The 45,865-nt window shown below is 70.5% G+C and carries 47 protein-coding genes, 1 tRNA gene and 1 pseudogene; 36 read left to right on the top strand and 13 right to left on the bottom strand.

What is annotated here, in order from left to right:
• From CCN29_RS04860 to CCN29_RS04850, 3 genes are all read right to left on the bottom strand, one after another.
• A partial coding sequence (locus CCN29_RS04860) for an IS110 family transposase (protein ID WP_143661279.1) occupies positions 1 to 560 on the bottom strand: 560 nt, incomplete at its 3' end.
• 529 nt (positions 561 to 1,089) lie between these two features.
• Entirely contained in the window at positions 1,090 to 1,332 is a 243-nt protein-coding gene (locus CCN29_RS04855; RefSeq protein WP_086680204.1) for a hypothetical protein, read from the bottom strand.
• The gene (locus CCN29_RS04850) at positions 1,329 to 2,417 is read right to left on the bottom strand and encodes a DUF1152 domain-containing protein (RefSeq protein ID WP_086680201.1); all 1,089 of its coding nucleotides are present in this window, start codon (positions 2,415 to 2,417) and stop codon (positions 1,329 to 1,331) included. Before CCN29_RS04850 ends, CCN29_RS04855 begins: the two co-directional genes overlap by 4 nt.
• Positions 2,418 to 2,502: 85 nt before the next feature.
• Between CCN29_RS04850 and CCN29_RS04845 the strand changes: the two genes are divergently transcribed.
• The 13 genes from CCN29_RS04845 (at position 2,503) to CCN29_RS04785 (ending at position 11,043) form a co-directional block, all read left to right on the top strand.
• Positions 2,503 to 3,243 carry a GntR family transcriptional regulator gene (locus tag CCN29_RS04845; protein ID WP_086680199.1) on the top strand — a complete coding sequence of 247 codons (741 nt, stop codon included), beginning with the start codon at positions 2,503 to 2,505 and terminating at the stop codon, positions 3,241 to 3,243.
• Between the two features lie 281 nt (positions 3,244 to 3,524).
• Positions 3,525 to 3,965: an ATP-binding protein gene (locus CCN29_RS04840; RefSeq protein ID WP_086680197.1), complete on the top strand. Its 441-nt coding sequence runs from the start codon at positions 3,525 to 3,527 to the stop codon at positions 3,963 to 3,965.
• Between the two features lie 89 nt (positions 3,966 to 4,054).
• Positions 4,055 to 4,783 carry a GntR family transcriptional regulator gene (locus tag CCN29_RS04835; protein WP_086680195.1) on the top strand — a complete coding sequence of 243 codons (729 nt, stop codon included), beginning with the start codon at positions 4,055 to 4,057 and terminating at the stop codon, positions 4,781 to 4,783.
• A gap of 126 nt (positions 4,784 to 4,909) precedes the next feature.
• Positions 4,910 to 5,260: an SCO3933 family regulatory protein gene (locus CCN29_RS04830; protein ID WP_086680193.1), complete on the top strand. Its 351-nt coding sequence runs from the start codon at positions 4,910 to 4,912 to the stop codon at positions 5,258 to 5,260.
• Positions 5,261 to 5,265: 5 nt separating this feature from the next.
• Positions 5,266 to 6,642, top strand: a complete 1,377-nt coding sequence (locus CCN29_RS04825; protein WP_086680191.1) for an FtsK/SpoIIIE domain-containing protein — start codon at positions 5,266 to 5,268, stop codon at positions 6,640 to 6,642.
• Between the two features lie 82 nt (positions 6,643 to 6,724).
• Complete coding sequence (locus CCN29_RS04820) at positions 6,725 to 7,354, top strand: DUF2637 domain-containing protein (RefSeq protein ID WP_086680189.1); 630 nt, start codon at positions 6,725 to 6,727, stop codon at positions 7,352 to 7,354.
• Positions 7,355 to 7,372: 18 nt separating this feature from the next.
• Positions 7,373 to 7,564 carry an RING finger protein gene (locus CCN29_RS04815; protein ID WP_086680187.1) on the top strand — a complete coding sequence of 64 codons (192 nt, stop codon included), beginning with the start codon at positions 7,373 to 7,375 and terminating at the stop codon, positions 7,562 to 7,564.
• On the top strand, positions 7,564 to 7,755 hold the full coding sequence (locus tag CCN29_RS04810; RefSeq protein ID WP_086680185.1) for a mobile element transfer protein: 192 nt from the start codon (positions 7,564 to 7,566) through the stop codon (positions 7,753 to 7,755). The genes CCN29_RS04815 and CCN29_RS04810 overlap by 1 nt, the downstream gene beginning before the upstream one ends.
• Before the next feature lie 10 nt (positions 7,756 to 7,765).
• A complete protein-coding gene (locus CCN29_RS04805; RefSeq protein ID WP_086680183.1) occupies positions 7,766 to 7,960 on the top strand; it encodes a hypothetical protein in 195 nt (64 codons plus the stop codon).
• A 14-nt stretch (positions 7,961 to 7,974) separates the two neighbouring features.
• Entirely contained in the window at positions 7,975 to 8,232 is a 258-nt protein-coding gene (locus tag CCN29_RS04800) for a SpdD protein (protein ID WP_086680181.1), read from the top strand.
• Positions 8,233 to 8,363: 131 nt separating this feature from the next.
• Positions 8,364 to 9,665 carry a replication initiator gene (locus tag CCN29_RS04795; RefSeq protein ID WP_086680179.1) on the top strand — a complete coding sequence of 434 codons (1,302 nt, stop codon included), beginning with the start codon at positions 8,364 to 8,366 and terminating at the stop codon, positions 9,663 to 9,665.
• Positions 9,662 to 9,874, top strand: a complete 213-nt coding sequence (locus CCN29_RS04790) for an excisionase family DNA-binding protein (protein WP_058916388.1) — start codon at positions 9,662 to 9,664, stop codon at positions 9,872 to 9,874. The genes CCN29_RS04795 and CCN29_RS04790 overlap by 4 nt, the downstream gene beginning before the upstream one ends.
• Positions 9,874 to 11,043, top strand: coding sequence for a tyrosine-type recombinase/integrase (locus CCN29_RS04785; RefSeq protein ID WP_086680177.1), 1,170 nt, complete (start codon positions 9,874 to 9,876; stop codon positions 11,041 to 11,043). Before CCN29_RS04790 ends, CCN29_RS04785 begins: the two co-directional genes overlap by 1 nt.
• A 49-nt stretch (positions 11,044 to 11,092) precedes the next feature.
• Here CCN29_RS04785 and CCN29_RS04780 read toward each other — a convergent pair.
• Positions 11,093 to 11,166, bottom strand: a tRNA-Gly gene (locus CCN29_RS04780).
• A 571-nt stretch (positions 11,167 to 11,737) separates the two neighbouring features.
• On the opposite strand from CCN29_RS04780, the gene dcd reads away from it, so the two are divergent.
• The 4 genes from dcd to CCN29_RS35295 all read left to right on the top strand — a co-directional run bounded on the left by dcd (position 11,738) and on the right by CCN29_RS35295 (position 14,123).
• Positions 11,738 to 12,313, top strand: a complete 576-nt coding sequence (gene dcd / locus CCN29_RS04770) for a dCTP deaminase (RefSeq protein WP_006134627.1) — start codon at positions 11,738 to 11,740, stop codon at positions 12,311 to 12,313.
• 5 nt (positions 12,314 to 12,318) lie between these two features.
• Positions 12,319 to 12,819, top strand: a complete 501-nt coding sequence (locus CCN29_RS04765) for a phosphoribosyltransferase (protein ID WP_031017986.1) — start codon at positions 12,319 to 12,321, stop codon at positions 12,817 to 12,819.
• Positions 12,820 to 12,889: 70 nt separating this feature from the next.
• A complete protein-coding gene (locus tag CCN29_RS35300) occupies positions 12,890 to 13,381 on the top strand; it encodes a hypothetical protein (protein WP_143661278.1) in 492 nt (163 codons plus the stop codon).
• A gap of 199 nt (positions 13,382 to 13,580) precedes the next feature.
• Positions 13,581 to 14,123: a hypothetical protein gene (locus CCN29_RS35295; protein ID WP_143661277.1), complete on the top strand. Its 543-nt coding sequence runs from the start codon at positions 13,581 to 13,583 to the stop codon at positions 14,121 to 14,123.
• Positions 14,124 to 14,880: 757 nt separating this feature from the next.
• Here the strand turns inward: CCN29_RS35295 and CCN29_RS04755 are convergent.
• From CCN29_RS04755 to CCN29_RS04745, 3 genes are all read right to left on the bottom strand, one after another.
• Complete coding sequence (locus tag CCN29_RS04755) at positions 14,881 to 18,114, bottom strand: FG-GAP-like repeat-containing protein (RefSeq protein ID WP_086680175.1); 3,234 nt, start codon at positions 18,112 to 18,114, stop codon at positions 14,881 to 14,883.
• A 215-nt stretch (positions 18,115 to 18,329) separates the two neighbouring features.
• On the bottom strand, positions 18,330 to 19,325 hold the full coding sequence (locus CCN29_RS04750) for a Yip1 family protein (RefSeq protein WP_037816651.1): 996 nt from the start codon (positions 19,323 to 19,325) through the stop codon (positions 18,330 to 18,332).
• A 110-nt stretch (positions 19,326 to 19,435) separates the two neighbouring features.
• The gene (locus CCN29_RS04745) at positions 19,436 to 21,718 is read right to left on the bottom strand and encodes a (Fe-S)-binding protein (RefSeq protein ID WP_006134632.1); all 2,283 of its coding nucleotides are present in this window, start codon (positions 21,716 to 21,718) and stop codon (positions 19,436 to 19,438) included.
• A gap of 294 nt (positions 21,719 to 22,012) precedes the next feature.
• On the opposite strand from CCN29_RS04745, the gene CCN29_RS04740 reads away from it, so the two are divergent.
• The 7 genes from CCN29_RS04740 (at position 22,013) to CCN29_RS04710 (ending at position 29,862) form a co-directional block, all read left to right on the top strand.
• On the top strand, positions 22,013 to 23,050 hold the full coding sequence (locus CCN29_RS04740; RefSeq protein ID WP_086680173.1) for an MraY family glycosyltransferase: 1,038 nt from the start codon (positions 22,013 to 22,015) through the stop codon (positions 23,048 to 23,050).
• A gap of 93 nt (positions 23,051 to 23,143) precedes the next feature.
• Positions 23,144 to 24,988: a molecular chaperone DnaK gene (dnaK, locus tag CCN29_RS04735; RefSeq protein ID WP_006134637.1), complete on the top strand. Its 1,845-nt coding sequence runs from the start codon at positions 23,144 to 23,146 to the stop codon at positions 24,986 to 24,988.
• Complete coding sequence (gene grpE / locus CCN29_RS04730; RefSeq protein ID WP_006134638.1) at positions 24,985 to 25,656, top strand: nucleotide exchange factor GrpE; 672 nt, start codon at positions 24,985 to 24,987, stop codon at positions 25,654 to 25,656. The genes dnaK and grpE overlap by 4 nt, the downstream gene beginning before the upstream one ends.
• Before the next feature lie 36 nt (positions 25,657 to 25,692).
• Positions 25,693 to 26,865: a molecular chaperone DnaJ gene (gene dnaJ, locus CCN29_RS04725; protein ID WP_006134639.1), complete on the top strand. Its 1,173-nt coding sequence runs from the start codon at positions 25,693 to 25,695 to the stop codon at positions 26,863 to 26,865.
• A 4-nt stretch (positions 26,866 to 26,869) separates the two neighbouring features.
• Complete coding sequence (locus CCN29_RS04720; protein ID WP_006134641.1) at positions 26,870 to 27,322, top strand: heat shock protein transcriptional repressor HspR; 453 nt, start codon at positions 26,870 to 26,872, stop codon at positions 27,320 to 27,322.
• A 272-nt stretch (positions 27,323 to 27,594) separates the two neighbouring features.
• Positions 27,595 to 28,701 carry a sugar ABC transporter substrate-binding protein gene (locus tag CCN29_RS04715; protein WP_442538235.1) on the top strand — a complete coding sequence of 369 codons (1,107 nt, stop codon included), beginning with the start codon at positions 27,595 to 27,597 and terminating at the stop codon, positions 28,699 to 28,701.
• Positions 28,702 to 28,830: 129 nt separating this feature from the next.
• Positions 28,831 to 29,862, top strand: a complete 1,032-nt coding sequence (locus tag CCN29_RS04710) for a helix-turn-helix transcriptional regulator (protein WP_031017977.1) — start codon at positions 28,831 to 28,833, stop codon at positions 29,860 to 29,862.
• On the opposite strand, the gene CCN29_RS04705 is transcribed toward CCN29_RS04710, so the two are convergent.
• Entirely contained in the window at positions 29,825 to 30,799 is a 975-nt protein-coding gene (locus CCN29_RS04705; RefSeq protein WP_006134644.1) for a helix-turn-helix domain-containing protein, read from the bottom strand. The genes CCN29_RS04710 and CCN29_RS04705 overlap by 38 nt on opposite strands.
• A gap of 18 nt (positions 30,800 to 30,817) precedes the next feature.
• Entirely contained in the window at positions 30,818 to 31,762 is a 945-nt protein-coding gene (locus tag CCN29_RS04700; RefSeq protein ID WP_006134645.1) for a hypothetical protein, read from the bottom strand.
• 182 nt (positions 31,763 to 31,944) lie between these two features.
• Between CCN29_RS04700 and CCN29_RS04695 the strand changes: the two genes are divergently transcribed.
• Both CCN29_RS04695 and CCN29_RS04690 read left to right on the top strand, forming a co-directional pair.
• Positions 31,945 to 32,148 (top strand): hypothetical protein, encoded by a 204-nt coding sequence (locus CCN29_RS04695; protein ID WP_006134647.1) that lies wholly within the window; start codon positions 31,945 to 31,947, stop codon positions 32,146 to 32,148.
• 1 nt (position 32,149) lies between these two features.
• Positions 32,150 to 32,485 carry a Rieske (2Fe-2S) protein gene (locus CCN29_RS04690; protein WP_006134649.1) on the top strand — a complete coding sequence of 112 codons (336 nt, stop codon included), beginning with the start codon at positions 32,150 to 32,152 and terminating at the stop codon, positions 32,483 to 32,485.
• Positions 32,486 to 32,689: 204 nt separating this feature from the next.
• Here CCN29_RS04690 and CCN29_RS04685 read toward each other — a convergent pair whose 3' ends face one another.
• A complete protein-coding gene (locus tag CCN29_RS04685) occupies positions 32,690 to 33,106 on the bottom strand; it encodes a pyridoxamine 5'-phosphate oxidase family protein (RefSeq protein WP_086680169.1) in 417 nt (138 codons plus the stop codon).
• 133 nt (positions 33,107 to 33,239) lie between these two features.
• Between CCN29_RS04685 and clpB the strand changes: the two genes are divergently transcribed.
• The 3 genes from clpB to CCN29_RS04670 all read left to right on the top strand — a co-directional run bounded on the left by clpB (position 33,240) and on the right by CCN29_RS04670 (position 37,318).
• Positions 33,240 to 35,837, top strand: a complete 2,598-nt coding sequence (gene clpB / locus CCN29_RS04680) for an ATP-dependent chaperone ClpB (RefSeq protein WP_086680167.1) — start codon at positions 33,240 to 33,242, stop codon at positions 35,835 to 35,837.
• A 219-nt stretch (positions 35,838 to 36,056) separates the two neighbouring features.
• Positions 36,057 to 36,587, top strand: a complete 531-nt coding sequence (locus tag CCN29_RS04675; RefSeq protein ID WP_031017971.1) for a YbjN domain-containing protein — start codon at positions 36,057 to 36,059, stop codon at positions 36,585 to 36,587.
• Positions 36,588 to 36,760: 173 nt separating this feature from the next.
• Positions 36,761 to 37,318: a Uma2 family endonuclease gene (locus tag CCN29_RS04670; RefSeq protein ID WP_086680165.1), complete on the top strand. Its 558-nt coding sequence runs from the start codon at positions 36,761 to 36,763 to the stop codon at positions 37,316 to 37,318.
• Here the strand turns inward: CCN29_RS04670 and CCN29_RS04665 are convergent.
• Together CCN29_RS04665 and CCN29_RS04660 are read right to left on the bottom strand one after the other, a co-directional pair.
• Complete coding sequence (locus CCN29_RS04665) at positions 37,315 to 37,965, bottom strand: SCO4225 family membrane protein (RefSeq protein WP_086680163.1); 651 nt, start codon at positions 37,963 to 37,965, stop codon at positions 37,315 to 37,317. The genes CCN29_RS04670 and CCN29_RS04665 overlap by 4 nt on opposite strands.
• Positions 37,966 to 38,033: 68 nt before the next feature.
• Positions 38,034 to 38,528 carry an ATP-binding protein gene (locus tag CCN29_RS04660; protein ID WP_086680162.1) on the bottom strand — a complete coding sequence of 165 codons (495 nt, stop codon included), beginning with the start codon at positions 38,526 to 38,528 and terminating at the stop codon, positions 38,034 to 38,036.
• Positions 38,529 to 38,705: 177 nt separating this feature from the next.
• Between CCN29_RS04660 and CCN29_RS04655 the strand changes: the two are divergent.
• The 3 genes and pseudogenes from CCN29_RS04655 to CCN29_RS04645 all read left to right on the top strand — a co-directional run.
• Positions 38,706 to 39,038, top strand: a pseudogene (locus tag CCN29_RS04655) (helix-turn-helix transcriptional regulator); the annotation flags it as partial.
• 445 nt (positions 39,039 to 39,483) lie between these two features.
• Positions 39,484 to 40,140 (top strand): DUF433 domain-containing protein, encoded by a 657-nt coding sequence (locus CCN29_RS04650; protein WP_006135075.1) that lies wholly within the window; start codon positions 39,484 to 39,486, stop codon positions 40,138 to 40,140.
• The gene (locus tag CCN29_RS04645) at positions 40,130 to 40,516 is read left to right on the top strand and encodes a PIN-like domain-containing protein (protein WP_086680160.1); all 387 of its coding nucleotides are present in this window, start codon (positions 40,130 to 40,132) and stop codon (positions 40,514 to 40,516) included. Before CCN29_RS04650 ends, CCN29_RS04645 begins: the two co-directional genes overlap by 11 nt.
• Before the next feature lie 57 nt (positions 40,517 to 40,573).
• On the opposite strand, the gene CCN29_RS04640 is transcribed toward CCN29_RS04645, so the two are convergent.
• Positions 40,574 to 41,764: a pyridoxal phosphate-dependent aminotransferase gene (locus CCN29_RS04640; RefSeq protein ID WP_086680158.1), complete on the bottom strand. Its 1,191-nt coding sequence runs from the start codon at positions 41,762 to 41,764 to the stop codon at positions 40,574 to 40,576.
• A gap of 185 nt (positions 41,765 to 41,949) precedes the next feature.
• On the opposite strand from CCN29_RS04640, the gene CCN29_RS35290 reads away from it, so the two are divergent.
• From CCN29_RS35290 to CCN29_RS04620, 4 genes are all read left to right on the top strand, one after another.
• Positions 41,950 to 42,201: a hypothetical protein gene (locus CCN29_RS35290; protein WP_143661276.1), complete on the top strand. Its 252-nt coding sequence runs from the start codon at positions 41,950 to 41,952 to the stop codon at positions 42,199 to 42,201.
• Between the two features lie 386 nt (positions 42,202 to 42,587).
• Positions 42,588 to 43,121 carry a DUF2617 family protein gene (locus CCN29_RS04630; RefSeq protein ID WP_006135081.1) on the top strand — a complete coding sequence of 178 codons (534 nt, stop codon included), beginning with the start codon at positions 42,588 to 42,590 and terminating at the stop codon, positions 43,119 to 43,121.
• A 59-nt stretch (positions 43,122 to 43,180) separates the two neighbouring features.
• Positions 43,181 to 44,887, top strand: coding sequence for a polyamine aminopropyltransferase (locus CCN29_RS04625; protein ID WP_086680156.1), 1,707 nt, complete (start codon positions 43,181 to 43,183; stop codon positions 44,885 to 44,887).
• A gap of 86 nt (positions 44,888 to 44,973) precedes the next feature.
• Positions 44,974 to 45,865 (top strand): SRPBCC family protein (locus CCN29_RS04620; protein WP_442538234.1); only part of this gene is annotated, 892 nt, incomplete at its 3' end.

Genomic DNA, 45,865 nt, shown 5'->3' with positions numbered 1-45,865 from the left:
GCGGCGAGCAGGGTGCGGGTGACGGGGGAGGCGAGGCCTTCGCGGGAGTGCTTGAAGACGGTCAGGAAGCCGGGGAAGTACTCGCGCAGGTGGGAGCGCAGCCGGTTACCGGTTTGGACGCGGTCCCAGACGGCGTCCTGGTGGGCTCGGGCCAGAACGGTGATGGCCTGGGCGAGGTGGCTGTCCGCGGGCAGGGGCCGGTGTTCGGCGGGGTCGGTGCGCAGGATGTGGGCCAGGACCTTGGCGTCGAGGTGGTCGGACTTCTTGCGGCTGAGGGCGTAGCGGTCGCGGTAGCGGGCCGCGGTGAGCGGGTTGATCACGTAGATGGGTCTGCCGGTGGCGCGTAAGCAGGCGACCAGGAGTCCGTGAGAGGTCTCGATGGCGACCGGGATCGGGTCGTCTTGGCTGTCGCCGTGCTGGGCTAGCAGGTTCAGGAGCTGGCTGAGGCCTTCTGGGGTGTCGTGGATGCGGAGCTTGTCCAGGAGGGTGCCGGCTTCGTCGAGCAGTGCGATGTCGTGGTGGTCGGTGGCCCAGTCGATGCCGCAGAACACGCTGGTCATGGTGGTGTCCCTGAGTGGGTGGCGGTGATGTGGTGGACGTCGCCGTGGCGGGGTTGCGCGTCTCCCTAATGGCAGGGCTCGGGGCCCGTCATCCGATTAGCCGTTCGCAATCCCAGCGGTCGCCAGGGGTCTCGGTCAGCTGCGGAACTGGTGCGTTCGCCGAGCGGTGAGAGGTGTTCCCTGGCGGCGGCTTGGACCACGAGAGGTAACGATGCCGCTGATTGTGTGCGAGCGGGGGTGGTGGGGCCGGTCCGCGCGGGACGAAGGCATGAGCGCGGGCCGGCCCCGCCACCCCCGGCGCTGCTTCACTGGGTGGGCAGGCATGTGAGGCCGGCTCTGTCTTGAGAGGTCAGGCCTCAGGAGCGGCTACGGATCACCACATGCCGACCCGCCCAAAGACCCCGGACGGAAAACCGCCTAGCGTCTTACCGCACCATTAGGAGCGCAGGCCCGGCCGGCGGGCGGGCCGCGAGCGGCGAGCGGAGCGAGCCGCCTTGAACCCGTAGAGAAGGTTGTAACTCAGTAGGATTCAGGCTTCGGTTGGCCTATCTGATCGTCTGGCTGCTGTGATCTTGCGCGCCTGTTCCGCGGCACGTTGAAGTGCCTGGGCCACCTGGTCGGCGTCGTCGGCGTTCAGCAGGATCTCTTGTGTCCAGAGGAGCGAGAGCCTGACGGTGCCGTCCTGAAGGTGTACGGCTACGTCGACTTCTGTGCCGTGGCCTGCTGCGTCCCGGATGTCGTCTAGGCCTGGGTCGCTTGCGAACGCGCTCATGCTCCGATGTTCCACAGCGGAGCGTCGTACTGGTCCGGTCGGCTGTTGATGAGGAGCCGACGTAGCTCATCGCGCTGGGAGCCGTTGAGGCTCAGTGCCTCGGTGAGGTGGCGGAACGTGGTGTGGGTGATGCTGCGGGCGCGGGCATCTGCCTGGAACCGGTCGAGCTGGGAGAAGACGTCCTCGGGGGTAAGGGGCACCGATGGCTGGTCCTTCAACCAGGCTGCCTTGTTGCGTTCGTAGTCGATCTCGGAGAAGCCGCAGATCTCGCGGCTGTGGGCCTCGGCCTCGTCCAGGGCGGCGGTCGTCATGATGGCGCGGGCCAGGTTGTTGCGGCTGACCGCGTCATCCAGGTCGACTTCGTGGACCGTGGGTCCCTCGTCGGTGAGGGGGACGGGGAGGCCGGCGTCGCGCACCTCGCAGATGCCGCGGGCTCCTTGGGCTGTTGCGGCGAGCATGGCGGTGGTCTCTGAGGGGTGCCATTCCAGGATGCTGCCGATCGTCTCCACGTCCTCGGCGGTGAAGGTGTGGACGAGGTTGCCGAGCAGGGGACGCAGGTCGTCGGGGGAGATCTCGCCGTCCAGTCCGGGGCCTGCGACCAGGAGGCGGATCGGGGCGTTGACCTGGCAGCAGGCGGCGAGGGTGAGGGCGTCGGCGAGTGGGCTCTTGAGGGTGGGTTCGTCGCCCTGGGCGAGGATGTCGCCGCCGACGTCGAGCAGATCGATCGATGCCGGTGCCAGGTGGGACACCAACTCTTCGAGTTGGCGGGTGATGCCCTCGGCGCCGTGGTGCGGGTCGAGCAGGGCCAGCGTGTGCGGGAGCTCTGCCGCGAGTCGGGGGAGTGTGGAGCCCGCCGGGGCGATCGGCTGGGCCTCGGTCGGCACCGACCAGACGGACTGAGTGACGGGTTCGAGTCCCGTGAAGCTGTCGGCTCCTCGTGGTCCCGGGAGTGGGTCGATCAGGAGGCGGTCCCATGCGTACGTGAGGATCACCGCCTGGTCCTCGTCGCCGTAGAGGGCGGCGTGAAGCATGGCGGCGGCAACTGCGTCGCCTCCTCCTCCTGCTGCGACGATCAACCGCGTCATGCGCTCAGAGTACGGGTTCACGGGTTGGCCACTCACCCTATAGTGGCCAAAGGCCATAGCCACTTGGACGAGGAAGGGAGGGGAGATGCCGCAGATCGAAGAGGCTCAACCGAAGTATCTCCAGATCGCCCACTACATCCGTGACCAGATCCTTCGGGGTGACCTGCGGCCGGGGGACGAGGTCCCCTCGGAACGGCAGCTCGCTGCGGACTGGAAGGTGTCCCGGCCCACGGCCGCGCGCTCGCTGGAGGCGCTGAGCCATCAGGGCTTGGTCGAGAAGCGCCAGGGCTCGGGGACGTACGTGCGTAGCCTCGAAGTGAACCGACGTGCACGGGAGTTGTACGGGCGCGCCCGGCAGACCGGGAAGATCTACACGCCTGGTGAGTACGCGGTGATCACTTCGGCCGGTTGGTTGGAGGCTCCGGACTACGTCGCCGAGGCGCTGGGGCTGGTGAAGGATCGCCGAGCCGTGCACCGCCGGCGGGTGACGAACAACCAGGACGGTCCGATCAACTTGTCCACTTCGTGGTTTGCTGCGGACGTCGGCCAGCGGGCGCCCAAGCTCACGGATCCCGGGCGGATCCAGGAGGGAACGCTCATGTACGTCGAGCGGATGACCGGGCGTCAAGGCAGCTATGCCGAGGACCGTATGTGTGCTCGGTCCGCCACGGACGAGGAAGCAGCCGACCTGGGGTTGGAGCCGGGGTCCGCGGTCCTCATCGTCCATCACGTCGTCTTCGACCTCCAGGACCGCCCTCTGGAGTTCGCCGAAGCCACCTACCCGCCGCATCGCTGGGCGTTCGAGCAGGGCTACCCGCTCACCTGACACTGACTCGCCAGTTCCGGCGAACCGCTTGCGTCTCCGAAGTGGCTAATGCCACTATCCAGAAAGTGGCTAAGGCCACTCGGAGGAGAAGGGGGCACGACGTGACGAGTCGGCGGCCGGTGCAGGGCGCGCGGTTAGTTTGCCGGGGGTGTCGGGGGCGTGGATGGAAGCGCGTCGGCTCCCGAACGGCGCTGGCGCTCTCCGTGGCCAACGACCGCAGCCGTGCCACGTCGAAGCGGCGCTGCCTCGACTGCGACGGCAGCGGCAAGGAGTGAGCACGCATGGCCTACTACACGATCGACCGCCACCCCTGTGAGGACTCACCGCGGCTCGGAGCGATGACCTTGCATCCGGAGCCCGAATCCGTGTCCCGCGCCCGGCGCTGGTTCCGGAAGTTCATCGCTCCCTACAACCCGGCCTGCTCGATCGACGACTGCACGCTGATGATCTCAGAGCTGGTGACCAACGCCATCCGCTACGGGAGGTCGGACGACTCGTGGGTGGTGCGGGTCGAGTGGTACCGCGAGGGAACCGCGCTCCGCGTCGACGTGCACAACCCGGGCTTCCCGGCGAGTGTGCGGCTGCGGCACCCGGAGGCGGACGACGCTCACGGGCGGGGGCTGCTCCTGGTCGACTCCATCGCTGATTCCTGGCGCTCCGGGCCCAGCTGCTTCGGTGGAACGGTCGTCTCCTTCGTGGTCGCCGATGCCTGGCCGGCGTGATGGGATAACCCACCTCTTCTACTGCCACCTTGAATCTGTCGCTAGGCTGGTTGACCAGTTGACTTGGCCAATCTTGACGGGCGGCGTTCATGGCGTATGAAGTGGAGCCACCGAAGTACGTGCGCCTCGCGCAGACGCTTCAGCGGCGCATCGAGGACGGCACGTACGCGCCTGGCACCCGCGTACCGAGCGAGAACCAGTTGGTGCAGGCATTCGGGATGTCCCGCCCGACCGTCGTCCGGGCTCTGGAGCTGCTGAAGCGGGACGGCTGGCTCGAGTCCCGGCAGGGGTACGGCACGATCGTCCGGGGTCGCCCGGAAGTCGTCGAGCAGAAGGACCGGCGAGGGCGTGAGGCGCTGGAGCGCGACGAGTCGCAGGGCGCAGGCCGCCTGATCGAGGTCGGGCACGTGCCTGTCCCGACTCGGGTCGCCTCGGCGCTCGGTCTGCCGAAGAGGGCCGAAGTCCTCATGCGCCGCTTCCTGGTCGAGGAGGACGGCGAAGCTGTCGAGTTGGTCTCGTCGTACTTCCCCGCCGGCCTGGTGGAAGGCACTGAGCTGGAGTCCGGGGAGCCCTTGAGCGGCAGTCCCCGTGAACACCTCGAAGCGCGGAAGAAGGTCCGCTTCGATCACGTGACCGAGCGGGTCTCCGCTCGGCTGCCCGAAGCTCGTGAAGCCGAGCTGCTGGATCTGCCGGACGGCGTCCCCGTGCTGAGTGTCCTGGTCATCGCGTGCGACGCCTCCGGTCGAGCCTTGCAGGTTGCTGACGCCCTACTGCCTGCCGACCGGCAGGAACTCGAAGACACCTACCGTCTGAACTGACCCCCGCCTGGGTCAAGACTTCCGCGATAGCAGCTTGACAAGTCAACCTGTCATCTCTAGCTTCGAACTTGCTAAGTCAACCTGTCAGGTTGGCGGGTTGGTCGACTCTCAGAAGGAGCAATCCCTGTGCGTGTGATTCGCGTTGACGCCTCGACCGCCACGATCCTGCTCACCGAGGCTCCGGCACCGAAGGTGCGCGACCGGCAGACCGGTGAGATCGCCAAGGATGCGGGGACCGGTGAGGCGCTGATGACCGTCGGCGTCGTCTACATCGACGAGGGTGAGTCGTCGCTGATCCAGGTCACCGTCCCGGAAAGCGGCGTGACCGAGGGCCTGACGGTCGGTGCCCCGGTCTCGCTTCCGGGTCTGGTGGCGCGGCCGTGGCAGAGCGTCTTCAACGGCAAGGAGCGGCACGGCATCGCCTACCGGGCGACCGCCGTCGCTCCGGGCGCCTTCCCGATGGCTCAGGCGGGCTGATCGCCGTGACGGATCTGGTGACGTGGGCCGAGCTGGGCGGTTCGCTCGCTGCGATAGGCGGGGCCTCCTACGCCCGGCACGCCTACCCGGCGGTGTACTGGTCCACGGTCGGGTTGCCGCTCTCGGTGGTCCGGCTGCTGGCCTCGTACTCCTCGACCATGGACGCCTGCGGCCTGACCGTCGAACCGCCCCGGTGGCGGGCGCTGGCCGTCCAGGCGACCACCCGCCGTGAGGTCCGGCCGGTTCCTCCTCGCCGGGGCGTCATCCGCTCGACCGCGACCGGCCTGCGCATGCGGTTGCGGCTGGCTCCGGGACAGGAGCCGGCGGACGTGGCGGCCTCCGCCGAACGCCTCCGGCACGCCTGGGGTGTCCACGCCGTCCACGTGCGGGACGTCAAGCCGGGCGTCGTCGAACTGCGGCTCGTCGGCTTCGACGTGCTGCGGAAGGTGCGGATGCCCCGTCGGCTGGACGGTGGTCCGCTTCGGATCCCGGTGGCGTTACGGGAGGACGCGACCGCGCTCGTGCGGGACTACCGGGCCGTGCCGCATGAGCTGGTGCTCGGCGCCACGCTCTCGGGCAAGTCCATGTACCTGCGGAACCTGCTGACCGGGCTGGCTGCTCAGCCGGTGGCTCTGGTCGGGATCGACTGCAAGCGCGGGGTCGAGCTGGCGCCCTTCGCACCGCGGCTCTCCGCCCTGGCGACCGACCCGGACCAAGCGGCCGAGTTGCTTCCCGCGCTCGTGAAGGAAATGGAGGACCGATACGACCTGATCAAGGCCCGGCAGGGCATCGCGCCCGGCACCCCGGAAGAGCTGATCACCTCGGACGTCTGGGGACTGCCGAAGGACGAACGCCCGGCCCCGATTGTGCTCTTCATCGACGAGGTGGCCGAACTCTTCCTCGTCGCCACGCGGAAGGAGGAGGAGCGGCGGGAGGAGATGGTCACCCAGCTCATCCGGCTCGCCCAACTCGGCCGGGCCGCCGGGATCTACCTCGAAGTCTGTGGACAGCGCTTCGGCGCCGAGCTGGGCAAGGGCGCGACCATGCTCCGCGCTCAGCTCACCGGCCGCGTCTGTCACCGTGTGAACGACGAAGCCTCGGCGAAGATGGCGCTCGGCGACATCGCCCCTGAGGCCGTCTTCGCGGCCTGTGCCATCGCCGCCGAGCTGCCCGGCCTGGCCGTCGTCGGCGACACCTCCGGCGGCTGGTCCCGCATCCGTACCCCTTACCTCTCCCTCGCCGACGCCGCGGCCATCTGCCGCGCGACGGCTCACCTCGCCCCCGACGTACCGGCGCTCGATCCCTTCCGGCCGTACGTTCCGCCGATGCCGGTAGAGGCGCCGTCCGGGTCCGTGGTTACGGGCCGTCCGGTCACCGAGTAAGCGCACCCCGCCCACGGCCGGCACGGCCGTCCCGTGCCACGTCCCTACCCCCTCCATGCCTGGAACCGGAAGGAGCTGCGCCGTGCGTGCCCTGCCCGTCCGCATCGACGCCGTACTCGTCCAAGCGCTGATCGCCGCCGCGCTGTCCTTCGCCCATCTGCACGATCTGGCGCTGGCCGCCGGGCAGGACGGCTGGAAGGCGTGGGCCTATCCGGTCTCCGTCGACCTGCTGTTGGTGGCGGCCTGGCGGCGGCTGCGCTCCGGTGAGGCGAAAGCGGCCGGGTGGTGCTGGTTCCTCGTCGCCCTGACCGCCTCGCTCGGCGCCAACGTCGCCACGGCCGGGCTGCTCGACCTGAACGACGTGCCGGACTGGCTGCGCATCCTCGTCGCCGGATGGCCTGCGATCGCCTTCCTCGGCGGGACGCTGCTCGCCCACGGAGCAACCGCGGACACCTCGACGGGGGAACGTGAGTCAGCCCCGAGGCCCACCGCGCCCGAAGCACCTGCCCCCGCACCCGAGTTGCCCGCTGCGGAGCCGGAACCGGCTCCGCCCTCCACGCCCCCGGTCCCGCCGGCGCTCGTCACGCTCGCGCGCAAGGTCGCCGACGAGCACCGCGCCCGGACCGGCACCCCCATCGACACCTCGACCCTTCGCGCCCGGCTCGGTGTCCCGCTGCCGCTGGCCGAATCCCTCTCCACCCACCTGACCTGACCCGGAGGACTTTCCCCCGTGCGACCGTCCACGCTCCGCGCGCTGAAGCGCGCCGCCGAGCTGACCCGACAGAACCGCCTCACCGAAGCCGTGCTCATCGCCGAGCCCGTGATCCTCGCCGCCGACGCGTACGAGGGCGACGAGATCTTGCGATGGCTGGCCGAGCACGTCACCGACTTCACCGGCGAAGACCCGAAGGAGATCCCCTGATGACCGCCAACCGCCGCTTCCGCCGCGTCGTCCGCATCGGCCCTGTGCAGGTCGCCACCTACTACGACGGCCGGGGCCGCGAGAAGCACACCGCCGCCTGCACGGCCCCGCGCTGCGGCTTCGCCACGGACTACGACAGCCGCGCCGCCGCCGAGCTGGCCGCCCGTACCCACCGCTGCGCCGTCCGCTGAAGGAGCTTCCGTGACCGTCTCGCTGCCGCTCGTCTTCGTCCTCGGCATCATCGCCTGGGCCGCGATCAAGTTCCTCGGCGTCCGGCTCTGGGTCGCCGTCGTGATCGCGCTCTTCGGCTTCTGGCTCTCGCACACCTTCCTCGCCCCCGCCATCGAGTCCGGCACCCGCTCCGGGGTCGACGTCGTCAACGGCACCCACGAGTGACAAGGAGATCCGCCGTGTTCCGTCCCAAGCTGCCCGACGTCCCGACTCCGCCGGCACTGCCCGTCACGCCTCAGCAGACGCAGCCTCCGGCTTCTTCGGCCGGTCGTCCGGTCGCCCCGTACGTGGGCATCGGTGCCGGCGCGGTCGCCGCCGTGGTCGTCGTCGGGATCGTGCTCACCGCGCTCCTGGCGGCGGTCGCCGTCTCGGCCGTGTCCGTGGCCATCGCCGCCGTGGTCCTGCGCTCCCTCGTCAGCAGCGCGCACAAGCGCTGACCGGCCGCCGGGGCGGCAAACGCCGCCAAGCATCCCGCCGCCCCGGGGCCGTCCCTTCCGAACCGTCACGACAGCCGAAAGGAACTCCCATCATCACCCGGCAGACTCCGCCTCCACTGGCGGAACTCTCCATGCTGGCCTCCCTCGGCACCCTGCCCGAGCTGGCCCGCCAACTGTCCGGCCTGGGTGGCTGCACTCGCCCGGTACGCCTTGACGGCCACCGCACCGAGTACGCGGTGGACCGGACGACCGGCGAGATCGGCCGCGTCCTGCACCACCTGGACTCATCGACCCTCCCGGCCGGTCAGCTCCTCGTCCGCTGCAACAACCGCCGCGCCACCCGGTGCGCAGCCTGTGCCGAGACCTACCGCCGCGACACCTACCACCTGATCACCGCCGGACTCCGCGGCGGCAAGGGCACCCCCGAACGGGTCGCCACCCACCCGCGCGTCTTCGCCACCTTCACCGCCCCCGGCTTCGGCCCGGTCCACAACCGCCCCTCCGGTGGGCGCCCCTGCCGCTGCGGCCTTCGCCACGACGACCAGGACCCCGCCCTGGGCACACCCCTCGACCCGGACACGTACGACTATGAAGCGGCCGTGCTGTGGAACGCGCACGCCGGGGCCCTCTGGCAACGCTTCTCGATCTACCTCCGCCGGGAGGTCGCCAAGCGAGCCGGCCTCACCCAACGGGCCTTCCGCGACCATGCCCGGGTCTCCTTCGCCAAGGTGGCCGAGTACCAGAAGCGGGGCGCCGTCCACTTCCACGCGGTCATCCGTCTCGACGGCCCCGAGGGCGGCGAAACCGCACCCCCGGCCTGGGCGACGGCCGAGCTGCTGACCGACGCCATCCGCGCTGCCGCCGCTGCCGCTCGCGTCGACGGCCCAGAGGTCGACGGCCGGCCGCACACCTTCGTCTTCGGCCGACAGCTCGACGTCCGTACGATCCGATCCACCGACTTCAACGACGGCCAGGACCTGACCGAACGGGCCGTAGCGGCGTACGTCGCCAAGTACGCCACCAAAGGCGCCGAGACGGCGACGGGCACCCTCGACCGGCCGATCCGCTTCCTCGCCGAGCTGGCCCAAGCACGGATCACCGACCACGCCCGGCGCATGATCCGCACCGCCTGGACCCTGGGCGCACGCCCCGAGCTGGCAGACCTCCGTCTGCGGGCCTGGGCCCACATGCTCGGTTTCCGCGGCCACTTCTCCACCAAGTCCCGCCGCTACTCCACCACCCTCGGCGCCCTCCGCGACGCCCGCGCCGAATGGCGCCGCGCCCAAGCCGTTCCGGTCGTCGACACCGGCCAGGAAACGACTCTCGTCCTCGCGCACTGGGTCTTCGCCGGGACCGGCCTCTCCGGCGCTGAGAGCTGGCTCGCCGCCACCCTCGAACCCGCTCCCGGAACGGAAGGAGAGCCGACCGCATGAACGACCGCTACCTGTCCGTGGACCAGGTCGCCGAGCTGCTGGGGACGACCGCCCGCTTTCCGCGGCGGCTCATCGAGGAGCGGCGCATCCGGTACGTGAAGGTCGGCCGACACGTCCGTATCCCGGCGAGCGCGGTGGAGGAGTTCATCACGTCCCACACGGTGGAGCCACGCCGGCGGCCCCGTGCTCGGTACGGGAGGGCTGCCTGATGGCCAACAGCAGGGGCAGGCGCCGCCGCTTCGGAGCGATCAGACGGCTGCCTTCCGGTCGGTACCAGGCGCGCTATCCCGGACCGGACGGCGTGATGCGTCCGGCTCCCTTCACCTTCGAGACGACGGCCGACGCGGACGACTGGCTCGCCGAGAAGCAGACGGAGATCCGCCGCGGCGAATGGAGGGACCCGGAGGCCGGCGCGGTGGGCTTCCGGGCCTACGCCGACAAGTGGGTGGAGGAACGCGAGTTGGCTCCGCTGACCCGGGATCTCTACCGCTACCTCCTCGACAAGCACCTGACCGCCTTCGCGGACCTGGACCTGGACGAGATCACCGCGCCCCGTGTCCGTGAGTGGCGGGCCGAACGGCTGCGGATCACGGGCGCCAAGACGATCACCGCGAAGGCGTACCGGCTCCTGAAGGCCATCATGGAGACGGCCGTCGACGACGAGCTGATCCAGCGCAACCCGTGCCGGATCAAGGGCGCCGGTAAGGAGAAGGCGGTCGAGCGGCGCATCGCCACCGTGGCCCAGGTCGATGCCCTCGCCAACGCGGTGGGGATGCGGTGGCGGCTGATGGTGTACCTCGGCGCCTACGGTCCGATGAGGCCGGAGGAGCTGGCCGGCCTCCGTCGCCGGGACGTCGACGTCGACACCCTCCGCGTCCGGGTCCGTCTCGCCGAGCCGGAGCGGATGAACGGCCGACGGGTCCAGGGCGAGACCAAGTCGGAGGCGGGGACCCGGACTGTGATCCTTCCCGCGTTCCTCCGCCGGGAGCTCCGGTGGCACCTGGAGTCGTACGCCGAGCCGGGACCGGATGGGTTGGTCTTCGTCGGCGAGAAGGGGGCGCCCTTCCGGCGCAGCACCTTCGGGCGGAAGTGGCGGCGGGCGCGGGAGGTCGTCGGCATGCCCGAGGGCTTCCGGTTCTACGACCTCAGGCACACCGGGCACACACTCTCCACCCGGTCCGGGGCCACCCTCAAGGACACGATGGTCCGCGCCGGGCAGTCGTCCGAGAAGGCCGCGCTGATCTACCAGCACTCCGACGAGGAGCGTCAGGAGGAGGTCGCCGCCGGCCTCGACGCGACCGTCCGGAAGGCTCGGGCCGCCGCTGCCCGGGAGGCCGACGAGAAGCGTTCTGGCACGGATCTGGCACGCGACGAGTGATCACCATGAACAGCAGAAAGGCCCGGGTCTCTGACCTGGGCCTTCTTCGTGGAGCGGGTGACGAGAATCGAACTCGCGCTCTCAGCTTGGGAAGCTGATGTTCTACCATTAAACTACACCCGCGCAAGATCCAGACCCTCCCCACCGGGAGTGATCCGGACGCTCGCTCACTCTACCTCATCGCAGGCACCCGGTGTCCAAGACCTGGGGGCCTGACGGTGTTTCAGGGTGTGGAAGCGGCTGCGGCGGGCATACGGCGGGGCGTACCGTGTGGCCGTCGGCGGGCGTCCGGGGTGCCGCCTGGAGGGCCGTTCCTTTCATCCCGTAACGTGGCTTTTGTCGTCAGGGCAGCAAGCCAGACGCGGCTCTTGGGGAAGGGACTCTTGGACTTGATGGAGCGCACCGTCGTCCGCTGTGCCGATGGGCACGTATTCACCGCCGCCTCGTTCCCGATGCAGCAGGCCGAGCGCCTCGGCCCCGGCCGGCTGCTGCGGTGTCCGCGCTGTGCGCGGCTTCGCAGCGTCGTGCCGGTGACCTTGCAGAAGCGGTAACGGAAAGCACACACGCCGGCAGGCACGCGGCGAGGCAGCCGCACGGCAGCGGCAAGAAGGCGGCGGGAAACCGCAGACAGAGGGCACAGGCGCGCGCGGCGGCCGGATTCGGTCGCCGCGCGCGCCTTGCGTATTCTCGGGGCGTGCTTCTCTCAGACAAGGACATCCGGGCCGAGATCGACGCCGGGCGGGTGCGGATCGATCCCTACGACGCATCCATGGTGCAGCCGTCCAGCATCGACGTACGTCTCGACCGCTACTTCCGGGTGTTCGAGAACCACCGCTACCCCCACATCGACCCCTCCGTGGAGCAGGCGGACCTCACCCGGCTCGTGGAGCCGGAGGGGGACGAGCCTTTCATCCTGCACCCGGGCGAGTTCGTGCTGGCCAGTACGTACGAGGTCATCACGCTGCCCGACGACCTCGCCTCGCGGCTGGAGGGCAAGAGCTCGCTGGGACGGCTCGGGCTGGTGACGCACTCCACCGCCGGGTTCATCGACCCCGGGTTCTCCGGGCACGTGACGCTGGAGCTGAGCAACCTCGCCACGCTCCCCATCAAGCTGTGGCCCGGTATGAAGATCGGGCAGCTCTGCATGTTCCGGCTCACCTCGCCGGCCGAGCACCCGTACGGCAGTGAGCGCTACGGCTCCCGCTACCAGGGGCAGCGCGGGCCCACGGCCTCGCGGTCCTACCTCAACTTCCACCGGACGCAGGTGTGAGCGGCATGCGCGAGAACCTCAGCTACGAGCAGTTCGGCGTGGCCGTGCGCGAGCTCGCCCAGACCATCGCCGACGACGGGTATCAGCCTGACGTGGTGCTCAGCATCGCCCGCGGCGGCGTCTTCGTCGCCGGCGGACTCGCCTACGCGCTCGACTGCAAGAACATCCACCTGGTCAACGTCGAGTTCTACACCGGCGTCGGGACCACCCTCGAGATGCCGGTCATGCTCGCGCCCGTCCCCAACGCGATCGACTTCACCGACAAGAAGGTGCTGATCGCCGACGACGTCGCCGACACCGGCAAGACCCTCAAGCTGGTCCGCGACTTCTGCCTCGACGCCGTCGCCGAGGTGCGCAGCGCCGTCATCTACGAGAAGACGCAGTCGCTGGTGAAGTGCGAGTACGTGTGGAAGCGGACCGACGAGTGGATCAACTTCCCGTGGAGCGTCTTGCCTCCGGTACGTAAGTCGGGCGAGGCGCCGACGGAGAACAAGGAAGCGCTCTGACCTCCGAGAGTCCATCGCGGATACCAGAGCCCATCTGGACCGAAAATGACTGGTTGCGTACTCTCCGGTCATGGAGTGGGGGACTCTGGCGGTTGTCGGACTTGGGGCGGTCCTTGGTGTTGGTGCCACCTTGGTCACCGATGGACTTCGTTCCAGGCGGGAGCAGGAACAGCAGTGGGTGGAGGCGAAGCGGGCCGTTTATGTGCGTTTCCTGGCTGCTCTGGCGCAGGCGCACAGTCGTATGACAGTGGCTGCATGGCGTGAACAACCCGGGCTCGGTCGACAGCAAGCGGTCCATGACGCTTTTTTAAGTGATCCGCAACATAGTGACGCCAAGTCGGTTCTCCGCGAGCTGGCGATAGCTGCCCCTGATCGCGTATACCGGGCGGCGATGTCAACATATGAGCAGCTTCGAGCGGCCCGCGATGTGCTGGCTGTGCATCCAGCCGGAACCGAATCGAGCGAGTATCAGCAGCTGATAAGACCGTTCTTCGCTGCCTTGGAAGACCTACAACGACTGATGCGGGACGATCTGCGTTCACCAGCGACTCGTCGGTCCTGACCTGGTGGGCTTGAGCCCACTGGGCCAGATCCTTCTACAGGTTTTGCCGCTCTCGTGTCCGGTGACCGTCGCGGCCCGTTGTTCCCCGTGGTTTCCCGCTCGATCGGGCACGGATGGGGCACGGTTCTGCCCTGATCGTGCCTTCGTTGGCATCAGCAGTGCTCTAGTTCTCAGGCCGGTGGCCACCTAGCCTCAGACCATGGACTGGTTAAGTGCTGCATGGGTGGGCGTGCTCGGCGGCGCCTCAATGGAAGCCCTCGACATCATCAGATCAGTGCGATGGCACCGACAGATGCCTTGGAATGTGCAGTCGGACACGATCGATCCTCCGCAGCGAAGTGTTGACGTCAGGCCCGGCGAGGAGAACCTGCCGGCACCGGGACGGCTTGCTTATGGTGTCGCGGCGGCGCTTCGCCTGCTTGTCAGCGGGGCCGTGTCCGGAGTCGTGGCGGCTACCTATCCGCCGACGGCAGTGCCGCTGGTTATGTACCTCGTCGGCTTGGGCGCGCTGTCCACCATCGAGAGGTTGACGAAGTTCGCCCCAATCCTGGTCACAGCTCTTGCCAAAGAGGGTGGGGCTGCCGCCTTGGAGTCGGTCCAGCAACCGCAGCAGCCTGCGGCTGCGCCTCTACAGGGTCATCTCCCAGGTCAGCAGACAAGTAGCCCATCGGTCGATGTTCCACCTCCCGATCCAACGTTGGCTGCACAACCGAATGCGACAGGAACCGGTGGTGTGGCATGACGCTGACAGCTGAGTCGTTCGCTGGCCGTGTTCTTGCTGTTTTCTCCCGCCGGTCCCCCGGCTTGCGCTCGTCGGGAAGGAGGCCCCATGTGATCGGCTTGGGTCCGAAGACCCTGCGTGATCAGGACAGAGCTTGCGACCCAAGCAGAGAACCAACCGGGGCCGAGCATGCCCAGAAGATGAGCTCATCCATCGACGAGCAAAAGGCGACCTTCTACCGATGGCACCTAGAACGGGCAGGCGCAAGGTCTTGGGCAACTCACCTGGCCCAGCACCCGGATGACGCGGAAGTAGCGGTGCAGGCCCTGACTCAGGAGAACCTCGAAGCGCTGCAGGCCCGCATGGACGAAGTCTTGGACATCCTCAAAGGGCTCCAGGGGGAGCCTTGGGAGGTTCAACGTGCGAAGTCGTTGGCTCTGGCAGTGGTCAATCAGATACTCGCCGAGCGGCTAGGTCCCCTGCCGTACGGATCCATCACTCTCCCGCAGCCCCGTTCGCGTAGAGTCACGGATGATCTCGACGGCCCAGCGACCCTGCCTATGGAAGAGCCCGCCTACCCGACTACCTAGTGGACGCCTCGCAACCCTCTTTGGAGCGTCCAGCCGCCCGTCGTACGCCGGGACGGGCAGGTGCTCGACGCCTGACGTGAGGCGGCAGGAAGCAGCAGCCGGAAGCAGAACGGGGGCGGCCCCCGGCGGGAGTTTCGGAACTCCGCGCCGGGGGCCGCCCCCGTCTCACCCGTCCGACCGCGCCCGCGTCAGTGCAGGCCCTTGAACGTGTTCCAGCCGCCCGAGCCGACCAGCACCCGGCTGCTGTACGAGCCGGCGCCGGTGGACGCGTACCGCCACAGCTTCCCGGTGGTGTCGCGGGCCAGCAGGTCGGTGCGGCCGTCGCCGGAGAGGTCGCCGGTGCCGACGAGGGCCGAGTAGGCGTTCCAGCCGCCGCCGACCCGCTCCCGCCTGGTCACGCTGCCGGCGGCGGTGCCGTAGTACCGCCACAGGACGCCGGCGGAGTCCTGGCCGAGCAGGTCGCCGCGGCCGTCGCCGTTCAGGTCACCTGCGCCGACGATCCACTTGTACAGCTTCCAGTTCGTCTGGATCTTCACCCGGGCCTTGAGGTGGTGGTCCGCCGTGCCCGCGTAGAAGTAGATGTCCCCGGTCGTGGTCTGGCGGGCGATCAGGTCGACGTGACCGTCGCCGTTCAGGTCGCCCGGCGACGTCAGCTGGTCGTACTGGCCCCAGCCCTGGCCGATCACCGTGTACGGCGAGGTGGCGCCGACGACCTTGCCGCAGCCGGGGCGGTAGGCGCGCAGCTCGTTGCCCACCCGGACCAGTACGTCGGCGCAGCGGTCGCCGTCCACGTCGCCGACGGGCACGAGCACCGTGCCGGCGGGGAACGCCCCGGCGGTCCCGGCGGTGCGGGAGGTCACCCCGCCGGTGCCGTTGCCCCGGTACATCCACACGACCCCGGCGGAGTCCGTCGCCAGCAGGTCGCCGAAGCCGTCGTCGCCCGCCAGGTCCCGCCACACGGCGGCGCCGCCGGTGACCGGCACGGTCCCGGAGACGGACAGGGCCGCGCCGGCGCCGTCGGCGGGCTGCGCGGTCAGGGTCCAGGTGTAGCGGCCGTTCGGGACGTACCGCCCGGCCGCGTCCTTGCCGTCCCAGGAGGCCGACAGGAAGCCGCGCACCTCGCCGCCGGACAGGGTGCGCACGGTCGTGCCGCTCGCCTTGTTCCTCAGGGTCAGCGTCCAGGAGGCGGCGGGCTTCGACAGCCACCAGCGTGACGTCCAGGTCTGCCCGGCCTTGACGGCCAGGGTGGACGACGTCTCCGCGTCGATGACGGCGATCGCGGAGGCCGGGACGCCCGACGGGACGATCCGCACCCGGCGGTCGGCGCCGACGTAGGCGACGTGGCCGCCGAAGCGGTCCACGGTCCAGCCGGCCCGGGGCACGGTCCGGTTGCCCAGCTCCGCGGCGGTGACGATCACGCGCCGGGGCAGGTCCGCCTCGGTGGCGCCGGCCTGGAGGCCGCCGTGCAGGTCGAGGAGGGTCAGGCCGGTCGTGTCCGACTGGCGGACCAGGTAGCCGTCGCCGAGGAGCGCCTTGTCGGTGCCGAGCTTCAGGGAGCGCTTGGCCTGCCGGTCGTAGACGCCGCCGCCCCGGTAGTTGGGCCAGGAGTCGTCGCACTGCCAGTACACCCAGCGCCCCACGGCCTGGAGTTCGCGGGGGACGCAGCCGGCGTCGAAGGTCTCGCCGGCGGCGCCCGTCGACAGGTTCTTCGCCGTCACCGTGGTCGGGAGGTCACGGCCGGGGTCGTCCCAGCTGCCGGTGGCGCTCCACAGGGTGTTGCCCCAGACGGCCGACGCGACGATGTCCCGCTTCTCGAGGACGCCGCCGGTGTCGCCGTCCCCGAAGCGCAGGACGGCCTGCGAGCCGCCCCAGGCCTGATTCACCACGCCGTACCGGCCGGACAGGTCGACGAGTTCGGGGCTGCCGAGTCCGGAGGTCACCCGCGGGCCCCAGGCGGGGTCGCCGTTGCGGTGGAGCATGGTGACGCCCTGCTCGGTGGCGGCCTCACGGCCGTGGTACCCGTCGCCGGAGGCGAACATGGTCACGCAGTAGCCGTTCTCGCTGTCGCCGCAGTCGCTGTCGCGGCCGCTGACGAGGCCGTCGACGGTCGAGTTCAGCTCCTCGGGGCGGCCGGAGGTCTTCAGCCAGGTGCTGCGGTAGGCGCCGACGTAGGTGCCCGGCATGTAGAGCTTGGAGTCGTCGGCGGTGGTGAGGATGCCGCTGCCCAGCGAGATGCCGTACGGCTGGGCCTCACGGTCCTCGATGTCGGCGACGCGCCTGCGGGTGACGGTGCCGTCGGCGGTGGGCGTGACGAGGTAGTACCCCCAGTCGAGCGGGCCGTCGTCGGTGTCGTTCTCGGCGCCGGTCACCAGCAGGGAGCCGTCGGGCGTGCGGTGCAGCGAGGGGGAGGCGACGGTCAGCAGGGACTGCCAGTGGCCCTCGGTGTCCTCCAGGGCGAGGTGGTTGCCGCGGTACTCGTTGTCGCCGGGGTTGGGCGGGGTCACGGTGGCGAAGCCGCCGGCGAAGGGCAGGATCGTGTCGCCGTACGCGCCGACGTCCCGCAGGTCGAGCGTGGTCGGTTCCGCGTCCAGGTCGTCGCGGCGGTACACCTGGGCGGCGTAGGACTCCGGGGCGCCGAGGTGGAAGATCGTGTCCTGGTCGAAGCTCACGCTCTCGCCGTGCGGGGAGAGGGTCTTCACCGTGCCGGTGGCGAGGTCGACGACCCACCACCCCTGCGACATCCGGGTGTCCTCCCACTTGATGGCGCGGACGGCCACGGACCGGGAGTCGCCGGTGCCGACGGTGAGGTTCCAGCCTTCCGGCAGGCCCTCCAGCTTCTGGTCCCGCACCTCGCCGTTCTCCAGGCGCAGCAGGTGCAGATTCGTTTCCGCGTTCTCGGGGCCGGTGCGGGTGACGACGGTGTCGCCGTACGTCGCGACGTACGACTGGCCCTCCGGGATCGGGACGGTGACCGTGGGTCCGTCGCCCGCCCGCTGCTGGAGCGTCACGTGCGGGGTGGGGGACGCCGCGTAGAGGGCGACGGTGTCGGAGCCGTGGCCGAACTCCCCGGGGTGGCCGGAGATGCGGAGGTCGTCCACGTCGTAGGTGAAGGGCTTCGGCAGCCGGTGGTCGAGGACGGTCGTCGCGCCGGTGGCGTAGTCGATCCAGCGGAGGCGGTCGTCGCCCTCCTGCGCGGTCAGGAAGCCGGTCTCGCCGGTGTTGAGGACGACGGTGGCGCGGGGCACGAAGCGGGCGCCGGGGCTGACGACGACGGGTTCGGCGGACGCCGTGGTGGTGCCGGCGGCGGTGGCCGTTCCCGTGGCGGCGCCGATGCCGGCGGTCACGGCGAGCGTGACGGTGAGAGCGATACGGCCGAGCGCACGCCGACGGCGCACGGCCCGCTTGTCCAGCGGACGATTCACGTGTGAGGTCCCTCCCCAGGGCGCTGCGCAGGGGGGCGTTTCACGATGTCGCCGCTCGTCCTGCGCGAGCAGGGCGACAGTAGCAGGAGGTGATCACGGCGCGGCAGGGGCAGGCCCCCGGCGTGACATGCACACCGGGGGCCTGATCGGGCAGGTCCAAGGGCAGGACGGGGGACGGACCGGGCCGGACCGGGAGGGTTCGGGGGCCGGCGGGTCTAGAAGGTGCCGAGCTTCACGATCGACAGCAGCGCGATCAGCTGGATGGACGACGCGCCCAGCGCCTTCGGCCAGGGCAGGTCGTGCGAGCGGCTCACCATCAGGGTGAGGAGCGCGCCGCCCGCCACCCAGGTGGCCCAGCCGAGCAGCTGCACGAACATCGCGTCGCCGCCCGCGAACATGGCGAAGACCAGGCGCGGGGCGTCGCTGATGGACATGATCAGCATGGACAGGCCGACCGTGGGCTGCCAGGCGCCGTTGCCGCCGAGCTGGCGGGCCAGCGTGTGGGTGACCACGCCCAGGACGAACGCGCTGATCACCATCGCCACGGCCGTCGTCAGCACGATCGGGATGGCGTTGGACAGCGTCGCGTTGATGGCGTCCTCGCGGGCGCCGTCGAAGCCGAAGACGGCGAGCAGGCCGTAGAGGAAGGTGACGATGAGGGCGGGGCCCCACATCGTGTAGTCGCGCATCCGCAGGAATGTCTGCTGCGGCGACAGGACGACGCCCTTCAGCAGGTCCTTCCAGTGCAGCCGGGGGCCGACCGGGCCGGGCGGCGGCGCCTGGTAGGCGTCGTCCTGGTGGTACGGGTCGTCGATGGAGAAGGCCTGCGTGTGACCGGGGTTGTTGGCCGCGTACGGGTCGTGCGGGGCGCCGTGCGGTGCGGCGGGGTAGCCGCCGTCGCCGAAGTACTCCGGCTCGCCGTGCCCGCCGTAGCCGCCCGGGCCGCCGTGACCGGCGTGCGGCTGCGGCCAGGGGCTTCCGCCGCCCGTGCCCTGTCCGTAGGTCGGCGGCTGCGGCGCCGGCGGGTAGCCGTACGACGGCGGTGCCTGCCGCCCGTGCGGGGGGTGGGGCGGTCGCCCCTGGGGGGCGCCGTCGTTGTTCCGTCCGCGTCCGATCCTGAATCCAGCCACGTCCCTGAAAGTACCTGGTCCCGGACGGCCGTGTGCCGGGGCCCGGCCACGCGGCAGGGCATTGCTGCCGAGCTGTGACATCCCCTAAGGGGAGTACCCCGATCCGTACTCGGGGCGGCTCCTCGCGTGCTGAAGCGTCGGGAAACGCCGAAGGGGCCGCCCCTCAGGACGGCCCCTTCGCGGACTGCGTGCTACTTCACCGGCTCCGGCTCGGGAGCCGGCTCCGACTCCTCCTCGCCCGCCGGGTCGATCGGGGTCTTGACCGACTCCAGCAGGAGCTGGGCGACGTCGACGACCTGGGTCGACTCCTTGGCCTTGCCCTCGTTCTTCTTGCCGTTGACCGAGTCGGTCAGCATGACCAGGCAGAACGGGCAGGCGGTGGAGATGATGTCCGGGTCGAGGGAGAGGGCCTCGTCGACGCGCTCGTTGTTGATGCGCTTGCCGATCCGCTCCTCCATCCACATCCGGGCGCCGCCGGCGCCGCAGCAGAAGCCGCGCTCCTTGTGGCGGTGCATCTCCTCGTTGCGCAGGCCCGGGACCTTGCCGATGATCTCGCGCGGGGGCGTGTAGATCTTGTTGTGGCGGCCCAGGTAGCACGGGTCGTGGTAGGTGATGAGGCCCTCGACCGGGGTGACCGGGATCAGCTTGCCCTCGTCCACCAGGTGCTGGAGCAGCTGGGTGTGGTGGATGACCTCGTAGTCGCCGCCGAGCTGCGGGTACTCGTTGCCGATCGTGTTGAGGCAGTGCGGGCAGGTGGCGACGATCTTCTTCGCCGACCGGGGCTTCGCGGACTCGGGCGTCACCTTGCCGTCGTCGTCCATCTCCTCGCCGAACGCCATGTTCAGCGCCATGACGTTCTCCATGCCGAGCTCCTGGAACAGGGGCTCGTTGCCGAGGCGGCGGGCGGAGTCACCGGTGCACTTCTCGTCGCCGCCCATGATCGCGAACTTGACGCCCGCGATGTGCAGCAGCTCCGCGAAGGCCTTGGTGGTCTTCTTGGCGCGGTCCTCCAGGGCGCCGGCGCAGCCGACCCAGTACAGGTACTCGACCTCGGTCAGGTCCTCGATGTCCTTGCCGACGACCGGGACCTCGAAGTCGACCTCCTTGAGCCATTCGAGGCGCTGCTTCTTGGCCAGGCCCCAGGGGTTGCCCTTCTTCTCCAGGTTCTTGAGCATCGTGCCCGCCTCGGACGGGAACGCGGACTCGATCATCACCTGGTAGCGGCGCATGTCGACGATGTGGTCGACATGCTCGATGTCGACGGGGCACTGCTCGACGCAGGCGCCGCAGGTGGTGCAGGACCACAGGACGTCCGGGTCGATGACGCCGTTCTCCTCGGCGGTGCCGATCAGCGGACGCTCGGCCTCGGCGAGGGCGGCGGCGGGCACGCCGGCCAGCTGCTCCTCGGACGCCTTCTCCTCGCCCTCCATGGTCTTGCCGCCGCCGGCCAGCAGGTAGGGGGCCTTGGCGTGCGCGTGGTCGCGCAGGGACATGATCAGGAGCTTGGGGGAGAGCGGCTTGCCGGTGTTCCAGGCGGGGCACTGCGACTGGCAGCGGCCGCACTCGGTGCAGGTGGAGAAGTCCAGCAGGCCCTTCCAGGAGAACTGCTCGACCTGGGAGACGCCGAAGACGTCGTCGTCACCGGGGTCGGTGAAGTCGATCGGCCTGCCGCCGGAGGTCATCGGCTGGAGGGCGCCCAGGGCGGTCCCGCCGGTGGCCTCGCGCTTGAACCAGATGTTGGGGAAGGCGAGGAAGCGGTGCCAGGCCACACCCATGTTGGTGTTGAGCGAGACGACGATCATCCAGATGAAGGACGTCCCGATCTTGATCATGGCGGTCAGGTAGACCAGGTTCTGCAGCGTCCCGACGGACAGCCCGTCGAAGGCCTGGACCAGCGGGTACGAGGCGAAGTACGACGCGTCGTAGCTGTCGACGTGGTGCAGGGCGCCCTCGAGGCCGCGCAGCACGTAGATGGCGAGGCCGATGGTGAGGATCACGTACTCGACGAAGTACGCCTGGCCGGCCTTGGAGCCGGTGAAGCGGGACTTGCGGCCGGGCCGGCTCGGCAGGCTGAGCAGGCGGATGACGATCAGCACCGCGATGCCCAGGACCGTCATGACACCGATGAACTCGGTGTACATCTCGAACGGCAGGAAGTCGCCGATGACCGGCAGCACCCAGTCGGCCTGGAAGAGCTGGCCGAAGGCCTGGGCGAGGGTCGGCGGCAGGGTCAGGAAGCCGACGGCGACGAACCAGTGGGCGATGCCGACGACGCCCCACCTGTTCATGCGGGTGTGGCCGAGGAACTCCCGCACCAGGGTCACACTGCGCTGGTAGGGGTTGTCGGTCCGGGTGCCGGCCGGGACGGGCTGGCCCAGCTTGAAGTACCTGACGAACTGGCCGATCGCGCGTGCGAGCAGCGCAACGCCGACCACGGTCAGGACCAGCGACACGATGATCGCGGCGAGTTGCATGGGGGCTCCTCGGGCCTGCGAGGGGTTTCAGGAGGGATGTGGGGGACTTCGCCGGGGGCTCCACCACGGCTTCCCCGAGATTACTAAGCGGTAACTTATGTAGTCCGTCTGAGACTACCCCCATCTCAGGCCGCACTGTAGCCGGGCGCGGGGTGATCTGAATCGCTGAGGGTTGCCTATGAAGGCGACCTCGAGGGGCGCCCGGACGGTGTCCCGGACCGAGTCCCGGATGGCGTCCGGGATCCGATCGTGTTATTCACGCCAAATCGTGCCATACGCCCCTAACTTATATCCGTGCTCTACGGGATCGCCGCCGCCGCCACCGCACTGCTGCTCTCCGCCTTCCTCACCGGAGTGCTGCGGGTCCCCGCCCTGCGTCTCGGGATCACCGACCGCAGGCGGCGCCGGCCCCTGCCGCTGTCCGGGGGAACGGCGGTCGCGCCGGCCACCGTCCTGGTCGCGACGGCGGCCGACGCCACCGGCCTGGTGCCCCTCGGCGCCGGGGTCGGCCGATTGGTGACGGCGGCCGGCTGCGTCGCCCTGCTCGGCCTGGCCGCCGACCTCCGGCGGCTGCGGTGGTGGGTCACCCCGGCCGGCACGGCGGTCGCCGCGTGCTTCGTCGTGCCGTACGAGGAGACCGGCGTGGCCGCCGGGGTCGCGGCGGTCGGGGCGATCGTGGTCGCGACCGTCGCCTTCCGGAAGCTGGACCACGCCGACGGGCTGGCCGGGACGGCCGGCGCGGTGGGCGCGTTCGGGCTCGCCGCGTGCGCCACGGCCGAGCTGATGGACGGACCGGCCGCGCTGCTGGGCGTGCTGGCCGCCGCGCTCGCCGGGTTCCTGCTGCACAACTGGTTCCCCGCGCGGGCGGGCATCGGGGCCTCCGGCGCGCTGTTCACCGGGTTCGTGCTGGCCGCCTCGGCGGTGTTCGTGCGGGCGGGGCAGGGAATCGGCGCCGGAGCCGCCGTGCTGTACGGGGTGACGGCACTCGGGTGTGCGGACGCCGCCCTGGTGGTACTCGGGCGGCTGCTCGACCGCCGTGCGGTGACCCGCGGGCGGCCGGACCACCTCGGGCACCGGCTGCGGCGGCTGGGCCTCGCGCCCCGCGCGGTGCCGGTGCTGCTGGGCGCCGGGTCCGCGGGAGCGGCGCTGGTCGCGGTGTGCGTGCACACCGGCAGGCTGGCCCCGGGCGCGGTGGGGTGGGTCGCGGCGGCCTCCGCGGTGCTCGTCCTGGCGCTGGTGCGGCGTCCCGTCACCCCCGTTTTCCGTCCGCGTCAACGTGTCGCCAGTGCGTCGACGCAGGTCAGCGAACGGTTGCGTGTAAGGAGCGGATAAGAGTTGAGTCTGCTCGACTCAGCTCTGTTGACCCGGCGGCGGGCGTCATGCATGCTTGAGTCTGTTCCACTCAAGTCAGCTGGAGGAATCGAAATGGCACGTGCGGTCGGCATCGACCTGGGCACGACTAACTCCGTCGTCAGCGTTCTGGAGGGCGGCGAGCCCACCGTCATCACCAACGCCGAGGGCGCCAGGACCACGCCTTCCGTCGTCGCCTTCGCCAAGAACGGTGAGGTGCTGGTCGGCGAGGTGGCCAAGCGCCAGGCCGTGACCAACGTCGACAGGACCATCCGGTCGGTCAAGCGCCACATGGGCACCGACTGGAAGATCAACCTGGACGGCAAGGACTTCAACCCGCAGCAGATCAGCGCCTTCGTGCTGCAGAAGCTGAAGCGGGACGCCGAGGCGTACCTGGGCGAGAAGGTGACCGACGCGGTCATCACCGTCCCGGCGTACTTCAACGACGCCGAGCGCCAGGCGACCAAGGAGGCCGGCGAGATCGCCGGTCTGAACGTGCTGCGCATCGTCAACGAGCCGACGGCCGCCGCCCTGGCGTACGGCCTCGACAAGGACGACCAGACGATCCTCGTCTTCGACCTCGGTGGCGGTACCTTCGACGTCTCCCTGCTGGAGATCGGCGACGGTGTCGTCGAGGTGAAGGCCACCAACGGTGACAACAACCTCGGTGGTGACGACTGGGACCAGCGCGTCGTCGACTACCTGGTCAAGCAGTTCCAGGCCGGTCACGGCGTGGACCTCGCCAAGGACAAGATGGCGCTCCAGCGTCTGCGCGAGGCCGCCGAGAAGGCGAAGATCGAGCTGTCCTCGTCCACCGAGACCTCGATCAACCTCCCCTACATCACCGCCTCCGCCGAGGGCCCCCTGCACCTCGACGAGAAGCTGACCCGCGCCCAGTTCCAGCAGCTGACCGCGGACCTGCTCGAGCGCTGCAAGACCCCGTTCAACAACGTGATCAAGGACGCCGGCATCTCCGTCAGCGAGATCGACCACGTCGTCCTGGTCGGCGGTTCGACCCGTATGCCCGCCGTCGCCGAGCTGGTCAAGGACCTCACGGGCGGCAAGGAGGCCAACAAGGGCGTCAACCCGGACGAGGTCGTCTCCATCGGCGCCGCGCTCCAGGCCGGTGTCCTCAAGGGCGAGGTCAAGGACGTCCTCCTGCTCGACGTCACCCCGCTGTCCCTCGGTATCGAGACCAAGGGCGGCATCATGACCAAGCTGATCGAGCGGAACACCACGATCCCGACCAAGCGCTCCGAGATCTTCACCACGGCCGAGGACAACCAGCCGTCGGTGCAGATCCAGGTCTACCAGGGCGAGCGCGAGATCGCCGCGTACAACAAGAAGCTCGGCATGTTCGAGCTGACCGGTCTGCCGCCGGCGCCGCGTGGCGTCCCGCAGATCGAGGTCTCCTTCGACATCGACGCCAACGGCATCATGCACGTCACGGCGAAGGACCTCGGCACCGGCAAGGAGCAGAAGATGACCGTCACCGGCGGTTCGTCGCTCCCGAAGGACGAGGTCGAGCGGATGCGCCAGGAGGCCGAGAAGTACGCGGAGGAGGACCACGCCCGCCGCGAGGCCGCCGAGACCCGCAACCAGGGCGAGCAGCTCGTCTATCAGACCGAGAAGTTCCTCACGGACAACGCGGACAAGGTGCCCGGCGAGATCAAGACCGAGGTCGAGGCCGCCGTCGCCGAGCTGAAGGAGAAGCTCAAGGGCGAGGACACCGCCGAGATCCGCACGGCCACCGAGAAGGTCGCCGCCGTCTCGCAGAAGCTGGGCCAGGCGATGTACGCCGACGCCCAGGGCGCGCAGGCCGCGGGCGGCGCGTCCGCCGGCGCCGGTGAGGCCAAGGCCGACGACGACGTCGTCGACGCCGAGATCGTCGACGAGGACCGCAAGGACGGTGCGGCGTGACGGAAGAGACCCCGGGCTTCGACGAGCAGCAGCCCGATGTCCCTTCCGGCGCACCGTCCGACGACGCCGAGCCGCAGGCCGCCGCTCCCTCTCCCGAGGAAGAGGCGGCCCCGGCCGGGGACACCGAGCAGAACGCCGCTCTGGTGGCCCAGCTGGACCAGGCCCGCAGCGCGCTGAACGAGCGCACCGCGGACCTCCAGCGCCTCCAGGCGGAGTTCCAGAACTACCGCCGCCGTGTCGAGCGGGACCGGGCAGCCGTGAAGGAGACCGCCGTGGCGAATCTCCTGACCGAACTGCTCCCGGTGCTGGACGACATCGGCCGCGCGCGGGAGCACGGCGAGCTGGTCGGCGGCTTCAAGTCGGTCGCGGAGTCGCTGGAGACCACGGCGGCCAAGCTGGGCCTCCAGCAGTTCGGCAAGGAGGGCGAGCCCTTCGACCCGACGATCCACGAGGCCCTGATGCACTCCTACGCGCCGGACGTCACCGAGACGACGTGCGTGGCGATTCTCCAGCCGGGGTACCGCATCGGCGAGCGCACCATCCGCCCCGCGCGGGTGGCCGTCGCCGAGCCCCAGCCGGGCGCGCAGACGGTGAAGCCGGCCGAGGAGAGCACCGAGGCGCAGGCCGACGGGGAGAACAAGGAGAGCGGTGGCCCGGAGGAGGGCTGACGTAAGAGCTGACGCAGGGAAGGAGGGACGTCGGGGATGAGCACCAAGGACTTCATCGAGAAGGACTACTACAAGGTCCTCGGCGTCCCCAAGGACGCCACCGAGGCCGAGATCAAGAAGGCGTACCGGAAGCTCGCCCGCGAGTTCCACCCGGACGCCAACAAGGGGAACGCCAAGGCGGAGGAGCGGTTCAAGGAGATCTCCGAGGCGAACGACGTCCTCGGCGACCCCAAGAAGCGCAAGGAGTACGACGAGGCGCGCGCGCTGTTCGGCAACGGCGGTTTCCGTCCGGGGCCGGGCGCGGGCGGCGGCTCGTTCAACTTCGACCTGGGCGACCTCTTCGGGGGTCAGGCCGGCGGCCAGGGCGGCTTCGGCGGCGGGCTCGGTGACGTCTTCGGGGGCCTGTTCAACCGGGGCGGGCCGGGTGCCGGCACGCGCACCCAGCCGCGCCGGGGCCAGGACATCGAGTCCGAGGTGACGCTCAGCTTCACCGAGGCGATCGAGGGCGCGACGGTCCCGCTGCGGATGTCGTCGCAGTCGCCCTGCAAGGCCTGTTCGGGCACCGGCGACAAGAACGGCACACCGCGCGTGTGCCCGACCTGCGTCGGCACCGGCCAGGTGGCGCGGGGCTCCGGCGGCGGCTTCTCGCTGACCGACCCCTGCCCGGACTGCAAGGGCCGCGGCCTGATCGCGGAGGAGCCCTGCGAGGTCTGCAAGGGCAGCGGCCGGGCCAAGTCCTCGCGGACGATGCAGGTGCGCATCCCCGCGGGGGTCAGCGACGGCCAGCGGATCCGGCTGCGCGGCAAGGGCGCGCCGGGCGAGCGGGGCGGCCCGGCGGGCGACCTGTACGTCGTCGTGCACGTCGGCGCCCACCCGGTGTTCGGGCGCAAGGACGACAACCTGACGGTCACGGTGCCGGTGACGTATCCCGAGGCGGCCCTCGGGGGCGAGATCCGGGTCCCGACGCTGGGCGGTCCGCCGGTGACGCTGAAGCTGCCGCCGGGCACACCCAACGGGCGCACCCTGCGGGCGCGCGGCAAGGGGGCGGTCCGCAAGGACGGCACCCGCGGCGATCTGCTGGTCACCGTCGAGGTGAGTGTTCCGAAGGACCTGACGGGGAAGGCTCGTGACGCCCTGGAGGCGTATCGCGAGGCGACCGCGGACCAGGATCCGCGGGCGGAGCTGTTCCAGGCCGCGAAGGGAGCTTGATGCGATGGACGGCCGTCGACGCAACCCGTACGAACTGACCCAGGACACCCCGGTCTACGTCATCTCGGTGGCGGCCCAGCTCTCCGGCCTGCACCCGCAGACGCTGCGTCAGTACGACCGTCTGGGACTCGTGTCGCCGGACCGTACGGCGGGCCGGGGCCGGCGCTACTCGGCCCGTGACATCGAACTGCTCCGCCAGGTGCAGCAGTTGTCGCAGGACGAGGGCATCAACCTGGCCGGAATCAAGCGCATCATCGAACTGGAGAACCAGGTCGCCGCCCTCCAGGCCCGCGTGGCCGAACTGGAGGACGCGCTCGACGGCGCGGCGGCGGCCATGCGCCAGCGCGAGGCCGCCGTGCACGCCTCGTACCGCCGTGACCTGGTGCCTTACCAGGAGGTGCAGCAGACAAGCGCGCTGGTGGTCTGGCGTCCCAAGCGCCAGCAGCAGTCGGACTGACCGCGCGCGACGCCGAGAGGGGCCCGTGGGTTCGCAGAATCCACGGGCCCCTTGGCTCATGTACGACCACACCTGTGGCTATGGTATGCCTGCGTGTCCAGGTGATCCCCGCGGTGTGTCCGCGAGACTTTCACGAGTTCAGCGCACCGTGTCGTGTTCATCTCGTTAAGTGGCTGCCTCTTGACTCGATGGGCGCCGAAGCGTTGTCTTTTCAGTCACATGGGCCGCAAAGCTGTGCCCACGTCCAAAACGCACCTGAAGTGAGCCCTCGCATGCGTCGTATCGCCATATCCGTGGCCGCCGTCTCCATGTCCGTCACGCTCGCCGGCTGCGGCATGCTCGACGCGACGGGCAGCAGCGACGACGCGAGCCCCGCCAAGGGGGACGACATCACGGTGGGCCTGCTCCTCCCGGAGAAGGCCAACACGCGCTACGAGCAGTTCGACTACCCCATGTTCAAGAAGAAGGTGGAGTCGCTCACCGACAACAAGGGGAAGGTCGAGTACGCCAACGCCGAGGCGGACGCGGACAAGCAGACCGACCAGATGCAGCGCATGATCGACAGCAAGGTCGACGTCATCGTGCTGGACGCGGTGGACGCGCACGGCATCGCGGAGAGCGTCAGCAAGGCCAAGGACGCCGGCATCCCGGTCATCGCCTACGACCGGCTCGCCGAGGGACCGATCGACGCGTACATCTCCTTCGACAACTCCCTCGTGGGCGAGGTGCAGGGGCGCTCCCTCCTGGAGGCGCTCGGCGGCGACCTGAGCGTCACCGACAAGATCGTGATGATGAACGGCTCGTCCACCGACCCCAACGCCAAGCAGTTCAAGGCCGGCGCGCTGTCCGAGCTCAAGGGCAAGGTCACCATCGCCAAGTCCTTCGACACCAAGGACTGGGACCCGAAGAACGCCGAGAAGAACATGGCCGAGGCGATCGACGAGATCGGCCTGGAGAACATCGAGGCCGTCTACTCCGCCAACGACGGCATGGCGGGCGGCATCGTCAAGGCGCTGCGCGCCGCCGGCGTCACCAAGCTGCCGCCCATCACCGGCCAGGACGCCGAACTCTCCGCGGTGCAGCGGATCGTGACCGGCGAGCAGTACATGAGCGTCTACAAGTCCTACCCGGAAGAGGCCGAGAACGCCGCCGAGATGGCCGTGGCGCGGGTCCAGGGCCGGGACATCCAGTTCGACGCGCTCACCCGCGACCGCGTCGACAGCCCCACCGACCAGGACATTCCGGCGCAGCTGGTGCCGGTGGTCGCGATCACCCAGGACAACCTCGAGGACACCGTCATCGCCGACGGCTTCTTCCAGGTGTCCGACATCTGCACCGCCGAGTTCAAGGACGCGTGCGCGGAGATCAACCTCAAGTAGGCCCGTACGAATTCGGCCACCGGCCGGTCCTGGAGGCCGGCGCGGTGGTCCGCCCCGTGTTGCACAGCAGGTTCCGGCCGCGCATAGTTGCGGCTGCGGAAGGACGCTGAACCGGGGGTGGGATGGGCGATGGCCGGGCACGGGGCGGACGAGCATCCGCACGGTGCTGACCGACTGTGCGAGGCCGGGGACCGCGTGTACTCCCGGGCCGTACGGCGCGGACGGCTGCCGCGCCGGGAGGCCGAGCGGGTCCCCTGCCTGCTGGAGCTGGCCCTGCTGCACCCCGACCCGGACGACATGGACTATCTGGTCCCCACCTCCCCGCAGGAGGTCATGACCCGGCTGCTGCGCGGCATGTACGACGAGGTGAGGGCCAGTCAGCGCCGGGTCGGCTCGGCGGTCGCCGCCTTCGAGTGGTACGCCGGTCTCGGCCGCCAGGTGCCGTCCGCGGGCGCGTCGGCGGAGGGCCCCGCGATCCGCGTGCTGGACGGACTGGCCCGGATTCAGGCCGCGATGGACGAGGCGACGCAGGCGTGCACGAGTGAGGTGCTCACCGTGCAGCCCGGCGGCATCCGGCGTGAGGCCGAACTGTCCGAGGGCCTGCACCGGGCGATGGCGCTGCGCGGGCGGGGCGTGCGGATGCGGGACCTCTACACTCATGTCGCCCGGCACGGGCACGGGCTGCTCAGCTATCTGGAGCTGATGGGCGACGCGGTGGAGGCGCGCACGCTGGACGAGGTCGTGGAGCGGCTCATCCTCTTCGACCGCACGGTCGCCTTCATCCCCGCCAACGCCGAGCGCACGATGGCGCTGGAGCTGCGCCACCCGGCGCTGGTGGAGTACCTGGGCACGGTCTTCGAGCGGCTGTGGCGGCTCGCGATCCCGCTGACCGCCCCGCTCCCGGACACCGGCATCGAGGGCATCTCGCACCGCGAGCAGTCCATCGCCGCGCTTCTCGCGGAGGGCCACCAGGACGCGGTGATCGCGGAACGCCTCGGCATCAGCGTCCGCACCTGCCGGGCGCACATCGCCCGCCTCTCCGAGACGCTGGGGGCGGTGAGCAGGACGCAGTTGGGGGTGCGGATCGCGCAGGCGGGGCTGGACGGCGCGCGGCCGCCGGTGGTCATCCCTCCTGGTCGAGGATCCCCGACCGCGCGATGAGGTAGCCGAGCTGCGCGCGGCTGCTGCTGCCCAGCACGGCGGCGAGCTTGGCGATGTGCTCGCGCGCGGTGCGGATGTTCATGCCGAGCCGGTCGGCGATGACGGCGTCCGTGTGCCCCTCGACGAGCAGGGCGGCGATGGCGTGCTGGCGCGGGGTGATGCCGTTGAGGGTGGGCTGGCGGTCCGCCTCCGGGTACATGGGGGTGGCGAGGCGCCACAGCCGGTCGAAGGTGGTGCCCAGGAACGTCACGATCGCGGGGTGGCGCACCTCCAGGGCCGTGGAGCGTTCCGGGCCGGCCGGGATGAAGGCGACCGTGCGGTCGACGATCACCAGGCGGTCGGTGATCTCGTCCAGGGAGCGCGCCTCGACGTCACCGGTGAGGCGTTCGTAGCGCGCGGCCAGCGTGGGCGCGTGGCGCAGGGTGTGCTGGTAGAGGGCGCGGATGCGTCCGCCGCGGTCCAGCAGGGCCTGGTCGCGCCGGATGGCGGGCTCGTGGACGGCCGGGTCGAATCTGATGTAGCTGCGGTACGGCTGCACGGCGAGGAGTTCGGTGGCGTCGTCCATCGCCTCGCTGATGGCCCTCCCGATGTGCTCCGTACCGGCGTGCCGGACGACGCAGGGGCAGTCCCGCTCGGCCGGTTCAGGGGCGCGCAGCAGCGGGGCCAGGGTCTCCGCGAGCCGTTCCTGGCGCCGCCGCTCCTCGGCGACGCGGTCCTCGGAGGCGCGCAGCAGCCGGTGCAGGGCGAGGTGCGGTGCGACCGGCTCCAGCCGCGCGGAGTCGTCGTCGGCGGGACGGAGGAGGCCGAGGCGGAGCAGGAGGGGGGTCTCCTCGTCCGCGGAGGCGGGCAGGTGGCCCTGCGCCAGGGCGCGGGCGTACAGGTCCAGCGCCTCCGCCCGCAGCGTGTCCGTCCCCTCGTGTGGCGCGTCGCCGCTCATGCTGGTCGCTCTCCCGGATCAGTGGTCCTGCTCGAGAATTCCCGACTGCGCGATGAGGTACCCCAGTTGGGCACGGCTGCCGCTGCCGAGCGCGGTGGCCAGCTTCGCTATGTGCGCCCGGCAGGTGCGGACGTTCATGCCGAGGCGGCGCGCGATGGCCTCGTCGACGTGTCCCTCGACGAGCAGTTTGGCTATCGAGTGCTGGATGTCGGTGAGACCGTCCGCGGCGGTCTCGTAGGGGGTGCCGGCGGTGAGCGGGACCGCCCGGCCCCACATGAACTCGAACACCTTGATGAGGTAGCGGACCAGGCCGGGGTGGCGCAGTTCCAGGGCGACCTGCCGGTCGTCCCGCACGGGGATGAAGGCGACGGTGTCGTCGCAGATGATGAGCCGCTCCACCAGCTCGTCGATGGTGCGGTACTCCACCTTGCCGTCGGCGAACTGCTCGGTCCAGGCGATGCGTTCGGGGTTGTACCGCGCGGTGTGCTGGTACAGCGTCCTGATCCGCACCCCGCGTTCGATCAGGGGCCGGTCGCGCTCCAGCGCCTCGATCAGGCGCTGCTGCGGGTGCCGGTTCTTCGGCTGGACGGTGAGCACCTCGTGCCGGCACTGGGAGGTCGCCAGGTCGAGCGCCTCGTTGATGCGGTCGAGCCCTTCGAGCACGGTGACGGAGTGGACCGGTTCCGTCAGGGGTGCGCCGAGCCCGATGAACGGCTCGAACGTCTCCGCCAACTCCATGGTCAGCCGTCTGCGTTCGGTGATCTCGCGCTCGATCGGGTCCAGCCGCTGGGCCAGGACCACGGACGGCGGGACGGGACGCAGCCAGTCGGGGTCGTCCGGGTCGGGATGGAGCAGGGAGAAGTCGAGCAGGCAGGGGGCTGCTTCGGCCTCGGCCCGGGTGATACGTCCCGTGCGCAGAGCGTTCGCGTACAGACGACTTCCTTCCGCGCACAGCTCCGCCATGGGATGGGGATGCACCGCTTTGGTCCGATTCGTTGACAAATCTCCACCCCCCAGGCTCCTGAACATGCAGGAACATGATGCACCGATCGTGTGGCCATGACGTGCCCGAATGAGCCATCGTCTTACTTGACGGGGGAAAAGGGGACCTTCGAGTGAGGACGAAGCCGACTATGCGTAAGAGAATGCTTCGCTCGGTGCTTGTCGCCGCCTTCTCCGCCGTTGTGGCCTTCGGTGCGCTGAGTGGCACCTCCGACGCGCAGAACGGTGAGGACGGGGACACCGTCTGGTCGGGCAAGGCCGGCGACACCGTCTGGTCGAGTGGAGCCGTGGGCACGGGTGACGGCGAGGGCGTGGTCTACCTCCCGGCAGACACCATCTGGAGCTGACGTGACCACCCCACCTGACGACCGTTCCTTCCGGCGCGAGATGGCGACCGCCTACCGGTCGGGATGGCACTTCATCGACCTGGTCACCGCCATCCCCCACAGCGGTGACTCGTTGATGGTGACCGTCTTCGGTGAGCCCGTGGTCGTCACCCGCGAGGAGGACGGCGACGTACGGGCGTACCGGTGCCTGCGCCGGCCCAGGGGGGCGCCGAAGCCCGTCCGGTGCGCCATCCGGTACGGCATGATCTTTGTGAACCTGGACCAGCGGGACCACCGGCAGGTGGAGTCCGACTCCCCGGCCCCGCGGACCATCTCGGCCACCCCCCGCAGTGCCTGACGCGATTCCCCCGTCGTAAAAGATCGCGCAGGTGCTTCCCCCCGCAGCGGCGTCACCGTGACCTGAACACGGTGACGCCGCTGCAGTTTGTGGGGACATTTCCGGGTATCGGCCGGATCGGGTGATGGCCGGAAGCCATCGCTTCCTGTGCGAATCGAGGCGTCCTCCGGCGCGCCCCGGGGCCGCGCTTCGGGGGAGTCCTTCTCAGCCGCGCCCCATCGCCCGCGTGAGCGCGATCTCGATGACGACCCGGTCCGGGTTGGGGCCCGGCGTCCGCCCGTACCGCTCCGCGTACCGCCGCACCGCGTCCTCGACGCGCTCCGCCTCCGTGCGCACCCGCGCGCGTCCCTCCAGCGTCGCCCACCGCCTGCCGTCCACCTGGCACACCGCGACGGGCGCGCCCTCGTCCCCCGCCGCCCGCACATGGCGGACCTTCGCGCTGGTCCGGTTGGTGATCACCCGGGCGAGCCGCTGCTCGGGGTCGTACGTGACGCCGACGGGTACCAGATGCGGGGTGCCGTCCGGACGGAGCGTGGTCAGCGTGCACAGGTGCCGCTCGCGCCAGAAGCTGAGGTACGAAGCGTCCGGATCGCCCGGATCCACCGAATACGTGAGGGTCATGAACCGGAACTTAGCCCTCAGGCCCTCGCGGGTATCACCTTGAGTGGAATAGACTCAAGTTTGTGGACGTTGGCAGAGTCAGCCACACGCACGCACAGGGTCACCGAAGGGCACCAAGGAGGAGAACGGACACGTGGACGCCGAGCTGACCAACCGGAGCCGGGACGCACTGGCCGCCGCCGGCAACCGGGCCGTGACCGAGGGACACCCCGACCTCACCCCCGCGCACCTGCTGCTCGCCCTGCTCGCCGGGCAGGAGAACGAGAACATCACGGACCTGCTCGCCGCGGTCGACGCCGACCAGGCCGCCGTACGCGCCGGGGCCGAGCGTGTCCTCGCCGGGCTGCCCAGCGTCACCGGATCGACGGTGGCGCCGCCCCAGCCCAACCGTGAGCTGCTCGCCGTCGTCGCGGACGCCCAGTCCCGCGCCCAGGACCTCGGCGACGAGTACCTGTCCACCGAACACCTGCTGATCGCCATCGCCGCCAAGGGCGGGGCCGCCGGGGAGGTACTGTCCCGGCAGGGCGCCACCGCGGACAAGCTGCAGGAGGCCTTCCAGAAGGCGAGGGGAGCGCGCCGGGTGACCACTCCCGACCCGGAGGGCCAGTACAAGGCCCTCGAGAAGTTCGGCACCGACCTGACCGCCGCCGCCCGCGAGGGCAGGCTGGACCCCGTCATCGGACGGGACCAGGAGATCCGGCGGGTGGTGCAGGTGCTGAGCCGCCGCACCAAGAACAACCCCGTGCTGATCGGTGAGCCGGGCGTCGGCAAGACCGCCGTCGTCGAAGGGCTCGCCCAGCGGATCGTCAAGGGCGACGTGCCCGAGTCGCTGAAGAACAAGCGGCTGGTCGCGCTCGACCTGGGCGCGATGGTCGCGGGCGCCAAGTACCGCGGCGAGTTCGAGGAGCGGCTGAAGACCGTGCTCGCGGAGATCAAGGACTCCGACGGGCAGATCATCACCTTCATCGACGAGCTGCACACCGTCGTGGGCGCGGGCGCCGGCGGCGACTCCGCCATGGACGCCGGCAACATGCTGAAGCCGATGCTCGCGCGCGGCGAGCTGCGCATGGTCGGCGCCACCACGCTGGACGAGTACCGCGAGCGGATCGAGAAGGACCCGGCACTGGAGCGCCGCTTCCAGCAGGTGCTGGTCGCCGAGCCGTCCGTGGAGGACTCCATCGCGATCCTGCGCGGACTCAAGGGCCGCTACGAGGCGCACCACAAGGTGCAGATCGCCGACAGCGCCCTGGTCGCCGCGGCCACCCTCTCCGACCGGTACATCACCTCCCGCTTCCTCCCCGACAAGGCCATCGACCTGGTCGACGAGGCCGCCTCCCGGCTGCGCATGGAGATCGACTCCTCACCCGTCGAGATCGACGAGCTCCAGCGCGCCGTGGACCGGCTGCGCATGGAGGAGCTGGCGCTGAGCAAGGAGACGGACCAGGCCTCCAAGGAACGCCTGGAGAAGCTGCGCCGCGACCTCGCCGACAAGGAGGAGGAGCTGCGCGGCCTCACCGCCCGCTGGGAGAAGGAGAAGCAGTCCCTCAACCGGGTCGGCGAGCTGAAGGAGAAGCTGGACGAGCTGCGCGGCCAGGCCGAACGCGCCCAGCGCGACGGCGACTTCGACACCGCCTCCAAGCTGCTCTACGGCGAGATCCCGGCCGTCGAACGCGACCTGGAGGCCGCCTCCGAGGCCGAGGAAGAGGTGGCGAAGGACACCATGGTCAAGGAGGAGGTCGGCGCCGACGACATCGCCGACGTCGTCGCCTCCTGGACCGGCATCCCGGCCGGCCGCCTGATGGAGGGCGAGACGCAGAAGCTGCTGCGCATGGAGGACGAGATCGGCAGGCGGCTGATCGGGCAGACCGAGGCCGTGCGCGCCGTCTCCGACGCGGTACGCCGCTCGCGGGCCGGCGTGTCCGACCCGGACCGGCCCACCGGCTCGTTCCTGTTCCTCGGCCCGACCGGCGTCGGCAAGACCGAGCTGGCCAAGGCGCTCGCGGACTTCCTCTTCGACGACGAGCGGGCGATGGTCCGCATCGACATGTCGGAGTACGGCGAGAAGCACAGCGTGGCCCGCCTGGTCGGCGCGCCCCCCGGCTACGTCGGCTACGAGGAGGGCGGCCAGCTCACCGAGGCGGTGCGGCGCCGCCCGTACAGCGTGGTGCTGCTCGACGAGGTGGAGAAGGCGCACCCGGAGGTCTTCGACATCCTGCTCCAGGTGCTCGACGACGGCCGCCTCACCGACGGCCAGGGCCGCACGGTGGACTTCCGCAACACCATTCTGGTGCTGACGTCCAACCTGGGCAGCCAGTACCTGGTCGACCCGCTGACCGGCGAGGCGGAGAAGAAGGAGCAGGTCCTGGAGGTGGTCCGGTCCTCCTTCAAGCCGGAGTTCCTCAACCGCCTGGACGACCTGGTGGTCTTCTCCGCGCTCTCCAAGGCCGAGCTGGAGCGGATCGCGAAGCTCCAGATCGACGCGCTGGGCCGGCGGCTCGCCGAACGGCGGCTCGCCCTGGAGGTCACGCCCGAGGCGCTGGCCTGGCTGGCCGAGGAGGGCCTGGACCCGGCGTACGGCGCGCGACCGCTGCGCCGTCTGGTGCAGACCTCGATCGGCGACCGGCTCGCCAGGGAGATCCTGTCCGGCGAGATCAAGGACGGCGACACGGTCCGGGTGGACCGTTTCGGGGACGAGCTGATCGTCGGCCCGGCCGCGGGCAAGACGCTCTGAGCCGCTCGGGGAGCCGCTGGACTCGCGATTCCGGTTCCCGGGCCCGATGTGACGTGCGGATTGGCGGATTGTCCGTACGGACGTTGGGCCCGGAGCCTTTCCGGGTACCCCGCACCTGACCGGATCGAGTCAGCCCTCGGCTGACAGGCCCGTCGGGGCTTGCCACCCCCCTCCCCGCATGGGGGAGGATGGCGGGATCCGTACGAAGGGAAATTCACGGTGACCATCGACCCGTCCTCGATTCCGAATTTCGGGGGCCAGCAGCCGGAGCCGCAGCCCCAAGGACCGGCGGGCCCCGTCGTCCCGGATCAGGACCTGGTGAAGCAGCTCCTCGACCAGATGGAGCTCAAGTACGTCGTCGACGACGAGGGTGACCTCGCGGCGCCGTGGGAGCAGTTCCGCACGTACTTCATGTTCCGTGGGGAAGGCGACCAGCAGATCTTCTCCGTCCGGACGTTCTACGACCGGCCGCACCAGATCGACGAGAAGCCCCAGCTGCTCGAGTCCGTCGACGACTGGAACCGCCGCACGCTGTGGCCCAAGGTGTACACGCACACCCATGACGACGGCACGGTCCGTCTCATCGGTGAGGCGCAGATGCTGATCGGCATGGGCGTCAGCCTCGAGCACTTCGTCTCCTCGACGGTCAGCTGGGTGCGGGCCGCGATCGAGTTCGACAAGTGGCTCGTCGAGCAGCTCGGCCTGGAGCAGGAGATCAACGAGGCGGACAAGCCCGACGACGACGCGTAAGCGGGTACGTCAGCGCGTTCGCGCGAGCGGCGGCACCTGCCGGGTGCCGGCCGTGAGGGAGCCCAGCCCGGCCCGGAGGCCGGCCCACGCGGCCGGTCGCGGTGCCGGGCTCTCTCATACATCGTCGTGGCACTGCCCGTCGTATCCTGACCACACACGGGAAGGAGCCGTCCATGAGCGTCGACGCGATCGTGCACACCGAGTTCCCCCGGGGATACACGGTCCTGTTCGGGGCTGACGGAAAGGTGATCATGACCCCGCAGAGCGAGGAGCACTCCAGCACCATCAGGTCGATGCAGATCGACTCCGCTCTCACTCTCGGGCGTCACGCGAAGGTCACCTCCGACGTCTGCATCGACTTCCCCGCCGACGAGAACTCCGCCCCCGACTTCGCGATCCTGCGTGAGGACGCGCGCAAGGAAGGCAAGCGCTACAGCTTCGTAGACGTCCTGCTGATCTCCGAGGTCGTCTCGACCTCTTCCGCACGCAAGGACTACGACGACTGCACCGCGAAGTACGGCCGCTACGGCATCCCGGTCTACCTGATCGTGGACCCCTACGCCCAGGAAGTCGTCCTTCACACCCAGCCGACCGCCACCGGCTACATCGCGGCGCACACGCACAAGTACGGCACGGGCAAGCTTCCCGTCCTTCTGGCCGACGGCCGCACCTTCACCCTCGACCTCGATGAGCTCCCGCGCCCCGAGTCCGAGGCGGACGCCTGCGGCTAGCGGCTCAGCGGATTACCCACCCTGTGGGCGAGGCGCCCGATCAGGACGGCGTTGACCAGGCCCGCCAGGACCACGCCGGCGGTGAAGACGAGCGTGCCCAGCCAGGGGAGCGAGTACTCGGCGGGCGCCGACACCGCCAGGGCGACGAAGCTGAGCGGCGCCGCCGCGAGGACGGGCCAGATGCCCGCGAACCCGGGGTCGGGCGACAGCAGCACGGCGTACAGGAAGGTGCCCAGGGCCGCGGCGACCACGGCGACGTAGGCCCGTGCGGGCCAGTTGTCCACGGCGGCCGCGAGCAGCGTCCGCAGGACCGGGCGCGCCGACGGCGCGGGTCCCGGTCTGCGGGCGAGCGCGCCGAACGCGGCGGCGTTCACCAGGGCGCACAACAGCAGCCAGCACCCGTACAGCACGGCCGCCGTCACCCCGGCCGCCCCGCCTCCCGCGCCGCCGGCCCCGAAGGGCAGCATCACCGGCAGGAACGACAGCGGCGCGGTGAGCAGCGCCGGCGCCATGGCGTACGGGCTGTCCGGGGCGATGAGCAGCACCGCGACGCCGAGGGCGACGAGGCCCAGGTAGGCGCGGGCGGGCAGGCTGTCCGTGGCGAGTGCGAGGAAGTGCCGCGCACGGCGGCGGGGAGAGGTCGGCATGAGGGAGGCCCTTCCTGGAACCGGTACGGGTTGGTGATCACCACGGTGACCGGCGGGGCCGTACCTCGTCATGAGTACCGGTACTCACCGCCGGCGCGACGGCACTCATCCGGCCGGCCCCGGCCGTCCAGCGCGCACTCCGCCCACACCGTCTTGCCCACGGGCTCGCGCGGCTCCCAGCCCCAGCGCTCGGCCAGAACGTCCACCAGGAACAGCCCCCGGCCGGACTCACCCTCGGGCGGCACCAGGGGCGTGGCCGCGGCCGGTTTCTTCCCGCCGGCCGCGTCCGCCACCTCCACCCGTACCAGACCCGCCGCCTCGTCCAGCACGAGCCGCAGACCGAAGTCCCGGCCCGGCACCCGACCGTGCCGTACGGCTTTGGCGGCCAGCTCCCCGACGACGAGGGCGATCGTGCACGACGCGTCCGACGCCGGCGGGTGACCCCAACCCTCCAGGCACTTCACGGCGAAGCGCCGGGCGAGCCGCGCGCCGTGCGGCGAGGAGGGGAACTGCGCGGCGGCCGTCGGCAGTTCCCGGTCCGGTGCGATGGTTCCAGTGAGCACGGCGTGGTCCGTCCTTCTCCGTCGAGCCGGTTGGACTCGTAGCGTGCACGAGTCGTCGCTTTCCGTGGTCAAGGGTCGTCGGCGCGCCCTACTCTCAAAAGGGGGCGCCGGCTTACCTTTCAGCCCATAAGGAACGGAAGTGACGCTTTGGCCAACGGAATTGACCCCAGTACGTCGATGGCCGCGCTGTTCGGCGCGCGGGTCCGCAGACTGCGCACGGCGGCCGGGCTCACCCAGGCCGAACTCGGCGCGCTGACCCACGTGGTGAGTACGCGGATCACCCAGATCGAGCGTGCCTCGGGAGCGAAACCGACGCTGGAGCTGGCGCGGGCACTGGACGCGGCGCTGGGTGCGGACGACCTGCTGGTCGAGCTGTGGCCGTACGTGTACCGGGAGGCGTTCCCGGACTGGTCACGGAAGTTCATGGAGTACTCGGAGCGGGCGGTGGCGGTCCGCGAATACGCGGCGCACGTCGTCCCTGGCTTGTTGCAGACGGAGGAGTATAGGCGACCTGAAGTCCCGCCGCCCCTGACCGGAGCGGCCCACGGGCCCCTCGCTCACGAGGGGCCCGTGGGCCGCTGACCTGCCCGAGGAACCGAGGAAAAAGACCACGCCGGACGGCGCGCTTCACTCGTGCGGGTGACCGGCTTGCAGGCGCGGGACACCTGCCGTTACGTTCGCCGCGACCGCAAGCCGTCGGGGCAGCTCCGTGCCCAGACCTGCTTTTCCAACGTGTCCGGCTGCGGCCCCGCCCTCGTCACCGGTGACTGCTGCGACCGCGCTTGCGCCCCGCAACCCGGCCGGCGCCGGGACCGCCGCGTGCATCAGGACGCGGATTCGCTCCGTGCGGCCTGCTGCGCAGCGAGTCGGGTGTGCGATCACTCTCCGGACGGGAAACTTGATGTGCGACGATGCGAGATTCGCCGGCGGACGCGACAGACGGAGGAGGTGGGGCATGGTCGACCGATTCAACGATGGACTGCTGACTCCCACGGAAACGGCCTCTCACCTGCAGATTCCGCAGTCCACGCTGCACTCGTGGCTGAAGAGCAGCGCTGCCGGGGCGCCTCTCGTCCATCAGGTCGAACCGCTGCGGAACGGGCAGCCCTCGGTGCCGTTCATCGCGGTGGCCGAGGCGCACGTCCTGCGGTCCTTGCGCGACCTGGGGTTGCGGATGAGTGAGATCAGGGAAGCGGCTGCTGCCGTACGGGACGCGTTCCACACCCCCTACGGGCTCGTTTCCAAGCGCATCGCGACGGACGGCGTCGACATCTTCGTCGAGCATGGCCTGGGTGACCTGCGAAGGGCCCGGGACGGTCAGGCTCCCATTCACGAAGTGGTGGCCGACTACCTTCGCTATCTGAACTGGGAGCCCGACGACGACTTCCCCACCAGTCTGCGGCTCCGGCAGTACCCGGAGTCCGTCCCCGTCGTGATCGACCCGAGGTTCGGGCAGGGCAGGCCTGTCGTGGCCGCCAACCGTGTCGCGGTGAAAGCCATCACCGACCTGTGGGAGGCGGGGGAGAGCGTTCAGGACATCGCGTACGACTTCGACATGACACCGGAACAGGTCGACGCGGTGTGCAAGGCAGTGGTGCGCCTTGCCGCCTGAGTTCTTCCTGGACCGCAATCTCGGACGTCGCGTCGCGGAAGGGCTGAAGGCATGCGGCTGGACCGTGCACCGCATCGGGGACGTCTTCCCTGACGATGCGCAGGACATCGCCGACGAGGACTGGATCGCTCATGGCCTGGACCAGCTGTGGGTGCCCATCTCGAAGGACGGCCGCATCAAGAGCAGGGATCTGGAGATCCAGCCGGTACTGGAGCGGGAAGCGGTGCTCTTCTATCTGGACAATCAGCAGCTGACGAGTGCGGACATGGTCGGACGGTTCGATGCGCACCGCGAGGCGATCCACCGGGCCGTCGCCAGGGGCGGTCCCGCGGCCTACGCCGTGCGGCGCGACCGTGTCGAGCGCACCTGGCCCTGACGAGCGGGACGGTCAGGGACCGCCCCGTCGGGCGACCGTTCAGGACAGCGCCGGTGTTCAGCGCCCCGCGCTCTTGAGCCGGGCCGCCGCCTCCTCCAGGACGTGCCGCTGCTTGCAGAAGGCGAAGCGGACGAAGGGGGCGCCCATGTCGCGGTGGTCGTAGAAGACGGCCGTGGGGATGGCGACGACGCCCGCGCGGTCCGGGAGGGCGCGGCAGAAGGCGATGCCGTCGGACTCGCCCAGGGGGCGGATGTCTGCGGTGATGAAGTAGGTGCCGGACGGGCGGTACACCGTCAGGCCGGCCTCCTCCAGGCCCGCCGCCAGGACGTCCCGCTTGGCGAGCATGTCCGCGCGGAAGCCGGTGAAGTACGACTCCGGCAGCGCGAGCGCCTCCGCGACCGCGTACTGGAAGGGTCCCGCGGAGACGTAGGTGAGGAACTGCTTGGCCGAGCGGACGGCCGTGACCAGCTCGGGTGAGGCGGTGATCCAGCCGACCTTCCAGCCGGTGAAGGAGAACGTCTTGCCGGCACTCGAGATGGTGACCGTGCGGTCCCGCATGCCGGGGAAGGACGCCAGGGGGATGTGCTCGGCGTCGTCGAACACGAGGTGCTCGTAGACCTCGTCGGTGACGACCAGAAGGTCCCGCTCGACGGCCAGCTCGGCGATCGACGCCAGCTCCTCGCGGGTGAGGACGGTGCCGGTCGGGTTGTGCGGGGTGTTGATCAGCAGCAGCCGGGTGCGGCCGGTGACCGCGTCGCGCAGCTCGTCCAGGTCGAGGCGGAAGCGGCTCCCGTCCGGCCGGAGCGTGACGGGGACGCGGGCGCCGCCCGCCATGGCGATGCAGGCGGCGTAGGAGTCGTAGTACGGCTCCAGGGCGATCACCTCGTCGCCGGGTTCCACCAGCGCGAGCAGGGCGGCCGCGATCGCCTCCGTGGCGCCGGCGGTGACCAGCACCTCCGTGTCGGGGTCGACGGACAGACCGTACCGGCGCTGCTGGTGCGCGGCGATCGCGGTGCGCAGCTCGGGGATGCCGGGCCCCGGCGGGTACTGGTTGCCGCGCCCGTCGCGCAGCGCCCGCACGGCGGCCTCCCTGACCTCCTTGGGGCCGTCGGTGTCGGGGAATCCCTGCCCGAGGTTGATGGCCCCGGTGCGCACGGCCAGGGCCGACATCTCGGCGAAGATCGTCGTCCCGAACTCCGCGAGCCGGCGATTGAGAAGAGGACGCGCACTGGAGGTCATGCCGGCCATCCTCCGCCTCATCGGGCACGTCCTCAACTCACCCTCACGGACCCGCCGGGTCGGAACCTCTGGAGTTGCTCAACTCTGCTTTGGCCGGTGAGCGGGGAGGGCATCTCCCGGTCACACCGTGAGCCAGGCACCCACGGGGGGATGCCACGGGGGATCACGGGGGGAACGGGAAGGAGGGCGGCGCCATGATCGTCGGCATCATCCTGGTCGGCGGGTTCGTCCTGGTCGTGATGGTCGCCTCGCGGGCGTCCCGGCGCGCCGGCGCGGGGCCGAGGGGCAGAAGCAGCTCCTCCGGCGGGCACACCGGCGGGGACTCCGGCGGCGGCTGGTGGGCCGGCGACGGCGGGAGCAGCTGTGGATCGTCCTCCGACGGAGGCTCGTCCTGCGGAGGCGGGTCGTCCTGCGGAGGGGGCGGATGCGGCGGTGGAGGCGGCTGACACGGGGCAGCACGGCTCCACTTCGGGAGAACGCATCCGCGGCAGCGGGGTCCGCACCTGGGGCGGGCCCCGCTGTGGTGTCTCCGGAGGTGGTGAACCCTCCGGTTCCGGATACCGCGTTGTACGCCGGACTGCGCCGAAACCTGAGGCGCACGCCGGAGTTGAACACGTGAGCTGGGGAGCCCCCAAGGGATGGAAAGCCCACGAAGTTGGGTAAAAACGCTGTGGTGGCGGCACAGTTCATGATTCCCTATAAATCACCAGCGCAGCCATCGGATCTCCCCGCGGACTTCTTTCCGGCCGGGCGACCGGGCTGACGGGCCGAGTCCCCGGTCCCGGGGTGCGCGGACCCGTATCTCTCTCCTGTGTGCTTGCGGAGCCGATCCATGCTCACGACCCTGAACACCGCCTACTCCGATACGCGCGCGGCCGATCTCGCCTGGGCTCTGGGTCGCGAGCCGCTTCCGGCGCTGGCCACCCTCGACCTGGAACTCCAAGGCGCGCAGCTCCAGTTGCGGCTGCTCGGCGCCTCCCACCAGGTGCTGCTCCAGGAGGAGCGGGGCCTGTGCTCGGAGACGGTGGCGTGCATCCCGGGCAGCAGTACGCCGCTCCCGCTGGGCGTGGCCAAGCGGGTGGACGACTGGGAGTACGAGTTCGCCGCCCGGGTGGAGGTGCTCCCTCCGGGGGCCTTCGCCGGCCGGGCGCAGGAGCTGCTCGCCCTGGTCTCCGACCATCCCCAGGGGCTGGCCGGGGTCTTCCCCGGCAGCCCGCACGCGTTCACGGCGATGCTCGCCCGCTGTCACGAGGGCCAGTTCCACTGGCGCACCTGGCACGCCTACCCGCAGGACGGCCAGCTCGTGGCCACCCGGACCCGGGTCGGAGCGCGCGTCGCCGCGCACGCCGGTGCGGTGCGGGCGTAAACAAAAATCACGCGTGTGGGTGACGTTGTGCGATGAGTGCGTGACGTAACGTCCCTGAGGTGATCGATCCGCAGGCCTCCGCCCCGCCAGGCTCCCCGCAGCCCTGGGACGGGCCGGACGGCCCCCGGCGGGACGATGCCGGTGACGCGGCGAGCGCGGGCGGGCCGGCGAGCGCGGTGCCGCTGCCCGTGCGGCAGGGCACCGGGCGGTGGCTGGTCCTCGCCGGGGTGTTCGTCTGCGCGGCGTGCGGACTGGTGTACGAGCTGGAACTCGTCGCTCTGGCTGCGTACTTGATGGGCGACTCGGTCGCCCAGACCTCCGTCGTGCTGTCCGTCATGGTCTTCGCGATGGGCATCGGCTCGCTCGCCGCCAAGCGGCTGCGGCGGCACGCGGCGGCCGGGTTCGGCGCGGTCGAGGCGGCGCTCGCGCTGGTCGGCGGAGGCAGCGCGATGGCGCTCTACGCGGTGTTCGCGTGGACCGGCGACTGGGGCGGGGTGTGGGCCGGCGGCCCGCGCTGCCTGCTCGTCGCGTTCTCCCTCGCCACCGGGCTGCTCATCGGCGCCGAGGTGCCGCTGCTGATGGAGCTGATCCAGCGGATCCGCCGGCAGGACGCGGGCGGCGCGGTCGCCGACCTGTCCGCGGCGGACTACGTGGGCGCGCTGGTCGGCGGACTCGCCTTCCCCTTCCTTCTCCTCCCCCTGCTCGGCCAGTTGACCGGCGCGCTCATCACCGGCGCGGTCAACGCGGTCGTCGGCGGCGCGCTGGTCCTCGGTCTGTTCCGGCGCGACCTCACCCCGCGCGCCCGCCGCCTGCTGCTCACCGCCAACGTGTGCGTGCTCGCGCTGCTCGCCTCGGCGGCCGTCCTCGTCGACGACTTCGAACGGGCCGCCCGGCAGGCGCTGTACGGGCCGGACGTACGGGTCGCCGTGCACACGGACGTGCAGGAGGTGCTGCTCACCGGCGGACGGGACGGGCGGCCGCTCAACCTGTTCCTCGACGGGCGGCTGCGGGTCGACGGACGCGACGAACTCCGCTACCACGAAGCCCTCGTGCACCCCGCGATGACCGGACGCCACGCGCGCGTCCTGGTCCTCGGCGGCGGTGACGGACTCGCCGTCCGTGAGGTGCTGCGCCATCCCGGCGTACGACGGGCGGACGTCGTCGCGCTCGACGCAGGGCTGGTGCGGCTGGCCCGCACCGACCCCGCGCTGTCCCGGCTCAACGCGCACTCCCTCGACGACCCGCGCGTCCGCGTCATCACCGCCGACGCCTTCGACTGGCTGCGGACGGCGCCCACCGCCGCGTACGACGTCGTCGTGGCGGACCTGCCGCACCCCGGGATCACCGCCAGCACCAAGCTGTACGCACAGGAGTTCTACGGGCTGGCCCGGCGGGCGCTCGCCCCGGGCGGGCGGCTCGTGGTGCACGGCGGGGCGGTGCGGTCCCGGCCGCGCGACTTCTGGACCGTCGACGCCACCCTGCGCGCGGCCGGGCTGCGCACCACCGCGTACCGGGTGCGCGGCCGGCAGACCGGGTTCGCCCACGGACCCGACCGGGGGCCCGCGGGCACCGCCGGCGACCATCGCGACTGGGGGTTCGTGCTGGCCGCCGACCGGCACACCCCGCGGCCCCGCCTCGACCCGGCCGGCCCCCGGCCCCGTACGCTCACCGACTCCGCCCTCGCAGCGGACGTCCGAGCGGCGGAACGCACCCGCGTCCCCGGACTCCCGCCGTCCACGCTGGTCCACCCCCGGTACGGCGACTGAGGGCCTTACCGCGCACCGCACCGACGCGCCGCGACTTCTCGCGGACGGGGGTGCGGTACGGCGTCGCGTGGGTAGGCTCCGCACTCATGGAGCACGAGGTGTTCGTTCCGGTCGAGGCGGAGCGGCTCAGGGAGGTGCTGGACGACCCCGCGCGGGTCGCCCGGGCGGTGCCCGGGCTCCAGCACGACGCCGGTGCGGAGCCGGTCACCGGGCGGCTGAAGGTGCGGATCGGCGGCTCCTCCATCACCTACCGCGGCACGGTCCGGGTGTCCGCGCGGGACGACGGCTCCTACGCCGTCGAGGGCGAGGCGGCCGAGGCCCGCGGGAACGGCACGGTGCGGCTGTCCCTGCGGCTGACCCCGCGCGCCGAGGACGCCGGGACGGCGCTCGTCGTCACGGGGACCGCCACGGCGGACGGCCGCGTCACGGAACTCCCGCGGGACGCGGTGACCTCGGCGGTCACCCGCCTGCTGAGCCGCTTCGCGGAGAACCTGGGGGCGGCGGCGGAGGAGACTCCGGAGACGCCCGCGCCCCCGGAGTCCCCGGAACACCTCGGAGCCGGCGACTTCGAGCCCGGCGTCACGACGGACTTCGAGACCACCCCGGACGCGGAGGACCCGGCCCCGCCACCGGAACGGGCGAGCGCGGCCGCCTCCGGCGAGGACGAGCCGACGCCGGCTGAGGACACGGCGCGCGACGAACCAGCCTCCGAGCCCTCGGACGCGGCGCCCGACCAACCCGCCCCGGAGCCCCCGGACGCGGCGCCCGACCAATCCGCCCCGGAACCCCCGCACGCGGCGCCCGAGCCGCTGGACGCGGGTGTTCCCGCCGGCATCGACGGCCGGCCCCTTCCCGGCGACGACGGTGACGACGGTGACGACTCCCTCGCCGAGGCCGCGCACGCGCGGCGGACGATGATCGGCCGCAGCGCCGAGGAGGTCGACCACGCACCCCCTCGCCTGTCTCTTATACCAATCT

The sequence above is a fragment of the Streptomyces pseudogriseolus genome, assembly GCA_002154585.1.
In the GTDB taxonomy this organism is placed as follows: domain Bacteria; phylum Actinomycetota; class Actinomycetes; order Streptomycetales; family Streptomycetaceae; genus Streptomyces; species Streptomyces pseudogriseolus.
Note: the sequence above shows the minus strand (reverse complement) of the source record. Positions and strands in the feature narration are given on the sequence as shown.

Coding starts and splice junctions, on each gene's coding strand:
- CCN29_RS04745 (WP_006134632.1), bottom strand. CDS start 21,718: ATGCAACTCGCCGCGATCATCGTGTCGCTGGTCCTGACCGTGGTCGGC.
- dnaK (WP_006134637.1), top strand. CDS start 23,144: ATGGCACGTGCGGTCGGCATCGACCTGGGCACGACTAACTCCGTCGTC.
- CCN29_RS04640 (WP_086680158.1), bottom strand. CDS start 41,764: ATGGCCGGCATGACCTCCAGTGCGCGTCCTCTTCTCAATCGCCGGCTC.
- CCN29_RS04670 (WP_086680165.1), top strand. CDS start 36,761: ATGAGCGTCGACGCGATCGTGCACACCGAGTTCCCCCGGGGATACACG.
- CCN29_RS04700 (WP_006134645.1), bottom strand. CDS start 31,762: ATGGCGGAGCTGTGCGCGGAAGGAAGTCGTCTGTACGCGAACGCTCTG.
- CCN29_RS04785 (WP_086680177.1), top strand. CDS start 9,874: ATGGCCAACAGCAGGGGCAGGCGCCGCCGCTTCGGAGCGATCAGACGG.
- CCN29_RS04685 (WP_086680169.1), bottom strand. CDS start 33,106: ATGACCCTCACGTATTCGGTGGATCCGGGCGATCCGGACGCTTCGTAC.
- CCN29_RS04710 (WP_031017977.1), top strand. CDS start 28,831: ATGGCCGGGCACGGGGCGGACGAGCATCCGCACGGTGCTGACCGACTG.
- CCN29_RS04855 (WP_086680204.1), bottom strand. CDS start 1,332: ATGAGCGCGTTCGCAAGCGACCCAGGCCTAGACGACATCCGGGACGCA.
- CCN29_RS04715 (WP_442538235.1), top strand. CDS start 27,595: ATGCGTCGTATCGCCATATCCGTGGCCGCCGTCTCCATGTCCGTCACG.
- CCN29_RS04665 (WP_086680163.1), bottom strand. CDS start 37,965: ATGCCGACCTCTCCCCGCCGCCGTGCGCGGCACTTCCTCGCACTCGCC.
- CCN29_RS04810 (WP_086680185.1), top strand. CDS start 7,564: ATGACCGCCAACCGCCGCTTCCGCCGCGTCGTCCGCATCGGCCCTGTG.
- CCN29_RS04765 (WP_031017986.1), top strand. CDS start 12,319: ATGCGCGAGAACCTCAGCTACGAGCAGTTCGGCGTGGCCGTGCGCGAG.
- CCN29_RS04705 (WP_006134644.1), bottom strand. CDS start 30,799: ATGAGCGGCGACGCGCCACACGAGGGGACGGACACGCTGCGGGCGGAG.
- CCN29_RS04630 (WP_006135081.1), top strand. CDS start 42,588: ATGCTCACGACCCTGAACACCGCCTACTCCGATACGCGCGCGGCCGAT.
- CCN29_RS04695 (WP_006134647.1), top strand. CDS start 31,945: ATGCTTCGCTCGGTGCTTGTCGCCGCCTTCTCCGCCGTTGTGGCCTTC.
- CCN29_RS04845 (WP_086680199.1), top strand. CDS start 2,503: ATGCCGCAGATCGAAGAGGCTCAACCGAAGTATCTCCAGATCGCCCAC.
- CCN29_RS35300 (WP_143661278.1), top strand. CDS start 12,890: ATGGAGTGGGGGACTCTGGCGGTTGTCGGACTTGGGGCGGTCCTTGGT.
- CCN29_RS04835 (WP_086680195.1), top strand. CDS start 4,055: ATGGCGTATGAAGTGGAGCCACCGAAGTACGTGCGCCTCGCGCAGACG.
- CCN29_RS35290 (WP_143661276.1), top strand. CDS start 41,950: ATGATCGTCGGCATCATCCTGGTCGGCGGGTTCGTCCTGGTCGTGATG.
- CCN29_RS04790 (WP_058916388.1), top strand. CDS start 9,662: ATGAACGACCGCTACCTGTCCGTGGACCAGGTCGCCGAGCTGCTGGGG.
- CCN29_RS04840 (WP_086680197.1), top strand. CDS start 3,525: ATGGCCTACTACACGATCGACCGCCACCCCTGTGAGGACTCACCGCGG.
- CCN29_RS04650 (WP_006135075.1), top strand. CDS start 39,484: ATGGTCGACCGATTCAACGATGGACTGCTGACTCCCACGGAAACGGCC.
- CCN29_RS04795 (WP_086680179.1), top strand. CDS start 8,364: ATGCTGGCCTCCCTCGGCACCCTGCCCGAGCTGGCCCGCCAACTGTCC.
- CCN29_RS35295 (WP_143661277.1), top strand. CDS start 13,581: ATGGACTGGTTAAGTGCTGCATGGGTGGGCGTGCTCGGCGGCGCCTCA.
- CCN29_RS04750 (WP_037816651.1), bottom strand. CDS start 19,325: ATGTCACAGCTCGGCAGCAATGCCCTGCCGCGTGGCCGGGCCCCGGCA.
- CCN29_RS04720 (WP_006134641.1), top strand. CDS start 26,870: ATGGACGGCCGTCGACGCAACCCGTACGAACTGACCCAGGACACCCCG.
- dnaJ (WP_006134639.1), top strand. CDS start 25,693: ATGAGCACCAAGGACTTCATCGAGAAGGACTACTACAAGGTCCTCGGC.
- CCN29_RS04850 (WP_086680201.1), bottom strand. CDS start 2,417: ATGACGCGGTTGATCGTCGCAGCAGGAGGAGGAGGCGACGCAGTTGCC.